We start from the raw sequence: 57,671 nt of genomic DNA, 5'->3' as shown, positions 1-57,671 counted from the left end.
AAAGTACTAGAACAAATTAAGGAACAACGAGAAACGCAAAGAAAAAAAAGACGAAAAAGTGAAATTCCTGTAGTGTCACTAGTAGGGTATACTAACGCAGGGAAGTCAACAATTATGAATCAAATGCTTGCGAAATTTGGGCAAGAGGATAAAGAAGTATTTGAAAAGGACATGCTGTTTGCAACGCTAGACACCTCTGTGCGAAAAATTGAATTGCCGGATAAAAAACAATTTTTACTTACTGATACCGTTGGATTTGTAAGTAAGCTCCCCCACCAATTAGTAAAAGCCTTTCGATCAACATTAGAAGAAGCGAGAGATGCGGATTTATTGTTACATGTAGTGGATGTTTCTAACAGTGAATATAAGTTTATGATGGATGTTACGAATCGTACATTAAAAGAAATCGGAGTAGAAAATGTTCCAACCATTTACCTTTATAATAAATGTGACTTAGCCAAAATTTCTTACCCAAAAGTTTACGGAGAAGACCTTTGGATATCCGCGAAAGAAGGTAAAGGATTGAATGAGTTAGTTGAATGTATTCGGAAACATCTTTTTTCAAATTATTACACTTGTGAAATGTTTATTCCTTTCAACCGGGGGGATATCGTATCCTATTTGAACGAGAATGCATCAGTAAAGTCAACAGAGTATGAAGAAGCGGGAACAAAGTTAATAGTAGAATTGAAAGAATCAGATTATAAAAAGTTTGAAGACTTTGTAGTCAAGAAATAATCGAGTAGGAGGGAGTGATTAGCTCCCGTCCTCTCACACCACCGTACGTACGGTTCCGTATACGGCGGTTCAATTAAGATAATTGACGCAAGTTTTCATAACTTCCGTGAATAGCTTGTCTTCTTATGCCAGTGGTCACTCCACCCTCCAAGAGGTCTCCCACGGGATTCACCGCTTCCTTCCTCAAGTGAGGTACTACGTTTTCTGTGTTCATCATGACTCACTGAATGCCAAGGGCTATTCTCTCTTAATTGTTCGGTCCTTCTTAGTAGTTCTAAACCAACTAATACTATGACCTCTGCTGACTTCTGACGGTTCAGCTACTTATCACTAAGTAGGTTATGAAGCGAACTTCACCTATCCGCCAGACCTCCCCGGGTAAGTACATGCACTTTCACACCATCTATCCGCCTCATTTACTCGATATGACCTTCGACAGAAAGAGCTTTGTTTTGTTACGCAAACTCACTCAATCATACCTAGCCTTATATGAGGTTCGTGTTCCTCGGACCGGTGTTTTGCCTCCAGCTTCCTTCAGATTCCGCGTCACCACGGACACCCTTTCGTTGAGCTAACCTCTACTTCTGTCTTCGGGGTTCGGGACTTACACCCTATAGTTCATGTACATGCCGGGCGCACGTAGAAAGCGAGTGGAATCAAATTCCCCTCGCTTTTTTGGTATGTATAGACTTGATACATTCCAAACTACATAACAGGTGACAAATTATTAGAAGAAAAACTTTTCAAAAGATAGTAAATTAGTGAATTTGTTATATCCAAATAATAAAAAAGGTGGTTATAGAGACATAAAACAGTTAAAATGATAAGAAATTTAGAAAAATATAAAATAAACTTAAAATTTAAACATTATACAGATATATTGAAAATGCTGTGGAAATTATTTAAAAATAGATATTGTAGTTGCTTCAGAAGTGATGAAATTTTCAGAAAAAAATAAAAAGTATAATAAAAGAAAGAAGGGAAAGATATGTTATCTAAAGAGGAAATTGTGAAATCTGTCCCCCAGAAAGGCTTTTTTGGACATCCTAAAGGATTATTCACACTATTTTTTACTGAGTTCTGGGAACGCTTCTCATATTATGGAATGCGCGCCATTTTAATTTTTTATATGTACTATGAATTGCATGAAGGTGGATTGGGGCTTGAACGCGGAACTGCGAACTCCATTATGGCCATCTACGGTTCTTTAGTATATATGTCTGGTATTATTGGTGGATGGTTGTCTGACCGAGTTTGGGGTCCTCGTAAGACGATGTTTTATGGCGGAATCCTCATCATGATTGGGCACTTCATTTTAGCTCTTCCACTTGCTTTAACAGGTCTCCTTATATCAATGGTATTTATCATTATTGGTACAGGTTTATTAAAAACGAATGTTTCATCAATTGTCGGCGAGATATACGCAGAAAAAGATAGCCGTCGCGACTCTGGTTTTAGTATTTTCTACATGGGTATTAACATGGGAGCATTTTTAGCTCCGTTTATTGTTGGGACTGTAGGGGAAACTTATAGCTTCCATTTAGGATTCGGTTTAGCAGGTATTGGAATGCTGATCGGTTTAATTATTTACATAGCCACGCAAAAGAAAAATCTGGGCTTAGCAGGTCTTCAAGTTCCAAACCCATTAAATGAAGCTGAGAAGAAAAAAGCAATTTTGAATTTCACAATCATTATTTTAGCGATTGTTGTTGTATTAGGCGGTTTGTATGTAACTGGCAATTTAACAATGGGTGTATTTAGTACGATTATTACAACTTTAGGTGTATTAATTCCTACAGCATTTTTCATCATCATGTATAGAAGTCCAAAAACGACAAAAGATGAAAAATCTCGTGTTTTAGCATATATTCCTTTATTTATTGCCGCAGTAATGTTCTGGGCAATTCAAGAGCAAGGTGCAACAATTTTGGCAACTTATGCAGATACGCGAACAAACCTAAATGTTGGCGGCTTTGAATTAAAAGCTTCTTGGTTCCAATCATTAAATCCATTATTTATTATTCTTTTTGCTCCAGTTTTTGCTTGGATTTGGATAAAACTAGGTAATCGTCAACCTTCAACACCACTGAAGTTTTCCTTTGCACTATTCTTCGCAGGTGCTTCATTCTTAGTGATGATGATTCCTTCAAAACTGTCTGGTGGAACAGAATTAGTAAGTCCATTATGGCTAGTATTATCATTTTTCTTAGTTGTAATAGGGGAGTTATTGCTTTCTCCAGTGGGGCTATCTGCAACGACAAAACTTGCTCCACAAGCTTTTGCTTCTCAAACAATGTCTCTTTGGTTCTTAACTAGCGCGGCTGCACAAGCAATCAATGCACAGCTAGTAAGAATTTATGAAGCCGTTACGGAAATTGTTTATTTTGGTGCACTTGGTGGATTATCCATTATTTTTGGTGTCATCATATTACTATTTACTCCGATTATTTCTAAAGCAATGAGAGGAGTAAAATAATAGGAAGGGGAGCCGTTTGATATTTTGAAACGGCTCCTTTGCGATGCGATAGATAGGTAGAAGTGTTTCGACTACCGCAAGGAGTAGAGATTTTAAATAAATCATAATTATGACAAGGTGAGGGTGCTTAGAAAGTATATGCTTTCTAGCCCCCCCTCTTTTTTATTGTGTGGAAAATAAGAATATACAGTCAGGATGGTATATAAAATAAGAAATAACGCTGAAATTCATTTGATTTTCATTCTCAATTGTATTTGATTTTTATAGTTTTTCTCTTTATAATTATATTGTACTTGGTGATGAGAATCATTTTCATTAATGAGTACAGAAAAAGAGAAAATTGGGGAGCCAAAATGAGACTATGGATGTTGATAGTAGCAGCAATCATCCTGTCATTCATTTCGCTATTCATTGGAGCAATCGATATAAAACCTACTGATTTACTAGACTGGGAATCACAAGAAACTCAAATATTTCTAATTAGTAGGGTCCCTCGATTACTTGCCATTATTTTAGCGGGTGCAGGAATGAGTATTGCTGGTTTAATTATGCAAAGTTTAAGTAGAAATAAGTTCGTATCACCTACGACAGCAGGTACTCTAGATGCAGCTAAGTTAGGGATTCTTATTTCCATTTTGTTATTCTCACAAGCTGCATATATGCAAAAAATAATTTTTAGCTTTGTGTTTGCATTTGCAGGTACGATTTTATTTATGCAAATTTTAGACCGCATCAAATTTAAAGATGCGATTTTCGTACCGTTAATCGGTATTATGTACGGAAATATTTTATCCTCCATTACGACATTTTTTGCGTATGAAGGGGATTTGATTCAAAACATAAATACTTGGTTAATGGGTAGTTTTACACTCATTATTTCAGGACGTTATGAGCTGTTATATGTAAGTGTTCCTGCCATTATCTTGGCTTATTTATATGCGAATAAATTCACGGTTGCCGGAATGGGTGAAGACTTTGCAAAAAATTTAGGCTTAAGTTACAAAGCTGTGTTGAACCTCGGTTTAATTCTTGTGGCGACCATTTCTACGACCGTTGTTTTAACAGTCGGTGTAATACCTTTTCTAGGTTTGATTGTTCCGAATATTGTGTCAATCTATATGGGGGACAACTTGCGCAAAACGATTCCACATACAATTGTACTGGGAGTTGTTTTCTTATTAGTCTGCGACATTATTGGTCGAGTAGTGATTTATCCATACGAAATACCGGTCAATGTAACAGTTGCAGTAATTGGTAGTTTGCTCTTCTTAATTATGTTGTTTAGGGGGAGAGCATATGCGAAATAATGTTGTGAAATTAATAATATTAGCGATTATTGCAATCATTTGTATTTTACTTTATGGATTTTACGATATTAAAGGTGGATTCGATTATGCTTTCCCTCGACGTATGATGCGCGTTGGAGCAATGGTGATTACTGGTTTTGCAATCGCTTACTCAACGGTCATTTTCCAAACAATTACGCACAATCGAATATTAACACCATCGATTATGGGAATTGACTCCATGTACGAAGTGGTGCAAACCCTTATATTCTTCTTTGCAGGATCTGCATCAATCTGGGTAGTCAATCAATATTTAAACTTTTTCGCGGCGCTCGTCGCTATGATCATATTTGCTATTTTGTTATACCGTACATTATTTAGAGCAGACAAATATCCAATCTATTTGCTTTTATTAATCGGAATGATTATCGGAACATTCTTAGGTAGCTCCGTTTCATTCTTGCAAGTATTAATTGATCCAGTTGAATACTTGAGTTTACAAAACGTACTTTTCGCAAGCTTTATTAAAATTAAAGTTCAACTGTTACTTGTTGCAAGTATTATTTTAATCTCTGCCTTTATTATAGGTTTTAGAATGCTACATCAATTGGACGTTGCTACATTAGGCCGAGACAACGCTATAAATTTAGGTGTTAATTACGATCGTTTAGTGATGAATGTATTAATTTTAGCTTCAGTTCTTATTGCAACATCAACAGCATTAGTTGGTCCAATTACATTCTTTGGATTGATTGTTGCCAATCTATCCTATCAATTTTTTGTAACGTACAAGCATTCAGTTCTCATATTAGGAGCTGGTTTAATTGGTGTTATTGCGTTAGTCGGCGGGCAATTTATTGTTGAACATATTTTTGAAATGAAAACGACTTTAAGTGTCATTATTAATTTTATTGGTGGTATTTACTTTATATACTTATTACTAAAGGAAAGTAGGGCACAAGGATGATTGAAATTAAAGGGTTGACGAAAAAGTATGGTAATAAACCAGTTGTAAGTGATGTATCATTATCGATTCAACCAAAGGCTATTACTTCCTTTATTGGACCGAATGGTGCTGGTAAATCGACATTGTTGTCAATGGTTAGCAGGTTAATTGATGCCGATACTGGCGAAGTGTTATTGGACAAACAGAACGTAAAAAATTGGAAGTCTAATGAATTTGCTAAACGAGTTTCAATCCTTAGGCAATCAAACTTTCTTAACGTTCGATTAACTGTAAGGGAACTTGTGTCTTTTGGACGTTATCCATATTCAAGAGGAAGACTTACACCTGAAGATGAGCAATATGTGGACCAAGCGATTGAATACATGAATTTGAAGGGAATTGAAGATAAATTTTTAGATCAATTGTCTGGTGGGCAAAAACAACGAGCTTTTATTGCGATGGTTATTGCCCAAGATACTGAATATATTCTTCTAGACGAACCATTAAATAATTTGGATATGAAGCATTCTGTGCAAATTATGAAGATATTGCGCAAACTTGTTGATGAATTAAATAAAACGGTTGTAATTGTATTACATGATATCAACTTTGCTTCAGTTTATTCAGATTATATTGTGGCATTAAAAGACGGTAAAGTTGTGAAAAATGGGCCTACAGAGGAAATTATTAATTCAGAATCTTTACGAGAAATTTATGATATGAATATTCCAGTGCAAGAACAAAATGGTTGTCGCATTTGCGTATATTTTAACTCTCATACGTAATCATAATGATGATTTAGAAAAGCTTAAATGCTTTTCTAAATCATTTTAAAATGTAATACTTTTTAAATCATTTAATAAAAAATGTAAAAAAATATATTGACGAACAATAAGCTAATGATTATAATTAGAGTCAGTTATTGATAATGATTATCAATATCAAAGTGTATTAAAATATAACATAAGGAATAGGAGAGAAAGTTATAATGAAGAACTGGAAATTATTCGCAGTTATTCTAACAATGCTTGTATTTGTTTTAGCTGCATGCGGTGGCAAAGAGGCAGAACAAAATACGGGTTCAAATACAGATGAAGGAAATACACAGGGACAAGCTCAAGAAGATGGCCGATTCCCAATGACAATTACATCTACAATTTCAGAAAGCAAAAACGAAGAAACTGGTGCAACTACTGTATTTGAAGATGTTGTTTTAGAAAAAATGCCTGAAAAAATTGTTGTATTTGACTATGGTTTCCTAGATACACTTGATGCTCTTGGTGTTGAAGGAATTGTTGGTGTTGCAAAAGATGGTACATTACCAGAACATCTTTCTAAATTTGCTGCTGACGAATATGCAAGTGTTGGTTCATTAAAAAGCCCATTACTTGAAGATATTGCTGAATTACAACCAGACGTAATCTTCATTTCTGGTCGTCAAGCAACTTTCTATGACCAATTAAAAGAGATTACTCCAAACGTAATTTTCGTTGGTACTTCTCAAGATGATTACTGGAACACATTCTTAAAATCAGTAGATATTGCAGCACAAATTTTCGATAAAGAAGAAGAAGCGAAAGAATTTTTAGCGAAATTCGATTCAAAACTTGAAGAAATTAAACAATTAGCAAGCCAATACAAAACTTCATTAGTTACAATGTATAACGAAGGTAAATTATCTGGCTTTGCTACAAATTCACGTTTCGGTTATGTATATGATATTTATGGATTTACTCCAGTAACTGAAGATATCGAAGCTTCATCTCACGGTTCAAATTTTGGTTTTGAAGCCATCTTAGAATTCGATCCAGAAGTATTATTTGTAGTTGACCGTACTGCAGCTGTAGGTGGACAATCAAACATCGAAGCTGACATGGAAAACGCAATTATCCAAAAAACACAAGCTTATAAAAACGGTAAAATCGTATACTTAGATGGTCCGCTTTGGTATTTAAGTGGTGGAGGCTTACAATCTGAACTTGCGAAAATTGATGAAATTTTAAATGAATTAAAATAATAAATCGTTTGTCCAGTCATGGTCACCCAATACATCTTTGGGTGATCATTTTTTTGTCTGTTAACATTGATTTTGCAAATGTGATGAAATGAATCCATTATTACTGTTATTGTTGTATAATATACTTTTTACTGAATAACATCTAAATTGCACAATATGTTAATAAGAATATTTATTTTTATTATTAAGCTTTCATAAGGGTGATTTTTAATATTTTAAGGTGGAGAAGTTGATGAATAACCGTGTATTACTTTACATTAGTGCACTGTTTCATTTATTCTCTTTATTATTTTACGCTATACTAATGACACTTCTACTATCGTTTCATTTGATCAAAACATGGAATTATTATTAAAAGGTAATAAGTTTTTCAGCTTTTTCCACTATTTTGGTGAAATTTCACTAATAGATTTAATCGCTATTATTGTATTATTCATTTTATGGTTAAAGTTCAAAAATTACAGAGGAATGCTTTTTGTGATTCTTACTATTCCGATTGGCCGATTGATCAATCATTTCGTAAAAGAATGGGTAGCACGTCCACGACCAGAAATAGCAGATCAAATGGCATCGTATAGCTTTCCATCTGGTCATGCTATGATGGGGTTATTGTATTTATTCACCATAGCTTATTTATTGTCTGAACTTACTAAAAATCATAAAAGTAAGTTGTGGTATTGGATTGGAGGATTGGTGTTAGCTATATTGACAGGATTATCAAGAGTGGCGGAGAAAAATCATTTTGCAACAGCTGTAATGGCTGGAGTTTAGGATTTACATGGTTTTGTATTTGTATTTTTTTGTCTGAAAGTATTAAATGCTGATATAGCGTTTATTTTTTTGAAATAAGTTTTCTAAATCCACAAAATATAGATAAGGTAAAAAAAGTTGCACGAAGGAAAGTTCTGCGTATATAATAATATTAGGATATTAAAAGAAAGGATGTTCGAATGAGTAACATCATATTAGCATTTAGTCTGACCTTATTTGCAGGGTTAGCAACTGGACTTGGTGCGCTTATAGCATTTTTTACCGAGAGAACGAATAAAAAGTTTTTATCTGCTGCTTTAGGTTTTTCAGCTGGCGTAATGATATATGTATCATTAATTGAAATTTTTTTTAAAGCGAAAGATGCATTAACGGTTGCTTTAGGAGAGTCGAAAGGGTATTGGATGACGGTGATCGGATTTTTTGGAGGAATGCTATTTATCGCTATGATAGATAAGGTGATTCCGAAAAAAACAAATCCTCATGAAGTAAAAACAGTAGAGGATGTTATGCAAGCAGAATTATCACCTAAGGAATTAGATGAAGCAAATTTAATGAAGGTAGGAATATTTACGGCACTTGCTATCGGTATTCATAATTTCCCTGAAGGGATTGCGACTTTTATGTCAGCAATACACGATCCGAGTGTGGGAATTGCTATTGCCATTGCCATCGCTATCCATAATATACCTGAAGGGATTGCTGTAGCTATACCGATATTTTATGCAACTGGTAAGAGGAAGAAAGCTTTTAAACTTTCCTTTTTTTCAGGACTTGCAGAGCCGATTGGTGCACTCGTTGCCTTTTTAATATTGATGCCGTTTCTAAATGACATTATGTTTGGAATAATTTTTGCAGCAGTTGCAGGAATTATGGTGTTTATTTCTCTTGATGAACTATTGCCAGCTGCGAAAAAATATGATGAGACCCACTCATCTATATACGGGGTGGTTGTGGGAATGGCGGTAATGGCGATAAGTTTAATTTTGTTGTCATAAAAGTATAACAGGAGTTGTTCTAAAGTAGGGAACTTTCGAACAACTCCTGTTTTATTATGCTTTAGAAACGCTTGATATTTCTTCTACATAAACGCCACATTGATCTGGTTTTGTCAGAATGATTTTATGTGTCGGGAATAATTCCTCCATTTTTGCAACAAATTGTTGACCTATGGTATTTGGAATTATTGAAATCATTGTTGGTCCAGCACCACTTAATGCAGTACCATACGCTCCAGCTTTTTTTGCTTCCTTGCGAATTTCATGGTAATAAGGGATAAGTTCTGCACGGAATGGCTCATGGAATAAATCAGATTCCATATATTTTCCGATGCGTTCATAATCCTTTAATACTAATGCTGCTGCGAGCATATTTGCACCAGCACTTGCTTGGACGGCATATGGTCTATGGAATGTTTTTGGCAACACATCTCTTGCTTCAGAAGTTTTTAACTTTACATTCGGAATAAATAATACAAATGATGCTTCAAGGTCATGGATGTGAATTGTATCAACATTGCATGCTTCATCCATTGTTGAAATGGTTAATCCTCCTAATATAGAAGCAGTGGCATTGTCTGGATGGCCTTCAAACTGTGAAGATAGATTTAATTTATCTTGCACAGATAATTGAAGGTCACAAAGGAGGTTTGCAATTTCAATTCCTGCTACAATTGCTGCTGCACTACTGCCAATTCCTCGAGCAAAAGGCAGTTCACTTGTCATTTCGATACGACAGCTAGGCATTTCTCTGTTATATTGTTTTGCAGTTTCATGAGCGATTTTATAAATTAAGTGATCTTTTATTTCGAATTTTTTTGGTAACCCTTCTGATAAATGGATAATTTCCCATTCATCTTGAGGAGAAACAGTTAACTTTAAATAAAGTGATAGGCTAAGCCCTATAGAATCAAATCCCGGGCCTAAATTTGCAGTGCTTCCTGGAACTGTAATTTGCCATTTTTTACTCATACTAAACCCTCAATGTAGTTTCGAATTTCTTCCATGTTATTTTTCAAAGAAACGACTTCCACAGTCGATACATTCATAGCAGTATCAGGGTCTTTTAGCCCGTTCCCCGTAAATACAGTGACCACTGTGCTACCTTTTTCAATTTTTCCGTTATTTACGGATTTGATTACACCAGCAAGGGAAGCAGCTGAACCTGGTTCGACAAAAATTCCTTCACTTTTTGCGATTTCTTTATATGCAGCAATGATTTCTTCATCAGTAACGGAGTCGATTATTCCATTTGATTCATCACGAGCCGCTTCAGCGAATTTCCAACTCGCAGGATTACCAATGCGAATAGCTGTCGCAACTGTTTCAGGATTGTCTATTGGTTGACCTTTTACAATGGCAGCTGCTCCTTCTGCTTCGAATCCATACATTTTAGGTAAACCACTGTTTTTTGCTTCATTATATTCTTTAAAGCCTTTCCAATAGGCAGTGATGTTACCTGCGTTACCAACCGGAATACATAAATAATCAGGGGCTTTTCCTAAAGCATCGACAATCTCAAAGGCAGCAGTTTTTTGCCCTTCGATACGGTACGGATTGACAGAGTTTACGAGCGTTACTTTTCCTTCTTCACCAATTTTACGAACGATTGAAAGAGCATCATCGAAATTTCCATCAATTTCAATGATTTTTGCACCATACATACAAGCTTGTGCTAATTTCCCAAGAGCGACTTTTCCTTTTGGAATAACGACAATTGATTGAATACCTGCGCGAGCAGCATAAGCGCTAGCAGCAGCAGATGTATTACCAGTAGATGCGCAAATAACACATTTTGCTCCTTCTTCCACAGCTTTTGCTACTGCAACGACCATTCCACGATCTTTGAAAGAGCCAGTAGGATTTAATCCTTCGTATTTTCCGTATAATTCTATGCCTAGTTTTTTAGATAAATTTCCTAAGTAAATTAAAGGAGTATTTCCTTCATTCAAAGTTAATGTAGGTGTTTTTTCTGTCACAGGTAAAAATTCTTTATATTCTTCGATAAGACCTTTCCACATAGTAAAATCTCCTTTTGTTTTCACTGGGTGAACATCTGTTTTTATATAAAAGACATTTTAGCGCAGAATAATAGTATATTTCAATAGAAAACGAAAAATTTAAAATATTATATACACAAATTATTTTATCATTTTTATTAAACACAAGATAATTAATTACAAAAATAAATCAAATATAATACTTGCTAATAATAGTGAATGGGTTTAATGTAATAATATCATCTAAATTGTAAAGACAGGTGAAATAACAGATGGATAATAAGTTGTTGCAATCCAAGAAAACCCGGACCATCTCTCGCAATAAATTGTTGGGGGTTGCTGGTGTCGGATGGTTATTCGATGCAATGGATGTCGGAATACTTTCATTTATTATTGCAGCACTAGCGGTAGATTGGGGTCTTTCCTCCAATGAAATGGGCTGGATTGGAAGTGTCAACTCTATTGGGATGGCCGTAGGAGCTTTTCTATTCGGATTGCTGGCAGATAAAATAGGAAGAAAAACCATTTTTATTGTAACACTATTGGTTTTCTCCGTTGCAAGTGGTATATCGGCATTTACAACGACATTAGCTGCGTTTTTAATTTTACGATTTATTATTGGTATGGGACTTGGTGGTGAACTTCCTGTTGCTTCTACATTGGTTTCGGAAAGTGTACCAGCTAAAGAACGTGGTCGGGTAGTTGTATTGTTAGAAAGTTTTTGGGCATTCGGATGGTTGTTAGCTGCAATCATTGCTTACTTTGTTATTCCAAGTGATATATGGCCAATTGCCGGTTGGAGAGTGGCATTAATCATAACAGCTATACCAGCATTATACGCGGTGTTTATTCGTTTGCATTTACCTGACTCTCCTCAATTTGCCGCAAAACCTGAGGCGAAAAAACGCACTATTTTTCAAAATATTAGTGGTGTATGGTCAAAAAAATATGCGAAGTCTACCCTTATGCTTTGGGTTCTGTGGTTTTCCGTTGTATTTTCTTACTATGGAATGTTTTTATGGCTTCCAAGTGTTATGGTAGGAAAAGGCTTCAGCTTAATCTCTAGCTTTAAATATGTCTTGATTATGACCCTAGCTCAACTACCAGGTTATTTTACTGCTGCATGGTTTGTAGAAAAGATTGGGCGAAAATTTGTATTAGTTACTTATTTATTAGGAACAGCTGCAAGTGCTTATGTGTTTGGACAAGCAGAATCCATTACAGTGCTATTAATTTCGGGAATTCTTTTATCCTTCTTTAACTTAGGTGCTTGGGGAGCTTTGTATGCTTATACACCGGAACAATATCCATTAGTAATTCGTGGAACTGGCGCAGGGATGGCAGCAGCAATTGGACGGATTGGAGGCATTTTTGGTCCTTTGCTTGTAGGGTGGTTGCGTACGGCAGGATTTGATTTCGGATTTATTTTTGCTGTATTTTGCATTTCGATTGTAATTGGTGTAGCGGCAGTTGTTTTTTTAGGACAAGAAACAAAACAAATAGAACTTGAGTAAATTTCATGAAGGAAGCTTTTCGAGAACAAAAAGCTTCCTTCATAAATTTGACAATTTAATGAATATTTGCTTAGTTACTCTTAAAAATTTTTCTGAAAACTCATTGTATTCACTCATTATACATGTTACCCTACTTTTTATAATATTGCATACATTATAGTAATTTCATGAAGGAGGAATTCATTAAGAAAATGGGCTTTTGTGATGAAGTGAAGAAACGCTTTATCCGACTTTCAAGGGGACAACGTAAAGTAGCGCAATTTGTTATAGAAAATCCGAATGTAGTCGCTACTCATATTGCCTCTGAAGTAGGAAAAATGATCGGTGTAAGTGAGTCAACAGTGATTCGGTTTTGTTATGCAATGGATTTATCTGGCTATAGTGAACTGCAAGATAGAATTCGAAAGGATTTATTAGAATCGAAACATGTTTCGGCTGGCGAACAATTATCCATTGGAAAAAAACATGAATATTTATTCAGTGAAATAATGAATCGGGATGTAACGAGTATTTTAAATACAATACAATGCATTGATGCAGAAAGCTTTGAAAAAGCCACAATTTATTTACATGAAGCAGGGATCATTTATACGTTGGGTTATAGACAGTGCGCTCCATCTACATGTTATTTAACTTCAATGTTAGAAAATTTCGGAAAAAAGGTTACTCAAATCAAATTTAATGTTGAAGATATTGTAAACCAAATAAATAGAATGGATACAGATTCAGTATTGTTTGTAATCGCTTTAGATTCGGTAGTAGAAGATATATTAACAATTGTTAAATTAGCGAAAAATAAAAAGGTCAAAATTATTGCTATAACAAATTCTTCCATATCCCCTGTACGTGATTATGCAAATATCAGTTTTGTTGCAGGGGCTCAAAAACAAATTGCTTTCGAAGCAAATACCGCAGCTAATTCCCTTGTACACGCTCTCGTCGAAGGTATGACTCTACATAATAGAAATTATTATAAAAAGTTTTTAAATTTAAATGCTCAATTAGATGATCGTCTCCATTTTTTAGAAAAAAGAACGTTAACAATGAAATAGTGATACTTAAATATTCGTAAAACTTTGAATTTTGCAAAAAACGTTTTGTTTTTCATAAATTTTATGTTATATGTTACGTTTTTCTATTATAAAGAAGTTATGATAAAATAGACACGGACTATACACAAATTTAGGAGGAACTATTTGAATGAGCAAAGTAGTAGTTTTCGGACATAAAAACCCTGATACAGATTCGATTACATCCGCAATCGTTTATGCTTATTTAAAACAGCAACTCGGAGTAGATGCAGAAGCGGTAAGACTTGGTGAAATTAATAATGAAACAAAATATGCTTTAGAAAAGTTCGGTTTCGAGCCGCCAAGACTTATTTCAAATGTTGCAGAAGAAACTGGTGTAGTTATTTTAGTTGACCACAATGAGCGCCAACAATCTGCAGACGGAATTGAAAACGTAAAAATTTTAGAAGTTATTGACCATCACCGTATTGCAAATTTTGAAACAGCTGATCCGTTATATTATCGCGCAGAACCAGTTGGATGTACGGCAACGATTTTAAATAAAATCTTCAAAGAAAAAAATGTTGAAATTCCTTCAAACATTGCTGGATTAATGCTTTCTGCCATCATTTCTGATACGCTTTTATTCAAATCTCCTACTTGCACGGAAGAAGATGTACAAGCAGGTAAAGAGTTGGCTGAAATTGCAGGAGTGAATGCGGAAGAATACGGTCTTTCGATGCTAAAGGCTGGTGCGGATCTTTCAGATAAATCTTTAGAAGATTTACTTTCTTTAGATGCGAAAGAATTTACGTTTGGTACAGTGAAATCCGTTGTTGCTCAAGTGAACGCAGTTGATGTGAATGATGTGTTGAACCGTAAAGAAGAATTAGTAAGTTTACTGAATAAGAATGTTGAAGAAAAAGGTTTAAACTTATTCTTCTTCTTCATTACTGATATTTTAAACAACGATTCCGTAGCGATAGTTGCAGGAAATGCTGCTCTAGATGCAGCAAAAGCATTCGGTAAGGAATTAGTGGATAACCAATTCGATTTACCAGGAGTAGTTTCACGTAAAAAACAAGTAGTTCCTGTGTTAACAGATGCATTAAGTTAAAAAAAGACGGTGTTCAAGGTAAATCCTTGACACCATTTTTTTATTCCAATGATAGTGGATATACTGCTGGGCCTTCAATGACGTTACCCAACTTATCGAATCGTGAACCATGGCAAGGGCAATCCCAAGTTTCATCCGCTTCATTCCATTGTGTTTTACAACCTAAATGGGTGCATTTTGGAGCTTCTATTCGCATTAAATATCCTTCTGCGAGATTCGATACTGTAAAGCCAATTTCCTTTAACATTCGCATAAAAGTTTTCCCGAACATATTTCTCGAAGGACTATAAAGATATTGGGCAGGGTGCTGTCCCTCAGTAATTTGTGTTGAAATAATTTCACCTGCAACAAGCGAGTTGGAAAGCCCCCATTTCCGATAACCAGTAGCAATATATATACTCGGTTCACTTTCTGAAATGCGGCCTACGTATGGAATATAATCTGCTGTATTTGGATCTTGAGCACTCCATAAATATTCAGGTTTAGGCAAATCGAAAGTAGACATAAGCTCTTTTTCTAACATTTCATAATAAAATTGTGTGTTTTGAACAGCACCTGCAACATGGGAGCTGCCGCCGAAAATAAAGTATGGTTGATGATTCATTAAAGCTGTTCGAATTGTTCGAGAAGATTGATCGGTAGATAAATATTGCCCTTTCAATATCTCCGAAGTTTTCGTTGCCATTAAATAAGAACGGTCAATGGATAATTTTGCAATTTGCAGCCCCTTTATCGCCTCGATGGGATAATGGGTTGCAAGCACTATGGATTTGAAGTTTACTTCAAAATGATTCTCCGTTAAAAGGCGATTTTCATCAATAATTAATTTTGTTACCCTTGTATTTACAAATAGTTTTGCTCCCGCTTTTAATGCTAATTTTGCAAAATGATTCGTAAATTTCGTCGGATGGATTTGATAGGTATTTTCCATTTTTAATGCATTGATCACATCAAAAGGCAGTTCAGTATCAGTTGTTTCGATTCCTTGTATACCTATTTTCTTGTAAGCCTCTATTTCTTTCTTGATTTTTTCCGCACCCTGTTCTGTTGTTGCATATAAATAAGAATCAACTCGTTGGAATGTATCCGCTATTACATCATGAAGTGCGTTTTCAATAGCCGTTGCATTGGCATCATAATAGGTGCGCACTTCTTCTTCATTAAAAGTGTTCAGTAATAAATCATAAACTGCACCATGTTGGGGAGTTAGTTTTCCCGTAGAGTGACCTGTTGTACCATACGCAACAGAAGATTTCGCTTCTAGCAAAACAACATCTATCCCTTTGTTTGCAAGAAGATAGGCAGTATAGACCCCCGTTAATCCACCGCCAACTATACATACATCGCAGTTCAGGGAAGCGGATAATGATGTTAAAGATAAAGGGGTTACATTATGTAACCAAAGCGAATTCTGCATGAAAATCCCCCTAAAAATGTGTTTTTTACGAGTATGTAAAAAAAATCATTACATTATTCAGTAGGAGCATATATTTTGTTGTTTTAAGAGGATACAAGTAAAATAGCGAAAAAGGAGGAAAAGAAATGAAAGTAGAAGTTTGGTCAGATTTCGTTTGTCCATTTTGTTATATCGGAAAGAAGCAGTTGGAGAAAGCAATTCAAGATACAGGGTATATTGGACAAGTGGAAGTAGAATTAAAAAGCTTTTTATTAGATCCTACAACATTAGAAGATTCGGATGAGTCCATTTATGATCATCTATCAAAAAAATATGGGATGCCGATTGATGAAGTAAAGAAAATGACAAACAGTGTTGTACAGCGGGCGAATGAAGTAGGACTTCAATATAATTTTGATGAACTAAAAACGGCAAATACTTTAAAGGCTCATCGATTGTCAAAATGGGCTTATTCAAAAGGAAAAGGTATAGAGTTCAGTGAACGGGTATTCCATGCGTATTTCATTGAAGGGAAAGCTATTGGAAAAGAAGATGTGTTAATCAAATTGGCAGAAGAAGTTGGACTTGAGAGTAAAGAAGTAGAAGAAATATTGAAGAGCAATCGATTTTCTGAAGAAGTCGAAAAAGATATTCAACAAGCTCAAATTTACGGTATTCGGGGTGTTCCATTTTTTGTATTTGAAAACAAATATGCAATCTCAGGAGCACAACCTCAAGAGTTATTTAAGCAGACAGTAAAGAAAGTAGCTGAAGAAAAAGGATTAAAACCATCATTACAAATGCTCGGCGGAGACGGAGATATTTGCTCGGACGGACATTGCGATATTTAAGTTCAGTCAAAAGTATGAGTGTTATTTGCTTGATAAAATGAATCCCCCCTTTTATACTTGATTTTGTGAATCTTGAATTTGAGATGTTTAAAATTAAAGAAAGGGAGCATATATACATCATGAAAAATGTGTTAGTAATTAAAGCAAATAACCGTCCAGACGGAATTTCAACAAAAATGTTTGAAACATATATTGAAGAAGCGAAGAAAATTGAAAATATTAATCTAAAAATATACGATGTTTTCGAAGAAGATATGCCATATTTCGGTCAACAATTATTCGATGCATTGGCAAAACAAAACGAAGGTAAAGAATTAACGGAATCAGAGTCTCGTTTACTAGCTGCGAAGAAAAAAGCGATGGATTTAGTAAAAGAAGCAGAAGTAATCGTTGTTGCTTTCCCATTATGGAATTTAACAATTCCTGCACCTTTACACACATTCATTGACTATATTTATCAAGCAGGATTTATGTTTAAATATAATGAAAAAGGGCAACTAGTACAGTTATTAACAGATAAAAAATTCGTCATTTTGAACGCACGAGGTGGATATTACTCGTCACCAGAAGCTCAACCGATGGAAATGAGTGTAAATTATATTAAAAATGTTCTTGGTAATATTGCGGGAATGGAGCTTCTTGATGAAGTGATTATTGAAGGCCATAACGCTGAACCAAATCGAGCAAATGAAATAATTGAAGCAGGTTTAGAACAAGTAAAAGCTTCTGTTCAAAAACTAGTACCAGTAGCAGTTTAATAGAAAAAGTGGTGCCTGGAGTGATTTCAAGGCACCCCTTTATTGCATATAAATGTATGGACGCTTCAATATGAATTTATTAAAAATGGTTATCTAATCCACTATGTTTCTTAAATAGATTTAGATTTATAAAACACTATAGTATTGGATAAATTTCAAATTCCGCATTAACATCTACTAATTCTCCAATTAGAAGTCCTCCAGATTCTAACCTTGCATTATAAGTTAAGTTAAAATCTTTTCTGTTGATTTTCGCTGAAGCTGAAAATCCATACGTATCTTGTCCCCAAGGGCTTTTAACATGTCCTTTATAAGTCGTTTCAAAGATCACAGGTTTTGTTACTTCTTTTATTGTCATATCACCATGTATGTAAAATTTATTATGATCGATTTGTTCTATGCTTGTTACGTTATAAGTGATTTTTGGATATTTATCCGCATAAAAAAACTCGTTTGAAGTTAAATGTTGATCTCTCAATAAATCGTTTGTTGAAATACTGGCTACATCAATTTCTATACTAATGTTTGCATTTGTTAAATCTTCAATTGAATCTGCTTCGATTTCCGCATGATAAGAATTAAAATGGCCTATTACATTTGCTATCATCATATGTTTTACAGAAAAAGTGATGGAAGAGTGGGAAAAATCTACAGCAAACTTTTTCATTTTTTCACCTGCTTTCAACATTCTTATTTTCATAATAGTTTATTATAATGTTAGAGACAATACTTGGAAGTATTATTTATAGTCTAAACTTTTATAACTAATGAAAAACATGGTACACTTATTGAGGAAAGATTTATGTTTTGAAAAGTTGGAAAATAATCGTAAAATTCTTGCAATTAAAGCATATATTTGCTTGTCAAAAAGTATACAATTACAGATACAAGGTTTAATACAGGAAAGGAATATGCTTTTATGACAATTGAACAATGGGTTAAGGATTTATCTGGGGTTACAAATAAAGAAAATATAAAAATAAACGAATCGTTAAAAAAATATACAATGACAAAACTTGGAGGAAATGCTGATATATTAGTCATCCCGGAGACGGAAGAGGAAGTTGAGGCAATTGTACAGTATACGTATAGCCATCAAATTCCGTTGTTAATTTTAGGAAATGGTTCTAACATGATTGTTCGTGACGGTGGCGTTCGTGGAATTGTGATGAATTTATCGAAACTCAATCAAATAAAAATTGAAGGAACCGAAGTGTACGCACAAAGTGGAGCACTTATTATGGATGTTTCCAAAAAAGCAGCAGAAGCAAGTTTAACAGGCTTAGAATTTGCTTGCGGAATTCCAGGTTCAGTAGGTGGAGCAATGGCGATGAACGCCGGTGCTTACGGTGGAGAAATCAATGACATCATCGTTCATTCCACAGTACTAACTAAGGAAGGAAAGCGTCTTGTATTATCAAAAGAAGAATTAGAATTAGGTTATCGAAAAAGCATTATAGCTCAGAAGAACTATATTGTGCTTTCATCATTATTCCGACTAGAAAAAGGTAATAAAGAAGAAATTGATGCAAAAATTGCAGATTTGACTTATAAACGACAATCTAAACAGCCGTTAGAATATCCTTCAGCAGGAAGCGTATTTAAACGCCCACCAGGTTATTTTGCTGGAAAATTAATTCAAGATTGTGGTCTTCAAGGAAAAGGGGTTGGCGGAGCAGAAGTTTCTACAAAACATGCTGGGTTTATTATTAATAAAGGAAATGCAACTGCGACGGATTATATAGAAACAATCAAAATGGTCCAAAAAGTTGTAAAAGAAAAATTTGGTGTTGAGCTAGAACTTGAAGTGAAAATTGTTGGAGAAGATTAATGTCCAAGATAAATCATTGGAAATTTCCCAATTGAATCTTTATTATTCATAGGGAGGTAGCAACCTTCATTAAAAAGGTTGCTTCTCCCTTATTTTGTTTTTCTTTAAATTTTTCATACGTAGTAGGTGGGAAAGTGAAATTTATTTCGTGGAATGTTAATGGAATACGAGCTTGTTTAAAGAAAGGGTTTTTAGACTACTTTAATAGAATGGATGCAGATTTTTTTTGTATTCAAGAAACGAAATGTCAAGCGGGACAAGTAGAGCTGCCGCTAAAAGGATATTATCAGTATTGGAACTATGCAGAGAAAAAGGGATATTCAGGAACAGCAGTTTTTACGAAGTATAAACCTCTCTCCGTAAAATATGGAGTCGGGGAAATGGATTCTGAATCAGAAGGAAGAATTATTACATTAGAATACGATTCATTTTATTTAGTAAATGTGTATACACCAAATTCACAGAGGGATTTAGCAAGATTGGATAAACGATTGCAATGGGAAGATGATTTATTCGATTATTTGAAAGCGTTAGATTGTAAGAAGCCTGTTATTTATTGTGGAGATTTAAATGTCGCTCATCAAGAAATTGATTTAAAAAATGCCAAATCCAATATCGGAAATTCTGGATTTACCTTTGAAGAAAGGGGAAAAATGACAAGATTATTATCAGAAGGTTTTACTGATACGTTTCGATATTTATATCCAAACCGAACAGATGCATATACTTGGTGGTCCTATATGAATAAAGTAAGAGAACGGAATATTGGATGGCGTATCGATTATTTTATCGTTTCAGATTTGATTGTCGATGCGATCATAAATAGTGAAATACATTCTGAAATTTTAGGAAGTGACCACTGTCCAATTGTTTTGGAATTAAATGAAAATTTATTAGTTCGTAAATAATAGGTAATTATTAATAATAGATAGTCCTACTAAAGATATAATATCAAGGAAAAATGTAAAAATGTTAATAAAAATGGCAGATTTTGAAATAATTCTACAAGATGAAATTGTATTTATAGGGATTTCTATGAAAAAATAACTTGATACTATTGAGTATTTAGTTCTATCCGTTTATAGTATTACTTAATAAAAGTGAACGGAGGGAAACAATGTATGTCACAACTTAGATTAGTAAATGTAATGGAAGAGATAGTAAGCGGACTTGTTCGTTATTTTTTACGAAGTGTGGAATATCAAACATTCTGTAATTGTGAAGAATGCGAATTAAATATAGTGGCAAATGTGTTAAATAATTTGCCTACATATTATGTAGTTTCTTTAAATGCTCGAGAAGAAGCGTTTAAAGAATTAAAGGACTCAAGAAATATAGAAAACATTAATAAGGAAATTATACGTGCCATTCATGCTGTAGGCAAAAGAAGTGGCCATGTAGAGTAATGATGTCCAAAAAGTTGAAAACTAAACTTTTTGGACATTTTTGTTTGATTCTTTTGCCGTTAAAAGTTACATTTTTTAGTTACATTGTAGTAAACTGAATATGATAGACGAAAGTGAGGGGTCGTGTTATGCCAACACCTAGTATGGAAGATCATATCGAACAAATATATTTATTAATTGAAACAAAAGGATATGCCCGGGTGTCTGACATAGCTGAAGCTTTATCGGTTTTACCTTCCTCCGTAACAAAAATGGTGCAGAAACTAGATAAAGACGGTTATTTAGTATATGAAAAATACAGAGGGTTAACACTTACACCAAAGGGAGAAAAGCTTGGGAAGCGACTTGTTAAACGACATGAACTTCTTGAGCAATTTTTAAGACTCATTGGTGTTGATGAAGATAAGATTTATGAAGATGTGGAAGGGATTGAACATCATTTAAGTTGGAATTCAATCGATCGCATCGCAGATTTAGTTCAATTGTTAGAAGAAGATGAGGAAATTGTAAAAAAGCTTGAAAAAATGAAACAACAACCATAATTTATTGGCGGAAGGGAAGCAATAATGAAAGATTTAAAAGCTGGTCAAGTAGTAGAGCTAACAGTCCTAGAGAAAGCTGGTTCAAGGTGGATACTGACAAATGGTGAACTAGAAATCCCACTTAATAGTTCTGAAGCAGCTACCCCTCTCACAGTAGGAGATCGTATAAAGGTATTTTTATATGCGAATCGCCGTGGGGAGTTATTAGCGACAACAATGGTACCGCATATTATTCAAGGAGAATATGGATGGGCAAAGGTATTAAAAATCTCGAATGAAGGTGCTGTTGTAGATATCGGCTCAACTCGGGAAGCCCTTGTGAAAGCAGAAGATTTACCAAAAATTCGTTCTTTATGGCCTAAGGCAGGAGATCATTTATTTATTACGTTGTATACAAATCGAAAGGGCGAATTGTTTGGGCGTCTCATAACAGAAGAAAAGGTAAGTGAGTTGTACGAAGAGGCTTCTGAAAAATTGTTTAATAAAAATATAATGGCTCGAGCTTATCGGCTATTGCCAGTAGGTTCGTTTTTATTAGGTATAGATTATCCTTATCGAATATTTGTACACCATAGTGAAATGGAATCTGAACCAAGGCTAGGGCAAGACGTAGAAGTTCGGATTATTGCTGTCAAGGAAGATGGAACAATGAATGGTTCCATGCTACCTCGCAGTCACGAAAGACTCAGCAATGATGCTGAGAAGATTTATGAGTACCTACAAAGTGTAGGAGGAAAGATGCCTTTTAGTGATAAGTCGACTCCGGAAGAGATTTATGCAATGTTTGATATGAGTAAAGGTGCATTTAAACGAGCTTTAGGTGTGCTCATGAAACAAAAAAAAGTAAAACAAGAAGATGGTTGGACAGAAATCATTTAATGCTTCTATGAATAGACACAAAAGGACAGTACAGAAACCTTTTGTGTTTTTTATTCGTACTAATTATTAGCAAACCTGAAAGCTGGGTTTGAAAGGAGAATGATGAATGAAGAAATGGATGTCGATTATTGCTGCGGTATTATTAGGGTTCATAACGCTAATACCCGGACAAGCATTTGCAGCACCTAAAGCGATTAATGAAAAACTGGGTGTTCCAATTGTTGTATATGGAGCCAATCTTTCTGAATCCGAAAAAGAAATGATACGGGAAGTATTAAGAGTAGATGAAGAACAAGAAGTAGATGAAATCATCGTTTCGGGTCAAGACTTAGTAAAATACATTAGTAATAGTAATCCAAATGCTCGCATGTATTCTTCAGCCAAAATTACTCGTGAAGAGGATGGGAAAGGTCTTACAGTCAGCATCGTAACGCCGGAAAATATAACAGAAGTGACATCTGAAATGTATGCGAATGCCATGTTGACGGCGGGTCTAGAAGATGCAACGGTGGAAGTAGCCGCTCCAAAGCCAGTAACGGGACATTCAGCCCTCGTTGGAATTTACAAAGCATATGAAGTAAAAACAGGAGAAACATTAGATATTGAAAGAACAGATGTTGCAAACGAAGAATTATATGTCGCAACAGAACTTGCAGATAACGCAAATATTAGCGATGAACAAGTTGCGCAGTTATTAACGGAGATTAAAAAGCAAATTGCTGAAATTGATCCACAAACAAGGGAAGAAGTGGAGAAAATAGTAACAGATCAATTATCAAAATTACAAATTGAGTTAAGTGATGCTGATAGACAAATGTTGATTGATTTAATGGACCGAATTCGACAGCTGGATATTGATTTTTCAAAATGGGCAGATCAATTGTCAAACATCAGTTCAAAGATTGAAGAAAAGTTTGGAAATCTTCTGCATGATGAAGGATTTTGGGAAAAAGTGAAAAACTTCTTTAGCAAATTAATCGAAACAATTTCCTCATGGTTCTCATCTTCTGAAGAACAGGAAGCAAACTAAATTACAATGCATGTTCCCTATGATATAGTAATTCAAAAAGGGGTGGAATGTTTATGGAATTCAAACTTGTTGAAAGAGGGACGAACTACTTTGCTTTTGAGTATGAAAAAGATGGGAAAATGTTAGCAGAAATTACGTGGAATCAGCATGATGGAATAATGGATATGACGCATACCTTCGTTTCACCAGAGCTTCGTGGGCAAGGTGTCGCGAAAAAATTATTAGAACGGGCAGTGGAATATGCGAGGGAACATCAATATAAAATGAATCCTATATGCTCATACGTCGTGAATGAGTTTCGTAGCGGTGTATATGATGATGTAAAAGCGTAAAAGATAAGTGACATAAGAACATTATGTTTTTATGTCACTTTTTTTATTGTCAGTAAGAAAAGAAAATGAAAGGAGTTATTTCCATGGCAAAAGGGAAAGGTGTTGTATTGACTGCATTTGTAGCAGGTGTAGCAGCATTTCTCAGCAAAAAAGAAAATCGAGATAAAACGAAGAAGATGATAAAAAATATGAGGACAACATTCTCGAAGGAAACTGACTTTGGTGAAAAGCGTTATAGCAAAAATAATAATAATGATTTAAAAGAAATTGCTGAAACGGCTGCAGATGATACTGAAACAAAAATTAGAGAAAACAATATGATTGCAGAAAGTGGACTACAAACGGCGGTTATTTATTATAACGAAAACAATCAAGAAGTTAGATAACTATTTTAGTGCAAGGTTGGGATAACGAACTCAAAAGAAAAATGGTCGCAGTAGCGACGAGAATTGTGGAAACTTGTTTTGACTACCACAGGAGCAAATCATAAAATAATTTGAGGATGTCTAGAATATTTTCGGCTTTCTAGACACCCCCCAATCGGCCATTTTATTTAGCGCGGTGTTATTGTCCCAACCTTGCAATTGTTTATGCTTTATTATCAATCTGTTTTCTTTAAAGCCCATCATAATACATATTGATAGTTTGGAAATTTTCTTAATATGTGGAAGCTTTGAACGTATTCGATTGATGTAATGTTCTAAAAAAATAGCACAAACCAATGATTAGTTTGTGCTATTAATAAAATCATACATTATTTTACTTCTACTTCTTTTTTCATCGTGTTGTTTTTCAATAGGTTCACGTGCCAGCTTAATGCTTCCTCTAAAATATGAGGAGTTTGAACATTTCCGTATTTTTCTACTGCTCGATGATAATAATCCCAAAGTTGATCTTTGAAATCTGGATGCGCACAGTTTTCAATGATTAACGGCACTCGTTCTTTTGGCGCTAGACCACGTAAGTCAGCGATACCTTGTTCAGTTACGATGATGTCCACATCATGTTCAGTATGGTCATGGTGTGAAACCATTGGAACGATGGATGAAACTGCTCCACCTTTTGCATAAGATTTTGTTACGAAAATAGTTAGACGAGCGTTACGAGCAAAGTCTCCAGAACCACCGATACCGTTCATCATTTTTGTTCCAGCTACGTGAGTAGAGTTCACGTTACCGTAAATATCTACTTCAAGTGCAGCGTTAATAGAAATTAATCCGAGGCGACGAACGATTTCTGGGTGGTTAGAAATTTCTTGAGGACGCAAGCAAATTTTATCTATATATTTTTCAATGTTGCCATATACTTTTTGCTGTGCTTCAGCAGTTAAAGTAATGGATGTTGCAGATGCAAAGTTTACTTTTCCAGCGTCGATCAAATTAAATACAGCATCTTGTAAACATTCAGAGTAAACTTGTAAATTTTCAAATTCAGATTCTTTAAAGCCGTCTAAAACAGCATTTGCTACAGATCCAACTCCAGATTGAATCGGCATTAATTGGTTTGTTAAACGTCCAGCTTTAATTTCAGAACGGAAGAAGTCTAATAATAAATTTGCCATTCTTTGTGTTTCTTCATCTGGATCAACGATTAGTGAAGGAGCATCTGGCTCTTCAGAAATGACAATTGCTTTAATTTTCTCTGGGTTAACGCGAATTCCTTTTTCACCGATTCGTTGGTTTGCATTTGTTAAAGGAATTGGTTCACGCTCACCTTGAGGACCAGGAATATAAATATCATGAATACCAATTAAAGTTTCTGGATGGGAAATATTTAATTCAAGAATGATATTTTCAGCGTATTGTGCAAAAATTGGTGCGTTACCTACAGATGTAGTTGGAATAAGTAATCCATCTTCAGTAATTGCACAAACTTCAATAATTGCATATTGAATTGGACCGATAATTCCTTGACGTACTAACTCAGCATTGTGTGAAAGGTGTGCATCTACATATAGAATGTCACCTTTGTTGATCAAATTACGCATTGCTCTTTCGCCTTGGTAAGGTCCACGTTTACGAATAACGCCAGCTTCTGCAAGGTAATGGTCTACTTCAGGTCCAAGTGAAGCACCAGTATATACATCAATTTTGAATTGTTCTTTTTTTGCTCGTTCAACAAGAGCCATAGGAACAACTTTCGCATCCCCTGCACGTGTAAAACCACTCATGCCGACTACTGCACCATCTGGGATAAGGGCAGCTGCTTCTTCGGCAGATACAATACGTTCTTTTAATTGTGGTATACCAATTCTTTTTTCAATGATTGAATTCATATAATCCTCCCCTTTATTGATGTTCGTGTTGAACAGAGAAAAAAGCTTGTAAGAATTTTCAGTATATTGAGCGAGTAACGTTGCCATGCTCAAGAATACATAAATAATAGCACTTCTTTGTCACACAATCTTCAAAATTTGCATGAAAATGCTTAATTATCGTTTGAACGAGAAAATACAAGATTTTTCGACAAAAAATTATTTTAGAAAATTAAAAACTATATAAATATGTAGGTTAATATAAAAAAACGCCGCTTTCTTAAAGGAAAACGGCGATTTTATTTAAAAATTTATATGATGAAAATGTGGTAAAGTATGTAGCAAAACACTTTCGTTAGCGAAATATTAGAAACCTAATGAACGACGGAAGTAGCTTGCATATCTTTGGCTTACAGGAATTCTAGTACCATCTTTCATTACTAAAAGGAATGTTGAATGGGAATCAGGTTGAATTTCATCAATATAATCGATGTTTACGATATATGAACGATGGCAACGAATAAAATGGTCGTTGGATAGGAACAGTTCAAGATCGCTTAGATTTAAACGATGGAATCCTTCTTTATCCATTGTTTTTACGAAAGTTTTGCGAAGTTGAGTTTCTAAATAAACAACTTCATTATGTTTAATTGGATACCAGCAATCATCAACTTTGATTGTAATGTAGTTTGTTAAAAAAGGTGATGGCTTTTGAGGGAAAATTGCAGTGACAGCCCCTTTAATTTCTCCTTCAGTAATTAAAGGGATACTCATACCATAGTAAGGAACGCCAAAAACATCGGATTCAATGTAAGTGTTGATTTTTTTACCATATTGTATTGCTTTATATGCAGCAGAACCTTCTTTAATTGGGTCGCCAGGTTTAATTTTTAAGTCCACATGTTTACTTGGTTGGTAATATATATATTCTTTAGTATCTGAAATAGCGATAGATGTATTTTCAGGGAAGAATTCTTTAATGACATCCATAATTTCTTCGATTTCTTTTGGATCCACTCTAAAACACCTCGTTTGTCCACAATTATAATTTTAATAATTTCTATTTTACTACATATTTTTAGAAAAGAAATAGAGAAGAATGTAATAACATAAGAACATTTTGCATCTGAGTTAATGAAAAAATTTGTTGAAAAATCTAGTTCTATTTTATTAGGAAATATATATTATTGAAAAACAGAAATCACATTTCCATAGTGTGAATCAAAGATAATATTCATCGGTAATTTAATTAGGAAATGGGAGTTGAAAAAAAAACGAAAATTATGGTAATATTCACTTTAGTTATAAATATTTATTTAAATTTTCAATTTTTTTCGGTCTTTAGGACAGATTTTTAGTATGAAACTAATCAAATTGTCACCTTTTTCATATTAAAAAATTTTTATTTATAGCATTTTTATGATTGGTTATATTAGTATAGTAACTATTGACATATATACATTTGATGCAAATTTCATTCTGAAGAAAGATGGGGTATTTTATGCAACTACACCAACAATCAATTTCTGAAACGATTTCGAAGAGATATTTTCAAGAAATTGACAGTATTAATCAATACACCGGTATTGAAGAATTTTTTACCATTGAATCACGTCTGTTATTTGAAATATTCCATTTGGAGGCAGATAAGGCGAAAAAATCATTGCACGAGCTAATTGATATCTTATCAATTCGTTTTGGAAAGCAAGTTATTAAAGAAGTTAGAAATTATTTTATGACACTTTCCTCGATTGTTGCAAGAAAACTTATGGAGAATCAAGTGCCTTCGAAGAAAGCCTTTGCCTTTAATGTTGCTTGTATAGACATGATTCAAAATAAAATGAAAGATGCAGAGTTCTTACAGTTTGCTGATGAGTTAATAGACTTTTATGTAAGTTTTATTGCGGATCGAAAACAACCTACATTCCGTCATCAAACTGTCAATAAAGTAATCATGTACATAAATGATGAATTAGAAAATGATTTAACGGTAGAAAGTATTGCGCAAAAATTTCATATTAGTACAAGCCACCTGTCCCGCATTTTCCGTGAACATGTAGGAATTACATTGGTAGAATACTTAAATGTAAGAAGAGTAGAAGAATCCCAATACTATTTAAGACATACAAATAAAAGCATTACATCCATTTCTGAACAATTCCATTTTTGCAACCAAAGTTATTTTACTCGTATTTTTAAAAAGTATACCGGAGTTACACCGAAACACTTCAGAGATGAATTGCATCATGATTTTTTTAGATTCGAACTTCCAGAAACAGCAAACGTCGAAAAAGAAAAAATATAAAGTTGTTTTTCATTTTGACACCTGCTGTTTGAAATTATAAAGTATATTCCGTATACTTCAATTTAGTTAGAATTTAATAGTAGGTGGAAAAATGAAAAAACTAATGCTGTTTTCACTTTTCGGCATCATGTTACTAGTGTTATCAGGATGCCAAGCAGTTGAAAATCAAGAAGGATTCTTTTATCATACCTTTGTCAAGCCAATGGATTGGTTGTTGAATACGCTTGGCGAATGGTTTGGCGGTAGTTATGGTTTAGCGATTATTGCGATTACAATTCTCATTCGTCTTATTTTGATGCCTTTTATGTTGCGTAATTATCGCCAACAATCGATTATGAAATCCAAAATGGATGTTATTAAGCCTAAAATGGATGAAATCCAAGAAAGATTAAAAAAGGCAACAACAAAAGAAGAACAAATGAAAATTCAACAAGAAATGTTAGCCTTATACCGTGAACATAATATTAACCCGTTAAATTTAGGATGCTTGCCGATTTTAATTCAAATGCCGATCATCATGGGGCTATACTTTGCTATTCTGTATTCAGACGAGGTAAAAACTCACGAATTTTTATGGTTTAATTTAGGAACACCGGATTTCGTTATAACGGCAATAGCTGGTATTGTTTATTTCATACAAGCGAGAGTTTCATTATGGACAGTTCCAGAAGCTCAAAAGCAACAAATGAAAATGATGATTTATATCTCGCCGATTATGATTGTAATCATCTCAATTTCGTCCATGGCGGCATTACCGTTATATTGGTCCGTCAGCGGGATATTACTAATTTTACAAACCTATATAGGAAGAAAATATTATTCTGAGCATCCAGTTGAAGAAGCAAAATAAGTAGTTTAGTCGAGTCTAAATGGGCTCGACTAATTTTTTTGAAGTAAATATGAGAAAATAGTGTTAAAATAATAGAGCGTGTTTTGAAATGAGACGGGATTAGGTGATTTTATGAAAAACAAAAAAAAGCATTATACACTACTTGGTATTTTGTTGATAATGATCATTGCTATTGTCTCCATCGTTTTCATTAATAACAATCTGAACAATGAGAGTGAAACAATTAAAACGGAAGATCAGGCTATTTCCGAAGAGAAAGAAAATGAGCTTAAAGAAGAAAAGGAAGATTCAGAAGCATTACAAGATGAAGGAAAAGTTGCAGGGGAAGAACCTCAGCAAAAACAACAACAGCAACAACCAGAAGATAAGAAATACAAAGAGAATAATGGTTATATTGAAGGGCAAACATTGCCTAGTGAGCCTACTTATATTAAAGGAGTACTGATTGCGAATAAAAAATATCCACTTCCAAAAGATTATGCTCCGGGTGAAAACGTAGAAGCTCGTGCCGCTTTTGAATTAATGGCCCAAGAAGCAAAAACATTAGGTTTTGAATTAGTAGCATTTAGTACATATCGTTCTTATGAGTATCAGGAATTACTTTATAACAAATATGTAGAACGAGATGGCAAAGAGAATGCAGATCGCTACAGTGCACGTCCTGGTTATTCCGAACACCAAACAGGCTTAGCCTTTGATATTGGTGAAAAAGGCCGTGAAGATTTATGGCTTACAGAAGCGTTTGGACAATCGGAAGCTGGTAAATGGTTAGCAGAGAATGCACATAGATACGGCTTTATATTAAGATATCCGAAAGGGAAAGAGCACATTACAGGTTATATGTATGAATCTTGGCATTTTCGTTATTTAGGCGTGGAGCTTGCAACTAAAGTAAAAGATTCAGGATTAACTTTAGAAGAATATTTGGGAATTGATAAATAAAAAGAATTCGTTTTTCCAAAGGTTTTTTTGGAAAAACGGCTCTATAATATTTGGTGTTGGTGAGTATAAACCAGCACCAATTTTTTTGAACAAAAAAAATGAGACAGTGACAAAACTCTGGTAAAATGTAATCGCCAAAACACATTTTCCAAAGGAGTTGTGTCACATGTCTCACCATCATTCTATACGAAACCTACTCAATATAAAAGACAAAAATATCACATTTGATGAAAATTTTTGTTCTACCGAAACAATCAAAAAAGTAAAAGCGAAAGTCTTTCATGGGACGTTAACGTATCAACCAAAAGCTTGTTATGCTTGTGGACATGTCTTCGATGATCAAATCATTAAACACGGTTTTAAAACGTCTCTCATTAAAATGCCTAGCATTTCAGGTTTTCATACCTACTTAAAATTGCGTAAACAGCGTTATTTCTGTAAACATTGTCATTCCACGTTTACTTTAAAAACGAGCGTCGTGGCTAAAAACTGTTGTATTTCCAACAATACCAAAGTATCGATTGCTTTAAACGCCAAAGATAAAATATCCGAAAAAGATATTGCGATGAAACATCATGTTTCTCATGCCACTGTCAGTCGTGTCATTGACAGCTTTTATAGCTACTATCAACCAAATGTTCACTACCTTCCAAAGCATTTGTGTTTTGATGAGTTTAAATCAGTGAAATCCGCAGCTGGAGCGATGTCCTTTATTTTCTGCGACTCTGAAACGGGGGAGATTGTGGATATCGTGGAGGACCGAAGATTACATGTCCTCAAAGAGTATTTCTTACGGTATTCCAAAAAGGCGAGAGATGCGGTAAAAACGATTGTCATCGATATGTACAGCCCTTATATTTTCCTTAATCCAAGAAGTTTTCCCTAAAGCGGAAAACATACTCGACAAATTCCATATCCTCCAACTATTTAGCAGAGCTTTAAACAAAACGCGCATCAACGTCATGAATCGGGATAAAAAGAATTACAATAAATTGAAAAAATACTGGAAGCTCCTTCTGAAAGATCAAACAAAACTTGATTATAAGAACTATACATATCATCGTTGCTTTAAAAAGCATATGTGTGAGGTGGAGATTCTCCACTATCTCATTGATTTAGATTCTGAATTAAAAGCGTCCTATGAGTTATACCAATACGTTCGACATTACATCAAAACCAAAGACTTTGAGCTCCTAAAGAAAACATTAGAGAATAAACAAAATATCGTTTCCAGCTATATGAAAACCGCCATCAAGACAATGCTCATGCTCCTGTCAAGTAGACATTTTTATCCGCCCCGTATTAATCCAAATTTATGCTGCTTTTGTTCTATATTCCATCGGGCTCATTTTTAGTTTAGTTACGATACGTTTGGTGTTATAATAATTAATATAGTTTTCTACTGCTTCGTAAATTTCTCGTACAGTTTCGGGTTGACTAAAACATCCAAGTTCAACCTTCAGATGACTAAAGAAATTTTCAATGCAGGCATTGTCCCAGCAGTTGCCTCTGCGGGACATGGATTGAGTTATCTCCATCTCACGGAGATACTCTTGATAATCGGGATTAGTAAAGTGAGTGCCTTGGTCACTATGGAGAATCGCTCCTTTACTATATCCCCTTTTTTTAAGCATTTCTAAGGCGCGATACACTAATTTCATTTCCAAACTTGTCCCCATTGAATAAGCCACGATTTCCTCATTAAATAAGTCTTTAATGGCACAGAGATATACCCATTTTTGACGTCCTCTTTTCACGCGAATATACGTAATATCAATGGAAAACTTTACTCCTTCTCGAATGGCTTTGAAGTTACGGCTAAGAAGATTGGGAATTTTTCCATGAACACTTGGACGATATCTAAATTTCTTTTGGCGAATTTTGCATACCAATCCATATTTCCTCATTAAACGGGCAATCCGTTTTTCATTGATGACTAACCCATATTGTCTTTCCAATTCAATTTTGATTCGTTTTCTCCCCACAGTACCACGGTGATCGTTAAACACCTTTAGGATATAAGGGATTAACCGTTCATCAATTTGATCACGATGTTTTTCTCCATTTCTCTTTAACCATTTATAATAACCCGCACGGGATACATTGGCGATTTCCGCTAAAATAGAAATCGGATATTGTTCTGCGTAAGCGTGAATAAAGGCAAATTGTTGTTCTTTATCATTCACCCCTTTCTTAGATCTAACAACTTTTTTAAGTATTCGTTCTCCAACTGTAATAGAAGATATTTTTCTTCCAAAGATTTTTCAACAGGCGACTGTTTCTGTTTAGCTACTTTTTCTCTTTTGGTTAAGAGAGCTTCATAGCCTCCTTCTTTCACAATTTTCACCCATTCAGAGACTCTTCTCCGATGAATGTTATATATTTTAGCTACCTCTGTGGAAGAATACCCTTCGAAATATTTTTCAATGACTTGTTTTTTGAATTCAAATGTGTAATATCGATATTTTTTCGCCATTTCCATATCCTCCATTCATGTACGAAGTACGCCACCATTGACACCTACCTGATTGTCCGTAGTGATTGTAGATTGCAGATGATCTCAAAAAATAGCTCCTTGCGCTCACTCCGTTTGTCATTGTACTACGGACAAATCGATTCTAAGTACTTGTTGGCGGGGCCCCGACCCCATCCACCAAGTACTAAGAATCGTGGTAGGTGTCAATGGCATTGCAGCTACGCTGTGGCTTTTTAATAAACCCAATAAATTCCCACATTTTATATTTATTATGCTCATCTTATGGGCGCTTTAATGTGTAAACTTTACAGGTATAATAGCACAATCAACAACTACATCAATTACGTCAATTACGTCGAGAATACGCTAAAGTACGATTATAATAACGGCATTTTAGAGGGGATTAATAACAAAATCAAAGTGATTAAACGCATTTCTTTCGGTTATCGATCCTTCTATCACTTTAGAAACCGAATATTCATTACCCAAAACTTAGCGAAAATAAAAACAGCTTAGGGGAACCTCGAATTTCCCCTAAGCCATCCGATTACATATTACCAAATAATGTCACTGAAATTTATTCACCAACACCATTTGACAAAGAACCGGAAAAACGAATTCTTTATAATATTGGAGTTAACAGTCTAGAAATTGACTCTTTAAATTTGATTATGACTGAACGATTTTCGTATTGTTCCAGTGTTAATTCTCTAGAATCTAAAATATCTTTTTCAAAGATTTCGGCTAATTCATGGCAAACAAGTTTATCATAAATAAATGCATTCACCTCAAAGTTTAATTTAAAACTTCGAACGTCAATATTAGCAGTTCCTACTGAAGCTGCTTCATCATCAATTACGATGGTTTTCGCATGGATAAATCCTTTATCGTATATATACACTTTCGCGCCAGCCTTCAATAATTCCCCAATATAAGAATAGGTAGCCCAATAAACAAACAAATGGTCAGGTTTATTTGGAATCATAATGCGTACATCGATTCCAGATAGGCTAGCCACTTCAATTGCATTTAAGAAGCTGTTATCCGGAATAAAGTAAGGTGTTTGAATATAAATATACCGTTTTGCTTCCATGAGTAATTTCAAATATGCGTTTTTAATTGTTGGCCAGTCTGTATCAGGACCACTGGAGATAATTTGCATAGCCACATCCCCTTTTTTAGGGATGGCAGGGAAATAACGTTCTGAATATTCTATTTTGTGTTCGCTAGCTTGATTCCAATCTAAAATAAAGCGAGTTTGGATTGGAAGAACTGAACTGCCTTCTATGCGTAAATGGGTATCTCTCCAGTAGCCAAATTTATTGTTTAAACCTATATATTCATCACCGACATTAAAGCCACCAATGTAACCAATTCGACCATCAATCACGACGATTTTTCGGTGGTTTCTAAAATTCAAACGCGGATTGATAAGGGGGAAAATCGAAGGGAAAAATACTTCAACTTCTCCACCTAATTTAATCAATTCTCTAAAGTGCCTTTTTTTTATGCTTCTTGAACCCATTTCATCGTATAAGATTCTAATTTTGACACCTTGTTTTGCTTTTTTCTTTAATACTTCATAAATTCTTTGCCCTAAATTATCGAGCTTGAAAATGTAATATTGAATATGAACATGATCTTTTGCATTCAATATGTCATTGATTAATGATTGGAATTTTTCAACTCCATCATCAAAAATTCGTACTTGATTATCCTGGGTAAGAATGGCATCTCCCGTATTTAAATTCATTTGAATAAGATTTTTATAATTTTTAACGTAGTTTTCATTAAACTGAAACGTATCATTTTCAAGGGCTTCGATTTGATATTTGATTAAATTGTCGATGCCAATATCTTTTTGTCCATCCCAGCGAAATAAATGTTTTTTTCGTAGTTGTCTGCCAAGTAATAAATATAAAATAAAGCCAATTAAGGGTAGGAAAAATAAAACAAGAATCCATGCCCAAGTGGAAGATGCATCTCTTCTTTCTAAAAAGATAATTGTAATGGCTAGAATAATATTTAAAGCAAATAAGATAGGAATGAAAGGGATTGAATTAATGATGATGCTCATTCCATACCCACCTACTCCCCCAGTAATTATATATTATTATAACGTATTTATTGATTAGATAGAAATTATTGGCATATAAAAAGGCAACCTCTTGATTGGTTGCCCATTAGCTAGTACTGTTCAGCCTGCAAATATATATCAGTAAAATCACATTGGGCGAGTTTTTTGCTATTAATAAAAAATTTGATGATTCCAGAGTCTCCCCACATTATATTTTGCTCATCATCTGAAACCATTTGCAATAGTAGCGTATCATACCGTTTTAACAGGGTTGAATGAGTTCTAGTATCTTGGTGAATGAAGTAGGGATATCCTCCGATTTTATGCTCTGCTCCTAAAAAATGTTCAAAATAATGTTCCTCAAGTGTACGTCCATCATGAAGCTGTTTATTTAAATCTGAGTGACTGATATATGTTGTTAATCGATAATCCATTGCAGAAACTGGTTCGATCGTATAGATAAATCGGAGTGCCATCTCATTTCTTATCGGGGAGTATGCAAAGTTTGGCAGAAATGAAAAATCTGTGACTAGTTCATGTTCAGGTAATATATTGGGATAATAGCGAACTTTAAAATAATGTTGAAAAATCTCTTCGGTCAGTTGATACTTCGCTAATGAAGGTGAAATGAAAAATTGCAATATTCCTCGTGACGGAAATGGATGAAACGAATGACATTGTTCAAAATTTATTTGAGCAAGAAGTATTAAATAATTTCCATCTATATCTTTTGGATACTTCATAGTTTTTGGTAAATATGGATAACCAGCAAATTTACTATCAGTGAAATTGGTTTGTTGAATGGTAGGTAAAATATTTATTGCTTTTAATAATGATGCTTCTAGTCTTGTACGAATCCCTTCAAATTGGGACGGCAATCGTAACAAATATGAAAAGTCCAAGTTCTATCCTCCAACACATTTTTATTATTCTTATAACCGTTTGTAGTAAATATATGCATAAAAATATGTTGTTACCTTTTCTAAAATATGAAAAAGGTGCGCTTGAAGGATTTAGCGCTCCCTTTTTATTGATAATTAGCTATTTATTCAAATTCAGTGCGAAGGGATTTTTTTGAACGACTGAAAATGAATATGAATATGATGATAATCAAACTAATGATGAACGAGATGTAATAAGTTAGAGACATTCCAACTTTAAATAAAACAGTGAAAAATAACGGTCCGATAATTCGGCCTAAGTTATCCATTGAGTAAGAAAGTCCAGCAGCGAGACCGTATTTTCCTCCGGATTCTTTAGTTGTTAGCGAAACAACACATGTTCTAGCTAATGCATTACCTGCTGTAAACACGCATAGAGCAATGCCGGCCGTTACCAGGCTAGATGTTAGAGCAATGAATAGTAGCCCGATAGCAGTCACGATTTGAGCTGCAAACAGCCATTTTGTTTCTGTACCATCTTTTATTTGTCGAATGACTCCTCCTTGAATGAAAGCATCGACAAATCCACTAAACATAAATAAATATCCTAGTTGAAGGGGAGTGATGCTGATGCGATTAATTTGGAACAATTGAAATGTTGCTTCTACTCCCGCTAACGTAAATGTAACGAAAAATGAAAAGAGAAATAAATATCGAACGCGATATTGGAAAAGTGTGGATGCACCTTTTGGTATGATTTGCCGCTTGTTTGCTTCTCCTTTTCTTTCAGGTTCTTTTAATCCAATAAGTGCGATAACAAAGAGAATGGCAATTAGAGCTGCTGACGCAGTGAAAGGAAGATGCAAACTCTTTTCACCGAGCACTCCGCCAATCGCAGGACCAAAAATGAACCCTAGACCAATCGACATGCCCATTAAGCCCATATATTTATTGCGATTCTCGTTTGTGGATATATCACTGATATATCCTGTGACAGATGTATATAAAGCCCCAGAAAACAATCCACCAACGATGCGTGAAAAATATAGCATAAATAAATGATCGATAAATAAGCTGAAAATAAGAAAACTTAAACAAAAACCAACAAGACCTACTAAGATTAAATGTTTTCTGCCAAATTTATCAGATAATTGTCCCCAAAAAGGTGCTGTAAAGAAGCTGGCTAATGCGTAAACCGTTAATAACCCGCCAACATGAACTTCATTCCATTGGTTTTGCACAATTACTTCCGGCAAAACAGGAATAATAATTCCGAATCCCAAATAAACGAGAAATTGTATAGCTAATAATAGAACAATCTTTTTCATAATGTTCCTGCCTTTATAAATTTTAAATTAGTATGAACACTGTACATTGTAACTTTACCGATTTTTGAAAACAAGTAAATTCAATATGCCATAAATTTTTAGGGCATTTTATTTGACAAGATTGTAGTTGTAACATTTTTGAAAAATTAAACGGAATAGAATCATGGTAAAATATTTTGAGGATATTTGTACGAAACTTTTTTCACTATTTGTACGTTGTAAATAATATAATGTGAGGATAGGTGGTTGGAATGGGCAAGGAAGTGGATTTGAGAAAGATTGCTTCAAAATTATCGAAATTAGGGGTAACTGCAACTGTAACAAAGTCACGGCTAGAATTGTTAAAAGTATTAGCACCACCAAAAACTACTTCCCAATATTGATTTGGTTGAACGAAAAAATTCCCGCATCGGCGGGAATTTTTTTTATAATTCATCATCTTCATTTGCTGAGAACATGTATTTTTTGTAATGAAACTTCATGCTAAATACAAGACCAATAGCAAGGGCATTTCCCATAAGTGAACTTCCACCGTAACTAATAAACGGTAAAGGGATTCCGGTAATCGGAAGTAGTTGTATTGTCATTCCGATGTTTTCAAAAACATGGAAGGTAATCATTGCGATAATACCAGCACACACATATGTACAGAATGGATCTTTTAATGTGAGTGTGATTTTTGTTAAATGGTAAATTAATAGGAAATAAAGACAAATGACGAAACTAGCACCTATAAATCCCCATTCCTCGCCGATTACGGCAAAGATAAAATCGGTATGGTTTTCTGCTACATATACTTCACGGTTCATATATCCTTTGCCGAAAATTTCTCCTGAACCAATGGCATTGAGTGAAGTGATTAAATGATAACCAGCTTTATCTGCATATGAGTATGGATCAATCCATGAATATATTCGTCCGAAATGGTAAGGTTTTACTCCTAAATATTCTGCAAGAAAATCTTGCATATATAAAGCCATCCATAAAATTAATCCGGCAATGCTCATACCACTGATAAAAATAGGTAGAATAATCTTCCATGAAATTCCTGCAACAACAATGAGTGCAGCAGTAATGGCAATAAATACTAGTGATGAACCTAAATCAGGTTGCTGCATGATAAGAGCAAGCGGAATGAATAATGACAAACCAATTTTTCCTAAAAGTAAAAAGTCTGTTTTAAGTGTTTTACTTACATACTTTTCATGGTGAGTGCTAATCAGTCTTGCGGTTGCAAGAATAAAAAAAGTTTTCATAAATTCAGAAGGTTGAATACTTCCGAGACCTGGTATATGATACCAGCTTTTTGCTCCGTTTTTTGGCTCCCCTATTTGGCCTTGACCTTCTGGCATAAAAATAAGTACAAATAAGAGTAAAATTCCAAAACCATATAAATACCAAGACATTTTTTTATATTGCTCCGGCTCGAAATACATGACAAAAGCAACGATGAAGGAACCAATCACGTACCATTGTAATTGTTTAAAAACAAAATTTATTTGACCATATTGCCCTGTCGTTTGAGCGGAAGAAATAGCTACTAAACTAATAATTAAAAACATGACGAGTATGGCAGCAAGTTTCCAATCGAATCTTTCTGCAAAATTTCTGTTATTCTCCATTTTGTCCACCTATGTTCTATAATATTGCAATCAACAAAGCTCTTCATCAATATACTGTATCATATTCTATATGGTATTATAGCGAAAATATGATTTTATCCGATTAAAACACAACAATAAGACGAAACCTTTGTGAAATTGTTTCAAAAAACATAATTACATCTTATAATAAACTTAACTGTTGCGGTATTGGAGAGTGATCGAATGGCTAAAAAATATAAGACGGTTGATGATTATTTTTACCATTTGTTTATACATATGAACGATGTTGATCGCTTTGTTATTTTTAGCGGTTTGTCATTAAAACAATTTATTGGAGCAATCGATTCAATCAAAAATATTTTACTGTTAAAACACAATTACGAAGATGGTTTATTTAATATGCATACCCAGCTAGATTATATTCCAAGCGATGAAATAAAAAACTTTGTTAAAAAAGTGGATGATACAAATCAAGATTTGTGCTGGGTTGATTTTGCTGACGAAAGGCATGTAAATCAGCTTACTCCCATTGAGCAAGCAGAATTATTATATTTAGCTCATAAAAAGGAACCTGTTACAACACCGTTTTTTGTGAACCTGCAAAATCGTTATGTGTATTGTTCATCCGCAGCTGATCAAACAACGAAAATTTATTTTCGCTACTTAGAAGATTTTGAGACTCTCATTTCAACACTTATCAATAATATTATAAAAGAAAACGGAGGAAATGGGGGTTTTTGGCGAAGAAAGTCGAAGGAAACAATTCCAACGATTGACGTCTCATTATTAAAAGCATATCGCAATTATTTTAAAGAAGGTGCCTTGATTTCACTTTATAAAGTGGATAAACCAGACAACCACTTTGGCTTAGAAATTCGCACACTCTCCGATTATGATTATCCTGATGAAGTATGGAATGATTTAAAAATGATTTTAAAACAAGAACATGATGAATTTATTAAACTGAAGTAAACTTCCCTGTCCAAGGGTATTGCCAAATGACAGGGAGTTTTTCTTTTTCGCATTCATGAATTAAATCTTTTCATGATAAACTAGTATTACTCAAAAGTTGGAGGTCGAAAAATGAAAAAACGAATCGGATTATTATATGGGGGGAAATCCGCGGAGCATGAAGTATCACTAATAACGGCTACAGCGGTAACCAAAGCTATCGATTTTGATAAATATGAAGTAATTCCGATTTATATTACAATTGATGGCGAATGGTGCAGAGGTCCTCAGTTAACGAAACCAGCTGAATCTATTGAAGAATTACAATTTACAAAGAAAGAAAGTAAACCAAACTACATTCTTGAATTTATTTTGGATGAGAATCAGGAACAAGCAAAATTTGATGTGATTTTTCCATTGCTCCACGGTACTTATGGCGAGGATGGCACAGTACAAGGATTGCTTGAATTATTGAACCTTCCTTATGTTGGTAATGGTGTTCTATCCTCTTCAGCTGGAATGGATAAGGTTGTCATGAAGCAATTGTTTAACATTGCAGGACTAAATCAAGTACCATTCGTTTATTTTATTCGATATGAATGGGACCAAAACAAAGAGGCATTGCTTTCAAAATGTGAACGGGAGTTAACTTATCCGATGTTTGTTAAACCGGCAAACCTAGGTTCTAGCGTAGGAATAAGCAAAGTATCGAACAGAGAAGAATTAGAGAAATCGATTAACATCGCTTTTAAATATGATCGGAAAGTAGTTGTAGAGCAAGGAATTGAAGCCCGTGAAATTGAAATGGCTGTGCTTGGACATAATGAACCGAAAGTATCCGTAGCAGGAGAAATTAAGCCAACAACTGAGTTTTATGATTACGAATCAAAATATAAGGACGGATCAACAAAATTAATTATTCCGGCAGAAATTACAAAAGAAGTGGAAGAGAAAATGAAAGATATGGCCATACGTGCCTTTAAAGTTTTAGATTGTTCCGGTTTAGTAAGAGCTGATTTCTTTGTATGTGGAGATGAAGTATTTATAAATGAAGTAAATACGATGCCAGGTTTCACTCCTGTCAGCATGTATCCACTTCTTTGGCAAAACAGTGGGTTAAACTATTCTGAATTAATTGATCAGCTAATAGAATTAGCACTTGAGCGACATAAAGAAAAACAACAACTTCAATTTAATAGAGAATAAGTGGGATGAATGATGAGAAAAAGTATTCAAGACATTGCAAATTGGTTAAATATTGAAGCTGGTGAACATGGTGAAAAGATCGTAACCGGCGTATCCATTGATACAAGAACAATTAAAGAAGGAGATTTATTTATCCCTTTTCGCGGGGAAAAAACGAATGGACATAAATATGTGCTTCAAGCTTTTGAAAAAGGAGCAAGTTGTTCCCTTTGGTTAAAAGATGAACCGAATCCACCAAAAGATGTACCGCTTCTTTTTGTAGAGGATTCTGGGCTCGCATTGCAACAAATGGCGAGTATGTACCGCAATGAGCTGAAGGCAAAATTCATTGGAATCACAGGTTCGAACGGAAAAACATCTTCAAAAGATATTTTAGCAAGTTTGCTTTCACCATTTTATAAAGTGCAAAAAACGATTGGTAACTTTAATAATGAACTAGGTTTGCCTCTTACAATATTGTCTCTTGATGAAGATACAGAAATTGCAGTTTTAGAAATGGGAATGAGCGGGTTTGGCGAGATTGAGTTTTTATCCACATTGGCTAAACCGCATTATGCTGTTATTACGAATATTGGCGAAGCTCATATGCAAGATTTGGGATCAAGAGAAGGTATAGCGAAGGCGAAATTTGAAATTATTAAGGGATTCGATTCAGAAGGTGTATTATGTTATGACGGTGATGAGCCTCTATTGAGAGCATTAATTGAAATTACTCCCCAATTAAGATCGAAATCATTCGGTTTTCAACAAGGGAATGATTTAATAATTCGAGAAATAGAGACGACGGAAAAGGGCAGCAGTTTTATTGTAGATGGTGAATTAAACGGCGAATTTTTTATTCCGATATTAGGAAAACATCAAGTGAAAAATGCGTTAGGTGCTATGCTTGTCGCAAAATCTTTAGGAATGTCAGATGAACAAATTCGCAAAGGGTTGGAACAAGTATCGCTTACTGATATGCGGATGCAACTTGTTCCTGTTGGAGATGTTTTGTTTATAAATGATGCTTACAACGCAGCCCCAACATCAATGAAAGCGGCAATTGAATTTCTCCAATCCACATCGATGCGAAAAGATAAATGGCTAGTTTTAGGAGATATGTTGGAGTTAGGAGATAAAGAGCAACAATTCCATGAAGAATTAGCTAAATACATTGATGAAAATCATATTTCTAGAATATGCTTATTTGGCCCTCGTATGGAATGGTTATATCACAAAATAGCACCAAGATTTTCTGGGCGAATATTGCACACGAAAGATGACTACGGGAAAATCGTCGATTATATAAAACAACATGCCGATAAAGACTCGTTAATTTTAATTAAAGGATCTCGAGGTATGAAATTAGAGACAATAATTAATACTTTCAATAAATAAAGAATTCGCCATTAAAGTGGAATTCATGGAGACTCCGGCAGAAAAGAACGGGACGAATGGTGTACGAAGTGAATTTCACTTTTTTATTTAGAAGAATTCTTCTGCAACAGGAGTGTTTTCTTATGTCTGTTGGTGTATTGATGTTGCATGGATTTTCTGGAGGACCGTATGAGGTACAACCTTTAGCAGAATACATACGAAATCAAACCGATTGGATTGTGGAAGTCCCCACATTTTGTGGTCATGGCGAAACACTTTCATTAAAAGGTTTCAAAGCTGAGCATTGGCTGATTGATGCTGAGCTTGCCTATAAAAGATTAGCTAAAAAAGTCGACAAGGTTTATGTTATAGGTTTTTCCATGGGAGGAGTCATCGCTTTATACTTAGGAAAACGATATCCTATAAAGAAAATCGTTTTGCTTAGTGCGGCTGTGAAATATATTGCTCCAAAGCAGTTATTAAGCGATTTACAAAAATTTGCAAAAGAAGCCATTGAAGGACATTTAAAAAATAATGAATTATTCAAGCGATATGAGTATAAACTAAAAAATGTACCTGTTAGTGCAGCAATACAATTTATGAAAATCGTCCGGCAGGTTGAACCATATATTGAGTCAATCAATATACCAACCTTTATTGTTCAAGGAAAATGTGATGGAATCGTTCCGTATACAACCGCTCAATATTTATACAATAAACTTTCATCAAAGGAAAAATATATTTACTTTTCATCTTGTGGTAAACACCATATTTGTTATAGCGACGATTGTGAATCTTGGTTTCCGGATGTACTGCATTTTTTACAATCGGAAAAATAAGCTTTAGACAATAGAAGCATTATCGTTGCATAATTTTCATGTACCGTGTAGACTAGGGAGAGCAATGGATACATTTTATACAATTACTCTTCAAAGGGAACGAAGAGTACTTTTTTTTGAGTATATCGGTTTTATTCTATTCGAACATACTGAAATGCATAGAATTGAACCGCTCGGCAAAGACCGGGCTTTCCTTTTCATATAAATAAATGTTTTCTCTAAGTATGAGGATTTATTAATTTGACGGAACGTTCTAACTAAAGGCTCGATATTTGCCGACATTTCATCTGAAAAATGTAACCATTTGTCGACTTAAGAGAAAAAAGGAGATTGAAGAGTTTGACAAATTTTTCAGAATTTAATATTAGTGAATCTACATTGCGTTCGTTAAAACGTATGGGATTTGAAGAAGCAACACCAATTCAAGAAGGAACTATTAAATTTGCTTTAGAAGGCCGCGACATTATCGGACAGGCACAAACAGGTACCGGTAAAACGGCGGCGTTCGGTATTCCGATTATCGAAAAAATTGATACGAATAATCCGGATATTCAAGCATTAATTATTGCACCGACTCGTGAACTAGCTATTCAAGTTTCAGAAGAGCTTTATAAAATTGGATATGACAAGCGAGTAAAAATATTATCTGTTTACGGTGGACAAGATATCGGACGACAAATTCGTGCTTTAAAAAACAAACCGCAAATTATCGTTGGAACTCCAGGTCGAATAATAGATCATATCAACCGTCGTACATTGAAGCTTGAACATGTTCAAACCCTTGTATTGGATGAAGCAGATGAAATGTTAAACATGGGCTTCATTGATGACATTAATGCGATTTTAGAAAAAGTGCCTGAAAATCGCCAAATGTTGTTGTTCTCAGCAACAATGCCGCCAGCGATTCGTAAAATTGCAACGAAATTTATGAAGAACCCGGAAGAAGTGAAAATTAAATCAAAAGAAATGACGGTTGAAAATATTGAACAATATTTTGTAAAAACTCAGGAGCGAGAAAAATTTGATATTTTAACTCGCCTTTTAGATGTACATCAACCGGAATTGGCTATCATATTTGGTCGTACAAAACGTCGTGTAGACGAATTAGCGCAAGCGTTAAATATTCGTGGATATCTGGCAGAAGGTATTCATGGAGATTTAAGCCAATCAAAGCGCTTGTCTGTGTTGCGTCAGTTTAAAGAAAATAAAATTGATATCCTTGTTGCAACAGATGTTGCGGCACGAGGATTGGATATTTCTGGAGTTTCTCATGTGTATAACTTCGACATTCCTCAAGATCCGGAAAGTTATGTACACCGAATTGGTCGGACAGGGCGTGCAGGGAAATCAGGTCTTGCTGTTACATTTGTAACACCAAGAGAGATGGGCTATTTAAGAATCGTTGAAGAAACAACAAATAAACGCATGACGCCTCTGCGCCCACCAACTGAAGACGAAGCATTAGCAGGGCAACAGAAATTGGCGATTGAAAAGCTTGTGGAAGTTGTTCAAGCAAATGATTTAAAAGATTATCGATTACTAGCAACAGAATTATTGGAAGATTATGATGCAGTAGATCTTATAGCTGCAGCCATCAAATCATTTACAAAAGAGCCGGACGATACTCCAGTGAAAATTACAGAAGAACGTCCGCTTCCAATGCGAAAAGAACGTTCAAATGGACGCAGTGGGGGACGAAGTGTTCGCCGAGAACACCGTGGAAGCAGAAGAGAAGGCGGTAAGAAAACGGGAGAACGCCGTCGAGGTAGAAAGTAAGAATAAATGTAAGCAGGAAGGGCTTCCCTCCTGCTTTTTATATTTGTTGAACCGATTCAATATATTGTTTGCGTAATTGAACTTTTTGTATTTTACCTGAAGCTGTTTTTGGCAACTCATCTACAAAAGATACACTTTTTATTGCCTTAAAATGGGCTAATTTTGAACGAGTGAAGTCGATTAGTTCTTGCTCAGTAACCTGGTAGCCATCTTTTAATACGACAATGGCGTGAGGAATTTCTCCCCATTTTTCGTGTGGAATAGCAATGACGGCTGCTTCTTTTATAGCAGGGTGTTCATATAATACGCCTTCTACTTCGATGGAAGAGATATTTTCACCGCCACTTATAATAATATCTTTTTTACGGTCAGTTATATCAATATAACCTTTCTCATCAATGGTGCCTACATCGCCTGTATATAACCAGCCATTAATGATTGTTTCCATTGTAGCGTTTTCGTTTTTCCAATAGCCTTTCATCACGCCGTGTCCGCGAACAATAATTTCTCCCATTGTTTTCCCATCATGAGGAACTTCTTCGCCGTTTTCATCCACTACTTTTACTTCTGTACCTATAAATGGTGTACCGGCTTTTGCTTTCAATCTCATTTTTTCAACTTCTGAAAGATTTTCATATTGTGAAAGTATTCGGGAACCTAAACTCAGTGGTGAAGATTCTGTCATTCCATAAACTTGGATGAATTCCCAGCCAAGGTCTTTTTCAACCCGTTCAACAAAGGCAGGAGGTGGTGCAGACCCAGCAATAACAACTCTCACTTTATGAGACACCACAGGTTTATGTTCATCATAATATTGCAATAATGTATTTAATACAGTAGGTGCCATATGAATGACTGTTACTTTATATTTTTGAATAGCATCAAAAATTTGATCAGCTGCAACTTTTCTCAACGTAACGTGAGTTGCTCCATTGGCAGTATAATAAAAAGGTGATCCCCACCCGTTCACATGGAACATCGGTAAGACGTGTAAGTATACATCTTGATCTGTAACGCGTAAGAAATGCATCGAGCTTAAAGCATGTAAATAATTGTTTCGGTGTGTTAGAAGGACGCCTTTTGGATTACCGGTTGTTCCACTTGTATATAATAAACTGCATTCATCATTTTCATCCAAATCTACTCGCTCAAAGTTTGAACCATCAAAAGAAGCAAGCCATTCATCATAATTGATTTCATTTGTTTCGCTATTTTTGTTATGAACAATAATTGATTCGACGGTAATTAATTTTGATTTGATTGGTTCAATTAAATGATAAAGTTCTTGATCTACAAACAATACTTTTGACTCGCTATGATTTAAAATAAAAAGATAATCTTCAGGTTTTAAACGAATATTTAAAGGTACCATTACTGCACCAACTTGGTATATCCCATAAAAACCTTCTAGCATTTCAATCGTGTTTGGGGCAAGATATGCTACTTTATCAAGTTTTTTAATGCCTAAAGATTGTAGCCCCCTTGACAGCTGATTTACTCGGGTGTTGAACTGGTAATAAGTGAATCGCCGATCCCCTTCATAACTGATAATTGCTTCCTTATTTCCGTATAGTGCAACGGCTCGATCTAAAAAATGGGTTAAAACTAAAGGTACGTTCATCCAACTACACTCCTTACGTAATGAATAGTGAATTTATTAGACTGAAAATTCAGCACTAGGAAGTCTAATATGATATATATGAATTTACTAAGCTAAAAAATGATGAATAAAAAAAATAAGAAGTTTTGAAACAAAATAAAAGGAAAACCGTATATGAAAGAGATAGATAAGAGGTGAGAGATAATGATAAGAAGAGAACCGGAATATCAAATTCCTAGAAAAGGATTAACGGTATGGAGATTATATGGACTTATTTATACAATTTTTCTATCAATAATTGCTGGAGTAGCTAGTTTTCTTACATATAAATTTGATGGGCCAACATATATTTATTACATTGCAATTGTTTTTGTTGCGATCCCAGCCTTGGCATTAATTTGGCTATTTCCGAAAATTCGATGGAATCATTGGCGTTATGAAGTTAGGGAACATGAAATTGAAATTCAAAGTGGCTTATTTGTCGTAACGAGAACGTTGATTCCGATGGTTCGAGTACAACATGTGGATACATCACAAGGCCCCATATTAAAAAAATATGATTTAGCAAATATTTCGATTTCAACAGCAGCCACGACCCATGTAATTCCCATGTTAATAACAGAAGAAGCGGACCGTTTGCGAGCAAGAATTTCCGAGTTAGCGAGGGTGGCTGAAGATGATGTATAAAAAGTATAAACTCCATCCAGTTTCGGCTGTTATTAACTTTATAAAGGGATTAAAAGAATTAATTATTCCATTTTTAATTATTGCAGTTGCGAACGGTTTTAAAATTGAGAGTAATGACTTTTGGGAATATATCCCTTTATTAATTTTTTTATTGGTTCTAATATTTTATTTAATTTCCGGGTTTATTAGATGGTGGACTTTTGTTTATTGGTTTGAAGAAAATGAACTAAGAGTGGAATATGGACTGTTTATCAAAAAGAAACGTTATATTCCTTTTGATCGCATCCAAAGTTTTAATTATAAAGAATCGATATTCCACCGTATTTTCGGTCTTGTTCAAGTTATGGTAGAAACAGCCGGAAGTACGGATGGTAAACCTGAAGTGGTGTTGACAGCTATAACGAGAGAAGAGGCTTCTCAGATTGAAAGAGAAACAAAGAAAGTAAACATAGAGCAAGCAAGTGAAAATGAATTCGAAGATAAAAACCAATTGGAAGCAGTTGAAGTTCAACAAGATCTTCATGAAATCATTTACAAAATTTCAGCAAAAGACTTATTTCTGCTTGCCACTACATCGAATAGTATAGGAGTGGTTATTGCAGGGATAGCCGCTTTTATTTCTCAAGTTTCTGAATTTATACCTTACGAAAGGATTTTTGAAGAGCTATCAATATTTATACAATTTGGATTTATGATTGTGTTGATGACCATTTTCTTTACATTTTTAATGGCATGGATTGTATCAATCATCATTACATTTATTAATTACTATGATTTTACAGTTGTTCAAGAGAACGACCGAATTGTAATTACACGCGGTTTATTGGAAAAAAAGCGAATTACGATTCCAAAAAATCGAGTACAAGGAATTAAAATTGTCGAAAATCCTATAAGACAAATGGTTAAATATGCAACAGTCGTTGTAGAAAGCGCAAGCGGTGGTTTTGGAGAACACGAAAAAAAAATCATGTTGTTTCCAATCATTTCGAATCAAAGAATGTTAGAACCGTTACGACAATTATTTCCACATTTTGATTTTGAAATGGAACCGGATTTTATTCGTCCACCAAAGAAGGCGAAACCTCATTTTTATAGGATTGATATTCTGTGGCTTCTTCCAATCATTGGATTATGCTCTTACTTCTTTTATCCATTAGGTTTATTTTCGATATTATTTGTACTTCCTGTTCTTATGCTTAGATTATGGCAGTATAAAACAAATGGCTTTATCATTACAGGTAACCAACTAACATTGCGTTATCGTGTGATTAGCCGAGTGACGTTTATTGCAGAAAAGAAACGGATTCAAGTTGTCCAGAGTAAACAAAATTATTTTCAAAAAAGAAAAAACATCGCTTCTATTCAAGCTACCGTTATGTCTGGTATTACAGGTGCAACTGCGAGAGTATCTCATTTAAATGAATCAGATGTAAATGAGTTACTTTCTTGGTTTGAAAAATCAAAGGAAATGAAAAAAGAGGATGCCTAACCTAATGCATCCTCTTTTTATAGTGCGCCTGGCATGGGTGTAATCTATAGGGTGTAAGTCCCGAACTGTGAAGGCAGAAGTAACAGTTAGCTTAACGCAAGGGTGTCCGTGGTGACGCGGAATCTGAAGGAAGCGAGCGGCAAACTTCCGGTCTGAGGAACACGAACTTCATATAAGGCTAGGTATCATTGGATGAGTTTGCTAAACAAAACAAAGTCCTTTCTGCCAAAGGTGGTACAGAGTAAATGAAGCAGATAGATGGAAGGAAAGATTACATTCTTACCCGGGGAGGTCTGGCGGATATGTGAAGTACGCTTCATAACCTACTTAGTGATAAGTAGCTGAACCGTCAGAAGTCAGCAGAGGTCATAGTATTAGTTGGTTTAGAACTACTAAGAAGGACCGAACAATTAAGAGAGAATAGCCCTTGGCATTCAGTGAGTCATGATGAACACAGAAAACGTAGTACCTCACTTGAGGAAGGAAGCGGTGAATCCCGTGGGAGACCTCTTGGAGGGTGGAGTGACCACTGGCATAAAGAGAACAGCTATTCACGGAAGTTATAAAGACTTGCGTCAATCATCTTAATTGAACCGCCGTATACGGAACCGTACGTACGGTGGTGTGAGAGGACGGGAGTTAATCGCTCCCTCCTACTCGATTAAAAAATTTTTTATTGTCCAAATTAGTATTATTTCATGCGCCAACGTAATATATTTTTTGGTGAGAAATAGGCAAGCCCTAACAAGAATCCAGTAATTAATCCACCAACGTGGGCGTAAAAGTTCGTATTCGGTTGTAAAAATGTCATAATTAACCCGATGATAATAATTGGCATAATGATTTGTTTTAGTTGCGGCATTGTATTTCTAGTATAGTAGACAAGTGCTGCATAAGCTCCGAAAATACCATAAATTGAACCACTGGCTCCTACGCTGGCATAATCCAAATGTTGAAAAATGAAGGTAGCGACGTTACCAAACAGTCCTGATATTAGGTAAATCGTAAAGAAGCGAATTTTACCAGAAATTCTTTCCAATTCTGGCCCGAATAAAAATAAAGCAAACATGTTAAATAGAATGTGAAAGAATCCTGCATGAATAAAAGTAGCAGTGATTACTCGCCACCATTCGCCTTCAGCGATCAACCTATTCACGCTCATTCCTGAGTAAAAAATTTTATCGCCAATAATAGGAATCAGCGTTAATATGTACACGATTAAGTTCAACGCAATTATCGTTGAAACTACTGGATAGAACTTAATATATTGTCTAAAATTTTCTCTTCGAACAAACATAATAGTCACCTCAATTTATAAAATTATTATACATTGAATTTAGAGATTATTAAAAGGAGAACGCCAACATATGATAAAAGGAATAGGTTTAGATATCGTAGAGATTGATCGAATATATGAGTTAATGAATCGAACAGATAAGTTCCAGAGACGCATTTTATCAGAACGAGAATTGTCCGTTTTTAAAGAGCTTTCTGAAAAAAGAAAATGCGAATTTTTAGCAGGAAGATTTGCAGCAAAAGAAGCTTTCTCCAAAGCAAATGGAACGGGGATAAGGGAGGGATGTGAGTTTCACCAAATTGAAATCTTAAATGATGAACTTGGGAAGCCAATACTTTATTTTAATGGCCAAGCTGTAAATGGTTTTGTCAGCATTACACATTCGAGGGATTATGCTGCAGCACAAGTTATTATTTTGAATTCCTGATTATCCACATGAAATTGTGTTATTGTCCAAAAGTGATAGCATAAACTTCTACTGCCCCTCATATATTTGTCGTATCGAGTTAGAGTAGAAAGGATGGAGTTTTGAGACACAAAGTCATTATATTTTTCGTTTTGCTGTTAAGTGTCGTCGTGCTGAGTGCTTGCGGTAAAGATTCGAAGGAAGAAGTTTTGGAAAAGCTGCACGAAAAATGGGCAGAAGGCAAAGGATACGAACTCGATGCTACAATGGAAATTAAAACAGGAAACGAACCAAGAGTTTATGATGTTAATGTATGGCACACACAACCAGATTTTTATCGAGTTGAAGTTTCTCAAAAAGATGAAAATGTAACCCAAATGATTATTCGAAATAAAGAAGGAGTATTCGTCGTCACACCTTCATTGAAAAAAACGTACAAGTTTCAAAGTGAATGGCCAAAACAAAATAGCCAACCGTATCTAATTGGAGCGTTAGCTGAAGACTTGTTGGCTGATGAAAATGTTGTGATGGAGGAAACGGAAGATAGCTATATCTTTACTGTTGCAACGAGAAATAATCATAAGAGCATCATGCCTACTCAAAGAGTAACCGTAGATAAGAAATCATTGCTCCCAAAAAGTGTTTCAATATTAGACGAGTCTGAAGAAGAGCAAATGCTAATTACATTTAAAAAGATCGATTTAGGTGTGCAGCATAAAGAAAAAGAATATGCAGTTGAACAATTTACGAAAGAAAATGAACCAAATGTAGCGACCGAAAAAGAAAGTACTGAATTCCAAACACATTATCCAATATTAACTTGGGGTAACACAACTTTAGTAGATGAAAAACGTATTGAAAACGACGGCGTAGAGCGTGTTATTCTCACATTTGAAGGTGATAAGTCCTTCACATTAGTACAAGAACCGATTGAGCTAGGCGAATCTGCAACAATTCCTGTATTCCAACCAGGAGATCCACTAGATTTAGGATTTACAATTGGTGCTATTACAGACCATTCAATTAGTTGGGAAAAAGATGGTATTTCATTCTTCATTGCTTCCAATGATTTAACGAAGGAAGAATTGATTGAAGTTGCAGCGTCAGTTACAGCGGGTAGTTTGAAGTAATTTCATTGCTTTGTTGGACGGAGAGATTTACAATACAAACAAGAAATCTTAAGATTTGAAGTTTAAAAAAAATAAAAGAGGGAATACTTAATATGCGTAACAATAAGCACTTCCGTCCAACAAAAGCAATTATTGATTTAAATGCAATAAAATACAATGTAAATGAATTAAAAAAACATATTCAACCCAATGTTCAAATTATTGCAGTCGTGAAAGCGAATGCTTATGGACATGGAGATATTGAAGTAGCGAAAGCGGCGTTGGAAGCTGGAACAAGCATGCTCGCAGTAGCTACTCCTGACGAAGCTCTTCATGTTCGGAAACATATACCGACAGCCGAAATATTAGTGCTAGGATATTCACCAGCATCCTTTGCAGATTACGCAGCAGAAGAAAATATTACATTAACGGTATATTCTCCAAATTGGGTTGAAGAAGCAAAAAAAGTTTGCAACAAGTCACTGAAACTACATATTAAAGTAGATACTGGAATGAATCGTATTGGCGTAACAACAGTAAAAGAGTTGCGCTCCCTGTATGATGCAATTCAATCGGCAGAGCACTTTATACTTGATGGAATTTTTACTCATTTTGCAACAGCAGATGAAGAGGATGATTCTTACTTCCAAAAACAAGTTCATCGATTTGAACAATTTATAAAAGCATTACCTGAAAAACCGAGAATCGTTCATGTCGCGAATACTGCAACCACATTAGTAAAAGATGCGCGTTTGCAGTATGATGCAGTACGTTTCGGTATTTCAATGTATGGATTAGCACCATCAAAATTTGTAAAATCGAAACATCCTTTTCCATTTAAACCTGCTTTTTCATTGGAAACGGAATTAGTAGCAATAAAACAAATCGGACCTGGGGAGTCTGTTGGTTATGGAGCTACATTTACTGTTAATGAACCAACTTATATCGGTACATTACCGATTGGTTATGCAGATGGATTAATTCGCAAATATAGCGGACAGGATGTATTGATTGATGGTAAACGAGTACCTATTGTCGGACGAATTTGTATGGATCAATGTATGATTGCTTTACCTACTGCATATAATATTGGTGAAAAAGTTGTTTTAATTGGAAAGCAAAAAAATGAAGAAATTACTATTGATGAGTGGGCTGCTAAAGTAGATACAATTAACTACGAAGTTCCTTGCATCATCACTTCCAGAGTACCGAGAATTTATTACAAAAATGACTAAAATACGACAAAATCCTCAACAAAAACTGTAAAAACATCAGAATTTGTAACATCTTGTCTTTTCAACTCTATATTCAGATGATAGAATGAGATAGAGTGATGAGAAAAGGTACGGTTTTTGTGGAGGTGCTTGTTGTGTACGCAAAAAAAGTGAATGGTGCAAAGGAAGTAAAGGTGGCTCTTCCTCAGGAAATGGTCATGGAATTTTGCGGTGGAAATTTAGAATATTCGAATAATGAAATGTTTATTTTTACGTTTAAAAGAAGAGAAGTTGCGTGCAAGCAACCAAATCAAATACGGGAAGCTTTGAGAAAAGGCTATGTAGAAATGGCTCAAATTAATTTGTCGATTTCATGTGAATGTCTACATGCCGAGTATGAAGCAGAACATACAGTTGAGCGTCTCGTAAGCGGGGGATGACATTATTGATTGTAAAACGTGGGGACGTTTTCTTTGCAGACTTGTCGCCTGTTGTAGGTTCTGAACAGGGCGGTACAAGGCCTGTGTTAATTATCCAAAATGATATTGGGAATCGATTTAGTCCTACTGTGATTATTGCTGCAATTACTGCGCAAATTCAAAAAGCAAAATTACCTACCCATGTCGAAATAGATGCGAAAAAATATGGATTCGAAAGGGACTCGGTAATTTTGCTTGAACAATTGCGCACTATAGATAAGTCCAGATTAACCGACCGAATAACCCATCTGGATGATGAGCTGATGGAAAAAGTCGATATCGCTTTGGAAATAAGTTTAGGTTTAATAAAATTTTAATACATATTCGATGAGGCTAATAAAGCAAACGATGCTTTATTAGCTTTTTTTGCTTAAAAAAGAGGAGAATGCAAAGATGATTTAGAAAATAATATTAATTAGATAGAAATAATAATTCGATCGTTCTTATCAAAAATATCTAAATTTTCGAAAGTACCGTCATTGCGGCTATATTTATTTAATTGATGGAAGATTATTCAATACGTTATATTAAATATATAAAATACTATTTTTATCAATATCCTTATCAATATTTTTAACTACATATTGTTTTAATAGAATAAAGACCTAGTGATTAGGGAACATCAATGGGGGTGTTAATAAATGAGAAATCACCCGACAGTAAATATAGTTACGGAATTAGATATAGTTGCTGCACGTCGATTAAGCCGCTATTTAGCCAAGGAAATTGGCTTTGAAGTTGTTGATCAAGCAAGAATTGCCACCGCTACAAGTGAATTAGCAAAAAATATTTATTTATATGCCACCATGGGGGAAATTATTGTCGAAAAATTAGAGAAAGATGGACGAAAAGGAATTGCTATTACAGCAATAGATAATGGTCCAGGTATTTCTGATCCTCGCAAAATCCTGGAAGATAATTATACAACATCCAATAGCCAAGGAGTCGGACTTCCAGGTGTAAAACGATTAATGGATTCTTTCCAAATCAATTCTGAATTAGGTAAAGGAACTGTGATAAGGATTGAAAAGTGGTTGGAATAGGGAGTGTATTCCTCTTGAAAGAATTAAAAGTCCAATATCAAAAAGTTTTATCAGATTATTTATTAAATCAAAATGAAAGCAATCTATACATCGGTCAAAATTTAGTGCGCCAATTAATGAAGAATAATGTTTCTCCTGAAGATTTAGTTAGTATTCATAAACAGTCGCTAGAATATATCGTTCCAGATCTTCCTGATTCTGTATTCAATTCTTTTGATTTTTTAATCGAAGTGATGGTTGACTTTGGATTGATGTTAAAGGAACATCAAAGTTTATTATTAAAGCAAGAAGAGATTCGAATTGAAATGGAAATAGCCGCAAAAATTCAGAATTTATTGCTTGAAACAAAAATTCCGAAACCCAACGGTCTTGATATTGGAATGGTTTCTGTGCCTGTTCGAAAAATGAATGGTGACTATGTTCACTTTATGCATGATGATGGGAAATATTTTAGTGTAGCTGTTACGGATGTAGTTGGCAAAGGTGTACCTGCAGCACTGTGTATGTCGATGGTGAAATATGGTTTGGATACGTTAGAATATGCAAACAATAATCCTTCCTATGTTTTAGAAGTATTAAATCGTATTATTGAAAAGAGCGTTGATGACAGTATGTTCGTATCCATGTTTTACGGTCGATATGATTTGGAAAAGGATATATTTACTTTTGGTTCCGCGGGGCATGAACCTGCACTTTACTATAACTCCAAACAACAAACATTTACAGATTTAGATTCTAATGGATTATTATTAGGAGTATTGCCTGATATGAAGTACTCTCAAACTGACATTCATCTATCAGAAAATGATTTTATCATTATGATCACTGATGGTGTAACAGAATTTAGAAATATGGACAACTTTGACTCACGAGCATATATTAAGGAATTAGCGAAATCGTTAAATCATTTAAGTGCGCAAGAAATGTGTGAGAAGATTTTTGAATACTTAAATAAATTGCAAGATTTTCTATTGGAAGATGATTTTACTATTGTTACAATTAAAAAATATTAGAAAGTAATATAATTTTAGGTTTAATCATTGTATTTTGGGGGAAAGGTACTTTAGTCAATTTGGAGGTGTCCTGGATGAATGTCAATGTACAATTTCGGGAAGAAGGGAATCGTATATATGGGGTAATAGAAGGAGAAATCGACACTTACACTGCTCCAATGTTAAGGGAGGAACTAGAGGTAATCACAATCAATAAAAGTTCGATTATTGAATTAGACCTATCAAAAGTTACCTATATGGATAGTACGGGATTGGGAGTTTTTGTTGCATTTTATAAAAAAGTATTAAAAGAAAATGCCGAATTAAAGTTAGTACGCCTATCTAGTCGCTTAGCTAGATTGTTTGAAATCACTGGGCTGAGTGAATTAATGGATATTGAAACTGATAAAAAGGTGGAACCAGCTAATGAGTGCATTTGATTATGTAGAAATACGAATTCCTGCAAAGCCACAATATGTAAGTGTTATTAGGCTTTCGATATCTGGTTTAGCAACTCGAGTAGGCTTTTTTTATGATGAAATTGAAGATATGAAAATTGCAGTCAGTGAAGCGGTTACAAATGTAGTGCAACACGCCTATTATGGTATGGATGAAGGAGAAATCGTCATCGGCTGTGCACTGTACAATAATAAAATGGAAATTATGGTTTCAGATTATGGAAATGGATTTAATTTCGAAGAGATTAAGTCAAAAATTGGACCATATCGAGAAGACGAAAATATTAGAAGTTTACGAGAAGGCGGACTAGGTCTTTATTTAATGGAAACTTTAATGGACGAGGTGAGAGTGAACAATGAAGGTGGAGTTACTGTTTTCATGACGAAATATGTCGCAAGAGAGCAGGTGAAAGAAAATGTCCACAAAATCCCAATCACTTAGGCTCGAAGAAGAAGTTGTTTCTTTCATTCTCCAATATCAACAAACAGGAGATGAAGAACTTCTGACAAGTATTGTGCTTCATTATGAGAATTTAGTTGAATCCATTGCTAAAAAATATTCCTATGGAAAATCGCTCTATGATGATGTGTTTCAAGTTGGGATGTTGGGATTGTTGGGTGCAATTAAACGTTATGATCCCTCTCTTGGCAAAAATTTTGAAGTTTTTGCTATTCCGACAATCATTGGCGAAATTAAACGTTTTTTGCGTGATAAAACTTGGGATGTTCATGTTCCACGCCGTATAAAAGAGTTAGGACCGAAGATAAAATCAGCCGTGGAATTGTTAACAGTGAAATTACAGCACTCTCCTACCATTCCAGAAATCGCGGATTACTTAGATGTTGAAGTGGAAGAAGTATTGGAAGCAATGGAAATCGGAAAAAATTATCAAGCGTTATCGATTGATCATTCGATTGAATCAGATACGGATGGAAGTACCGTTACTTTATTAGATATGCTAGGAAAAGAGGATGATCGTTTCGAGCTTACAAATAAAAGAATTGTATTTTCTGAAGTAATAGATATCTTATCAGAACGGGAAAAGCAAATTCTTCAGCTTACCTTTTTAGATCAATTAAGTCAAAAAGAAGCTGGTGAAATGCTAGGGATTTCTCAAATGCATGTTTCTCGTATACAGAGAAAAGCCCTTGAAAAACTGAAGAGCGCTATTACGACTAATAGCAGTGTTTCAATTTAATAGAACAGAAAATGTGGACAAGCCTGCTCAATCTACTGGAGTGGGCTATTTTTATATAAGTTTATTACTTACTATTACAAATACATCAATTGGTCATTTAAATAAGTATAATGATAAAATAACTCTGTCTAAATAATTTTTAGGCGATTGAATTGGAAAGGTTCTAAGGTAGAAAGGCAGTGGAAAAATGGACGAAAAGCAAATGTTTCAATTGATTGCAAACGACTCAGAAGTTAAACCATCTCAAGTGGAAGCGGTCATTAAATTATTAGAAGACGGGAATACAGTGCCATTCATCGCACGTTATCGTAAAGAAGCAACTGGCTCCCTTGATGAAGTGAAAATTAAATTGATTGAAGAACGCTATCATTATATACAACAACTAGAGCAAAGAAAAGAAGAGGTTATCCGGCTAATCGATGAGCAAGGAAAATTAACAGAAGAATTAGCCGCTGAAATTCGAGCAGCAACGATTTTGCAACGAGTGGAAGATTTATACCGCCCATATAAACAGAAACGTCGAACAAAAGCTACTGTTGCCAAAGAGCGAGGTTTAGAACCGTTAGCTGAAGAATTAATGAAATTTGGAAACGATCCAGTAGAGAAGTTAGCCAGCCCATTCATTAATGAAGAGAAAGAAGTATTCACGGTAGAAGATGCGATAAATGGTGCTAAAGATATTTTAGCTGAACGTTTTTCTGATGATGCAAAAATTCGTGATTTATTAAGAAAACTAACGTGGAGAGAAGGGCTCATTACTACTTCGGTAAAAGATGAGAATAAAGATGAAAAGAAAGTATTTGAAATGTATTATGAATACGAAGAACCTGTAAAATCTATTGTTCCTCACCGAACACTAGCCATCAACCGGGGCGAAAAAGAAGAAGTGCTAAAAGTATCCATCCATGTCCCATTAGAGAAGGCTCTTTTCATCATGGAAAAAGAATGGATTCCGTTC

62 protein-coding genes (2 of these 62 only partly in view) are annotated in these 57,671 nt (G+C 34.8%); 47 read left to right on the top strand and 15 right to left on the bottom strand.

Translation table 11 applies throughout. The features are described from left to right. On the top strand, positions 1 to 738 hold the 3' portion of the coding sequence (hflX, locus tag NST98_RS11470; protein WP_340715160.1) for a GTPase HflX. It extends 546 nt beyond the left edge of the window; the window shows 738 of its 1,284 coding nt (coding positions 547-1,284); its start codon lies beyond the left edge, outside the window; the stop codon is at positions 736 to 738. A gap of 73 nt (positions 739 to 811) precedes the next feature. Here the strand turns inward: hflX and NST98_RS11465 are convergent, their stop codons facing one another. Next, positions 812 to 955: a hypothetical protein gene (locus NST98_RS11465; RefSeq protein WP_172597780.1), complete on the bottom strand. Its 144-nt coding sequence runs from the start codon at positions 953 to 955 to the stop codon at positions 812 to 814. 771 nt (positions 956 to 1,726) lie between these two features. Here NST98_RS11465 and NST98_RS11460 point away from each other — a divergent pair. The 7 genes from NST98_RS11460 (at position 1,727) to zupT (ending at position 9,229) form a co-directional block, all read left to right on the top strand. Beyond that, positions 1,727 to 3,214, top strand: coding sequence for a peptide MFS transporter (locus tag NST98_RS11460; RefSeq protein ID WP_340715159.1), 1,488 nt, complete (start codon positions 1,727 to 1,729; stop codon positions 3,212 to 3,214). Between the two features lie 353 nt (positions 3,215 to 3,567). Beyond that, positions 3,568 to 4,521 carry an ABC transporter permease gene (locus NST98_RS11455; RefSeq protein WP_340715158.1) on the top strand — a complete coding sequence of 318 codons (954 nt, stop codon included), beginning with the start codon at positions 3,568 to 3,570 and terminating at the stop codon, positions 4,519 to 4,521. Next, entirely contained in the window at positions 4,511 to 5,467 is a 957-nt protein-coding gene (locus NST98_RS11450; protein WP_016838352.1) for an iron chelate uptake ABC transporter family permease subunit, read from the top strand. The genes NST98_RS11455 and NST98_RS11450 overlap by 11 nt, the downstream gene beginning before the upstream one ends. Further along, positions 5,464 to 6,231, top strand: a complete 768-nt coding sequence (locus NST98_RS11445) for an iron ABC transporter ATP-binding protein (RefSeq protein ID WP_096549819.1) — start codon at positions 5,464 to 5,466, stop codon at positions 6,229 to 6,231. The genes NST98_RS11450 and NST98_RS11445 overlap by 4 nt, the downstream gene beginning before the upstream one ends. A 203-nt stretch (positions 6,232 to 6,434) precedes the next feature. Further along, the gene (locus tag NST98_RS11440) at positions 6,435 to 7,463 is read left to right on the top strand and encodes a siderophore ABC transporter substrate-binding protein (RefSeq protein ID WP_096549818.1); all 1,029 of its coding nucleotides are present in this window, start codon (positions 6,435 to 6,437) and stop codon (positions 7,461 to 7,463) included. Positions 7,464 to 7,802: 339 nt separating this feature from the next. Further along, positions 7,803 to 8,234, top strand: a complete 432-nt coding sequence (locus NST98_RS11435; protein ID WP_340715157.1) for a phosphatase PAP2 family protein — start codon at positions 7,803 to 7,805, stop codon at positions 8,232 to 8,234. Between the two features lie 179 nt (positions 8,235 to 8,413). Then, on the top strand, positions 8,414 to 9,229 hold the full coding sequence (gene zupT, locus NST98_RS11430) for a zinc transporter ZupT (RefSeq protein WP_096549816.1): 816 nt from the start codon (positions 8,414 to 8,416) through the stop codon (positions 9,227 to 9,229). Between the two features lie 54 nt (positions 9,230 to 9,283). Here the strand turns inward: zupT and thrB are convergent, their stop codons facing one another. Further along, positions 9,284 to 10,201, bottom strand: coding sequence for a homoserine kinase (gene thrB / locus NST98_RS11425; protein WP_340715156.1), 918 nt, complete (start codon positions 10,199 to 10,201; stop codon positions 9,284 to 9,286). Then, the gene (gene thrC, locus NST98_RS11420; protein ID WP_016838346.1) at positions 10,198 to 11,250 is read right to left on the bottom strand and encodes a threonine synthase; all 1,053 of its coding nucleotides are present in this window, start codon (positions 11,248 to 11,250) and stop codon (positions 10,198 to 10,200) included. The genes thrB and thrC overlap by 4 nt, the downstream gene beginning before the upstream one ends. A gap of 251 nt (positions 11,251 to 11,501) precedes the next feature. Here thrC and NST98_RS11415 point away from each other — a divergent pair, with 251 nt between their 5' ends. From NST98_RS11415 to NST98_RS11405, 3 genes are all read left to right on the top strand, one after another. Next, entirely contained in the window at positions 11,502 to 12,743 is a 1,242-nt protein-coding gene (locus NST98_RS11415) for an MFS transporter (RefSeq protein ID WP_340715155.1), read from the top strand. A gap of 191 nt (positions 12,744 to 12,934) precedes the next feature. Beyond that, positions 12,935 to 13,795 (top strand): MurR/RpiR family transcriptional regulator, encoded by an 861-nt coding sequence (locus tag NST98_RS11410; protein WP_340715154.1) that lies wholly within the window; start codon positions 12,935 to 12,937, stop codon positions 13,793 to 13,795. Between the two features lie 148 nt (positions 13,796 to 13,943). Then, positions 13,944 to 14,870 carry a manganese-dependent inorganic pyrophosphatase gene (locus tag NST98_RS11405; protein WP_096549811.1) on the top strand — a complete coding sequence of 309 codons (927 nt, stop codon included), beginning with the start codon at positions 13,944 to 13,946 and terminating at the stop codon, positions 14,868 to 14,870. A gap of 40 nt (positions 14,871 to 14,910) precedes the next feature. Here NST98_RS11405 and NST98_RS11400 read toward each other — a convergent pair whose 3' ends face one another. After that, positions 14,911 to 16,287, bottom strand: a complete 1,377-nt coding sequence (locus NST98_RS11400; RefSeq protein WP_340715153.1) for an FAD-dependent oxidoreductase — start codon at positions 16,285 to 16,287, stop codon at positions 14,911 to 14,913. A 125-nt stretch (positions 16,288 to 16,412) separates the two neighbouring features. Between NST98_RS11400 and NST98_RS11395 the strand changes: the two genes are divergently transcribed. Then, complete coding sequence (locus NST98_RS11395; protein WP_340715152.1) at positions 16,413 to 17,117, top strand: DsbA family oxidoreductase; 705 nt, start codon at positions 16,413 to 16,415, stop codon at positions 17,115 to 17,117. A 119-nt stretch (positions 17,118 to 17,236) separates the two neighbouring features. Continuing rightward, entirely contained in the window at positions 17,237 to 17,875 is a 639-nt protein-coding gene (locus NST98_RS11390; protein WP_016838340.1) for an FMN-dependent NADH-azoreductase, read from the top strand. A 136-nt stretch (positions 17,876 to 18,011) separates the two neighbouring features. On the opposite strand, the gene NST98_RS11385 is transcribed toward NST98_RS11390, so the two are convergent. Further along, the gene (locus tag NST98_RS11385; RefSeq protein ID WP_340715151.1) at positions 18,012 to 18,542 is read right to left on the bottom strand and encodes a YceI family protein; all 531 of its coding nucleotides are present in this window, start codon (positions 18,540 to 18,542) and stop codon (positions 18,012 to 18,014) included. A gap of 252 nt (positions 18,543 to 18,794) precedes the next feature. Between NST98_RS11385 and murB the strand changes: the two genes are divergently transcribed. The 8 genes from murB to NST98_RS11345 all read left to right on the top strand — a co-directional run bounded on the left by murB (position 18,795) and on the right by NST98_RS11345 (position 24,281). Next, positions 18,795 to 19,706 (top strand): UDP-N-acetylmuramate dehydrogenase, encoded by a 912-nt coding sequence (murB, locus tag NST98_RS11380; RefSeq protein WP_340715150.1) that lies wholly within the window; start codon positions 18,795 to 18,797, stop codon positions 19,704 to 19,706. A gap of 134 nt (positions 19,707 to 19,840) precedes the next feature. Continuing rightward, positions 19,841 to 20,614 (top strand): exodeoxyribonuclease III, encoded by a 774-nt coding sequence (locus NST98_RS11375; protein WP_340715149.1) that lies wholly within the window; start codon positions 19,841 to 19,843, stop codon positions 20,612 to 20,614. A gap of 213 nt (positions 20,615 to 20,827) precedes the next feature. Further along, positions 20,828 to 21,112 (top strand): late competence development ComFB family protein, encoded by a 285-nt coding sequence (locus tag NST98_RS11370; protein WP_096549807.1) that lies wholly within the window; start codon positions 20,828 to 20,830, stop codon positions 21,110 to 21,112. A 128-nt stretch (positions 21,113 to 21,240) separates the two neighbouring features. Beyond that, positions 21,241 to 21,654: a transcriptional regulator MntR gene (mntR, locus tag NST98_RS11365; protein ID WP_016838335.1), complete on the top strand. Its 414-nt coding sequence runs from the start codon at positions 21,241 to 21,243 to the stop codon at positions 21,652 to 21,654. Between the two features lie 24 nt (positions 21,655 to 21,678). Then, a complete protein-coding gene (locus tag NST98_RS11360) occupies positions 21,679 to 22,533 on the top strand; it encodes a CvfB family protein (RefSeq protein ID WP_340704839.1) in 855 nt (284 codons plus the stop codon). Between the two features lie 106 nt (positions 22,534 to 22,639). Then, on the top strand, positions 22,640 to 23,563 hold the full coding sequence (locus tag NST98_RS11355; protein ID WP_340715148.1) for a DUF1002 domain-containing protein: 924 nt from the start codon (positions 22,640 to 22,642) through the stop codon (positions 23,561 to 23,563). Between the two features lie 53 nt (positions 23,564 to 23,616). Continuing rightward, positions 23,617 to 23,895, top strand: a complete 279-nt coding sequence (locus tag NST98_RS11350; protein ID WP_016838332.1) for a GNAT family N-acetyltransferase — start codon at positions 23,617 to 23,619, stop codon at positions 23,893 to 23,895. An 83-nt stretch (positions 23,896 to 23,978) separates the two neighbouring features. Continuing rightward, positions 23,979 to 24,281: a hypothetical protein gene (locus NST98_RS11345; RefSeq protein WP_096549803.1), complete on the top strand. Its 303-nt coding sequence runs from the start codon at positions 23,979 to 23,981 to the stop codon at positions 24,279 to 24,281. 368 nt (positions 24,282 to 24,649) lie between these two features. Here the strand turns inward: NST98_RS11345 and NST98_RS11340 are convergent, their stop codons facing one another. Together NST98_RS11340 and NST98_RS11335 are read right to left on the bottom strand one after the other, a co-directional pair. Continuing rightward, entirely contained in the window at positions 24,650 to 26,170 is a 1,521-nt protein-coding gene (locus NST98_RS11340; protein WP_016838330.1) for a succinate CoA transferase, read from the bottom strand. 345 nt (positions 26,171 to 26,515) lie between these two features. Continuing rightward, positions 26,516 to 27,166 (bottom strand): LytTR family DNA-binding domain-containing protein, encoded by a 651-nt coding sequence (locus NST98_RS11335; RefSeq protein ID WP_016838328.1) that lies wholly within the window; start codon positions 27,164 to 27,166, stop codon positions 26,516 to 26,518. 484 nt (positions 27,167 to 27,650) lie between these two features. On the opposite strand from NST98_RS11335, the gene NST98_RS11330 reads away from it, so the two are divergent. The 5 genes from NST98_RS11330 to NST98_RS11310 all read left to right on the top strand — a co-directional run bounded on the left by NST98_RS11330 (position 27,651) and on the right by NST98_RS11310 (position 31,601). Next, complete coding sequence (locus tag NST98_RS11330; RefSeq protein ID WP_016838327.1) at positions 27,651 to 28,454, top strand: helix-turn-helix transcriptional regulator; 804 nt, start codon at positions 27,651 to 27,653, stop codon at positions 28,452 to 28,454. Between the two features lie 91 nt (positions 28,455 to 28,545). Further along, positions 28,546 to 29,304 carry a membrane protein insertase YidC gene (yidC, locus tag NST98_RS11325; RefSeq protein WP_096549802.1) on the top strand — a complete coding sequence of 253 codons (759 nt, stop codon included), beginning with the start codon at positions 28,546 to 28,548 and terminating at the stop codon, positions 29,302 to 29,304. A gap of 111 nt (positions 29,305 to 29,415) precedes the next feature. Next, positions 29,416 to 30,246, top strand: a complete 831-nt coding sequence (locus tag NST98_RS11320; protein ID WP_340715147.1) for a M15 family metallopeptidase — start codon at positions 29,416 to 29,418, stop codon at positions 30,244 to 30,246. A gap of 166 nt (positions 30,247 to 30,412) precedes the next feature. Continuing rightward, positions 30,413 to 31,132 carry a transposase gene (locus NST98_RS11315; RefSeq protein WP_340715146.1) on the top strand — a complete coding sequence of 240 codons (720 nt, stop codon included), beginning with the start codon at positions 30,413 to 30,415 and terminating at the stop codon, positions 31,130 to 31,132. After that, the gene (locus NST98_RS11310) at positions 31,077 to 31,601 is read left to right on the top strand and encodes a transposase (RefSeq protein WP_340715145.1); all 525 of its coding nucleotides are present in this window, start codon (positions 31,077 to 31,079) and stop codon (positions 31,599 to 31,601) included. The genes NST98_RS11315 and NST98_RS11310 overlap by 56 nt, the downstream gene beginning before the upstream one ends. Here NST98_RS11310 and NST98_RS11305 read toward each other — a convergent pair. Then, complete coding sequence (locus NST98_RS11305; RefSeq protein WP_096550742.1) at positions 31,560 to 32,432, bottom strand: IS3 family transposase; 873 nt, start codon at positions 32,430 to 32,432, stop codon at positions 31,560 to 31,562. The two genes, NST98_RS11310 and NST98_RS11305, sit on opposite strands and share 42 nt — an antisense overlap. Next, positions 32,429 to 32,722, bottom strand: coding sequence for a helix-turn-helix domain-containing protein (locus NST98_RS11300; RefSeq protein WP_172597841.1), 294 nt, complete (start codon positions 32,720 to 32,722; stop codon positions 32,429 to 32,431). The genes NST98_RS11305 and NST98_RS11300 overlap by 4 nt, the downstream gene beginning before the upstream one ends. Positions 32,723 to 33,004: 282 nt before the next feature. On the opposite strand from NST98_RS11300, the gene NST98_RS11295 reads away from it, so the two are divergent. Next, positions 33,005 to 33,238, top strand: coding sequence for a transposase (locus NST98_RS11295; protein WP_445684044.1), 234 nt, complete (start codon positions 33,005 to 33,007; stop codon positions 33,236 to 33,238). Positions 33,239 to 33,344: 106 nt separating this feature from the next. Here the strand turns inward: NST98_RS11295 and cls are convergent, their stop codons facing one another. The 3 genes from cls to NST98_RS11280 all read right to left on the bottom strand — a co-directional run bounded on the left by cls (position 33,345) and on the right by NST98_RS11280 (position 37,011). Continuing rightward, the gene (cls, locus tag NST98_RS11290) at positions 33,345 to 34,799 is read right to left on the bottom strand and encodes a cardiolipin synthase (RefSeq protein ID WP_340715144.1); all 1,455 of its coding nucleotides are present in this window, start codon (positions 34,797 to 34,799) and stop codon (positions 33,345 to 33,347) included. Between the two features lie 110 nt (positions 34,800 to 34,909). Beyond that, a complete protein-coding gene (locus NST98_RS11285; protein WP_340715143.1) occupies positions 34,910 to 35,701 on the bottom strand; it encodes a YwqG family protein in 792 nt (263 codons plus the stop codon). 143 nt (positions 35,702 to 35,844) lie between these two features. Next, entirely contained in the window at positions 35,845 to 37,011 is a 1,167-nt protein-coding gene (locus NST98_RS11280; protein ID WP_340715731.1) for an MFS transporter, read from the bottom strand. Positions 37,012 to 37,259: 248 nt separating this feature from the next. Here NST98_RS11280 and NST98_RS11275 point away from each other — a divergent pair, with 248 nt between their 5' ends. Further along, positions 37,260 to 37,391: an Lmo0850 family protein gene (locus tag NST98_RS11275; RefSeq protein ID WP_016838321.1), complete on the top strand. Its 132-nt coding sequence runs from the start codon at positions 37,260 to 37,262 to the stop codon at positions 37,389 to 37,391. Positions 37,392 to 37,433: 42 nt separating this feature from the next. Here NST98_RS11275 and NST98_RS11270 read toward each other — a convergent pair whose 3' ends face one another. After that, complete coding sequence (locus tag NST98_RS11270) at positions 37,434 to 38,630, bottom strand: FtsW/RodA/SpoVE family cell cycle protein (protein WP_016838320.1); 1,197 nt, start codon at positions 38,628 to 38,630, stop codon at positions 37,434 to 37,436. A gap of 204 nt (positions 38,631 to 38,834) precedes the next feature. Here NST98_RS11270 and NST98_RS11265 point away from each other — a divergent pair, with 204 nt between their 5' ends. The 5 genes from NST98_RS11265 (at position 38,835) to NST98_RS11245 (ending at position 44,740) form a co-directional block, all read left to right on the top strand. Then, positions 38,835 to 39,584, top strand: a complete 750-nt coding sequence (locus NST98_RS11265) for a hypothetical protein (RefSeq protein ID WP_340715142.1) — start codon at positions 38,835 to 38,837, stop codon at positions 39,582 to 39,584. A gap of 111 nt (positions 39,585 to 39,695) precedes the next feature. Further along, positions 39,696 to 40,769 (top strand): D-alanine--D-alanine ligase, encoded by a 1,074-nt coding sequence (locus NST98_RS11260; RefSeq protein WP_340715141.1) that lies wholly within the window; start codon positions 39,696 to 39,698, stop codon positions 40,767 to 40,769. 12 nt (positions 40,770 to 40,781) lie between these two features. Then, positions 40,782 to 42,146, top strand: a complete 1,365-nt coding sequence (locus tag NST98_RS11255; protein ID WP_340715730.1) for a UDP-N-acetylmuramoyl-tripeptide--D-alanyl-D-alanine ligase — start codon at positions 40,782 to 40,784, stop codon at positions 42,144 to 42,146. Positions 42,147 to 42,268: 122 nt separating this feature from the next. Further along, a complete protein-coding gene (locus NST98_RS11250) occupies positions 42,269 to 42,964 on the top strand; it encodes an alpha/beta hydrolase (protein WP_340715140.1) in 696 nt (231 codons plus the stop codon). A gap of 339 nt (positions 42,965 to 43,303) precedes the next feature. Then, entirely contained in the window at positions 43,304 to 44,740 is a 1,437-nt protein-coding gene (locus NST98_RS11245) for a DEAD/DEAH box helicase (RefSeq protein ID WP_340715139.1), read from the top strand. Positions 44,741 to 44,777: 37 nt separating this feature from the next. Here the strand turns inward: NST98_RS11245 and NST98_RS11240 are convergent, their stop codons facing one another. Further along, positions 44,778 to 46,361 carry a long-chain-fatty-acid--CoA ligase gene (locus tag NST98_RS11240; protein ID WP_340715138.1) on the bottom strand — a complete coding sequence of 528 codons (1,584 nt, stop codon included), beginning with the start codon at positions 46,359 to 46,361 and terminating at the stop codon, positions 44,778 to 44,780. 183 nt (positions 46,362 to 46,544) lie between these two features. Here NST98_RS11240 and NST98_RS11235 point away from each other — a divergent pair, with 183 nt between their 5' ends. The 3 genes from NST98_RS11235 (at position 46,545) to NST98_RS11225 (ending at position 49,104) form a co-directional block, all read left to right on the top strand. Beyond that, positions 46,545 to 47,027, top strand: coding sequence for a PH domain-containing protein (locus tag NST98_RS11235; protein ID WP_445684043.1), 483 nt, complete (start codon positions 46,545 to 46,547; stop codon positions 47,025 to 47,027). Continuing rightward, complete coding sequence (locus tag NST98_RS11230) at positions 47,017 to 48,516, top strand: PH domain-containing protein (protein WP_340715137.1); 1,500 nt, start codon at positions 47,017 to 47,019, stop codon at positions 48,514 to 48,516. The genes NST98_RS11235 and NST98_RS11230 overlap by 11 nt, the downstream gene beginning before the upstream one ends. 444 nt (positions 48,517 to 48,960) lie before the next feature. Continuing rightward, positions 48,961 to 49,104: a hypothetical protein gene (locus tag NST98_RS11225; protein WP_172597779.1), complete on the top strand. Its 144-nt coding sequence runs from the start codon at positions 48,961 to 48,963 to the stop codon at positions 49,102 to 49,104. Positions 49,105 to 49,207: 103 nt separating this feature from the next. Here NST98_RS11225 and NST98_RS11220 read toward each other — a convergent pair whose 3' ends face one another. Beyond that, the gene (locus NST98_RS11220; RefSeq protein ID WP_340715136.1) at positions 49,208 to 49,813 is read right to left on the bottom strand and encodes a rhomboid family intramembrane serine protease; all 606 of its coding nucleotides are present in this window, start codon (positions 49,811 to 49,813) and stop codon (positions 49,208 to 49,210) included. Positions 49,814 to 49,883: 70 nt separating this feature from the next. Here NST98_RS11220 and acpS point away from each other — a divergent pair, with 70 nt between their 5' ends. From acpS to NST98_RS11165, 11 genes are all read left to right on the top strand, one after another. Further along, positions 49,884 to 50,240 (top strand): holo-ACP synthase, encoded by a 357-nt coding sequence (acpS, locus tag NST98_RS11215; protein ID WP_016838310.1) that lies wholly within the window; start codon positions 49,884 to 49,886, stop codon positions 50,238 to 50,240. A gap of 101 nt (positions 50,241 to 50,341) precedes the next feature. After that, the gene (locus NST98_RS11210) at positions 50,342 to 51,349 is read left to right on the top strand and encodes a LolA family protein (RefSeq protein ID WP_340715135.1); all 1,008 of its coding nucleotides are present in this window, start codon (positions 50,342 to 50,344) and stop codon (positions 51,347 to 51,349) included. A 92-nt stretch (positions 51,350 to 51,441) separates the two neighbouring features. Next, positions 51,442 to 52,563: an alanine racemase gene (gene alr / locus NST98_RS11205; protein ID WP_340715134.1), complete on the top strand. Its 1,122-nt coding sequence runs from the start codon at positions 51,442 to 51,444 to the stop codon at positions 52,561 to 52,563. 98 nt (positions 52,564 to 52,661) lie between these two features. Next, on the top strand, positions 52,662 to 52,982 hold the full coding sequence (locus NST98_RS11200) for a transcriptional regulator (protein WP_340715133.1): 321 nt from the start codon (positions 52,662 to 52,664) through the stop codon (positions 52,980 to 52,982). Between the two features lie 5 nt (positions 52,983 to 52,987). Continuing rightward, entirely contained in the window at positions 52,988 to 53,338 is a 351-nt protein-coding gene (locus tag NST98_RS11195) for a type II toxin-antitoxin system PemK/MazF family toxin (protein ID WP_096549791.1), read from the top strand. Between the two features lie 324 nt (positions 53,339 to 53,662). Beyond that, a complete protein-coding gene (locus NST98_RS11190) occupies positions 53,663 to 54,064 on the top strand; it encodes an anti-sigma regulatory factor (RefSeq protein ID WP_340432512.1) in 402 nt (133 codons plus the stop codon). Between the two features lie 14 nt (positions 54,065 to 54,078). Continuing rightward, positions 54,079 to 55,077 (top strand): PP2C family protein-serine/threonine phosphatase, encoded by a 999-nt coding sequence (locus NST98_RS11185; protein WP_340715132.1) that lies wholly within the window; start codon positions 54,079 to 54,081, stop codon positions 55,075 to 55,077. A 74-nt stretch (positions 55,078 to 55,151) separates the two neighbouring features. Beyond that, positions 55,152 to 55,496, top strand: a complete 345-nt coding sequence (locus NST98_RS11180) for an STAS domain-containing protein (protein ID WP_016838303.1) — start codon at positions 55,152 to 55,154, stop codon at positions 55,494 to 55,496. Then, positions 55,483 to 55,956 (top strand): anti-sigma B factor RsbW, encoded by a 474-nt coding sequence (gene rsbW, locus NST98_RS11175; protein ID WP_096549789.1) that lies wholly within the window; start codon positions 55,483 to 55,485, stop codon positions 55,954 to 55,956. The genes NST98_RS11180 and rsbW overlap by 14 nt, the downstream gene beginning before the upstream one ends. After that, positions 55,931 to 56,713, top strand: coding sequence for an RNA polymerase sigma factor SigB (gene sigB, locus NST98_RS11170; RefSeq protein ID WP_340715131.1), 783 nt, complete (start codon positions 55,931 to 55,933; stop codon positions 56,711 to 56,713). The genes rsbW and sigB overlap by 26 nt, the downstream gene beginning before the upstream one ends. Positions 56,714 to 56,900: 187 nt before the next feature. Then, on the top strand, positions 56,901 to 57,671 hold the start of the coding sequence (locus tag NST98_RS11165) for a Tex family protein (RefSeq protein ID WP_340715130.1). The gene runs 1,419 nt beyond the window's last position; the window shows 771 of its 2,190 coding nt (coding positions 1-771); the start codon lies at positions 56,901 to 56,903; its stop codon lies off the right edge, out of view.

Origin of the sequence: Ureibacillus sp. FSL W8-0352 (assembly GCF_038004345.1) — a bacterium.
Lineage (GTDB): Bacteria > Bacillota > Bacilli > Bacillales_A > Planococcaceae > Ureibacillus > Ureibacillus thermosphaericus.
Note: the sequence above shows the minus strand (reverse complement) of the source record. Positions and strands in the feature narration are given on the sequence as shown.

Bases quoted from the DNA above. Each gene is read 5' to 3' on its own strand.
- NST98_RS11270 (WP_016838320.1), bottom strand. From the start codon at position 38,630: ATGGAGAATAACAGAAATTTTGCAGAAAGATTCGATTGGAAACTTGCT.
- NST98_RS11255 (WP_340715730.1), top strand. From the start codon at position 40,782: ATGAGAAAAAGTATTCAAGACATTGCAAATTGGTTAAATATTGAAGCT.
- NST98_RS11400 (WP_340715153.1), bottom strand. From the start codon at position 16,287: ATGCAGAATTCGCTTTGGTTACATAATGTAACCCCTTTATCTTTAACA.
- NST98_RS11180 (WP_016838303.1), top strand. From the start codon at position 55,152: ATGAATGTCAATGTACAATTTCGGGAAGAAGGGAATCGTATATATGGG.
- thrB (WP_340715156.1), bottom strand. From the start codon at position 10,201: ATGAGTAAAAAATGGCAAATTACAGTTCCAGGAAGCACTGCAAATTTA.
- NST98_RS11265 (WP_340715142.1), top strand. From the start codon at position 38,835: ATGGCTAAAAAATATAAGACGGTTGATGATTATTTTTACCATTTGTTT.
- NST98_RS11225 (WP_172597779.1), top strand. From the start codon at position 48,961: ATGATGAACACAGAAAACGTAGTACCTCACTTGAGGAAGGAAGCGGTG.
- NST98_RS11220 (WP_340715136.1), bottom strand. From the start codon at position 49,813: ATGTTTGTTCGAAGAGAAAATTTTAGACAATATATTAAGTTCTATCCA.
- NST98_RS11240 (WP_340715138.1), bottom strand. From the start codon at position 46,361: ATGAACGTACCTTTAGTTTTAACCCATTTTTTAGATCGAGCCGTTGCA.
- mntR (WP_016838335.1), top strand. From the start codon at position 21,241: ATGCCAACACCTAGTATGGAAGATCATATCGAACAAATATATTTATTA.
- NST98_RS11410 (WP_340715154.1), top strand. From the start codon at position 12,935: ATGGGCTTTTGTGATGAAGTGAAGAAACGCTTTATCCGACTTTCAAGG.
- NST98_RS11295 (WP_445684044.1), top strand. From the start codon at position 33,005: ATGGGCGCTTTAATGTGTAAACTTTACAGGTATAATAGCACAATCAAC.
- NST98_RS11405 (WP_096549811.1), top strand. From the start codon at position 13,944: ATGAGCAAAGTAGTAGTTTTCGGACATAAAAACCCTGATACAGATTCG.
- NST98_RS11385 (WP_340715151.1), bottom strand. From the start codon at position 18,542: ATGAAAAAGTTTGCTGTAGATTTTTCCCACTCTTCCATCACTTTTTCT.
- NST98_RS11315 (WP_340715146.1), top strand. From the start codon at position 30,413: ATGTCTCACCATCATTCTATACGAAACCTACTCAATATAAAAGACAAA.
- NST98_RS11320 (WP_340715147.1), top strand. From the start codon at position 29,416: ATGAAAAACAAAAAAAAGCATTATACACTACTTGGTATTTTGTTGATA.
- NST98_RS11460 (WP_340715159.1), top strand. From the start codon at position 1,727: ATGTTATCTAAAGAGGAAATTGTGAAATCTGTCCCCCAGAAAGGCTTT.
- NST98_RS11235 (WP_445684043.1), top strand. From the start codon at position 46,545: ATGATAAGAAGAGAACCGGAATATCAAATTCCTAGAAAAGGATTAACG.
- NST98_RS11465 (WP_172597780.1), bottom strand. From the start codon at position 955: ATGATGAACACAGAAAACGTAGTACCTCACTTGAGGAAGGAAGCGGTG.
- NST98_RS11455 (WP_340715158.1), top strand. From the start codon at position 3,568: ATGAGACTATGGATGTTGATAGTAGCAGCAATCATCCTGTCATTCATT.
- NST98_RS11190 (WP_340432512.1), top strand. From the start codon at position 53,663: ATGAGAAATCACCCGACAGTAAATATAGTTACGGAATTAGATATAGTT.
- NST98_RS11350 (WP_016838332.1), top strand. From the start codon at position 23,617: ATGGAATTCAAACTTGTTGAAAGAGGGACGAACTACTTTGCTTTTGAG.
- NST98_RS11330 (WP_016838327.1), top strand. From the start codon at position 27,651: ATGCAACTACACCAACAATCAATTTCTGAAACGATTTCGAAGAGATAT.
- acpS (WP_016838310.1), top strand. From the start codon at position 49,884: ATGATAAAAGGAATAGGTTTAGATATCGTAGAGATTGATCGAATATAT.
- NST98_RS11260 (WP_340715141.1), top strand. From the start codon at position 39,696: ATGAAAAAACGAATCGGATTATTATATGGGGGGAAATCCGCGGAGCAT.
- NST98_RS11390 (WP_016838340.1), top strand. From the start codon at position 17,237: ATGAAAAATGTGTTAGTAATTAAAGCAAATAACCGTCCAGACGGAATT.
- cls (WP_340715144.1), bottom strand. From the start codon at position 34,799: ATGAGCATCATCATTAATTCAATCCCTTTCATTCCTATCTTATTTGCT.
- zupT (WP_096549816.1), top strand. From the start codon at position 8,414: ATGAGTAACATCATATTAGCATTTAGTCTGACCTTATTTGCAGGGTTA.
- NST98_RS11340 (WP_016838330.1), bottom strand. From the start codon at position 26,170: ATGAATTCAATCATTGAAAAAAGAATTGGTATACCACAATTAAAAGAA.
- NST98_RS11275 (WP_016838321.1), top strand. From the start codon at position 37,260: ATGGGCAAGGAAGTGGATTTGAGAAAGATTGCTTCAAAATTATCGAAA.
- NST98_RS11355 (WP_340715148.1), top strand. From the start codon at position 22,640: ATGAAGAAATGGATGTCGATTATTGCTGCGGTATTATTAGGGTTCATA.
- NST98_RS11450 (WP_016838352.1), top strand. From the start codon at position 4,511: ATGCGAAATAATGTTGTGAAATTAATAATATTAGCGATTATTGCAATC.
- NST98_RS11250 (WP_340715140.1), top strand. From the start codon at position 42,269: ATGTCTGTTGGTGTATTGATGTTGCATGGATTTTCTGGAGGACCGTAT.
- thrC (WP_016838346.1), bottom strand. From the start codon at position 11,250: ATGTGGAAAGGTCTTATCGAAGAATATAAAGAATTTTTACCTGTGACA.
- NST98_RS11445 (WP_096549819.1), top strand. From the start codon at position 5,464: ATGATTGAAATTAAAGGGTTGACGAAAAAGTATGGTAATAAACCAGTT.
- NST98_RS11415 (WP_340715155.1), top strand. From the start codon at position 11,502: ATGGATAATAAGTTGTTGCAATCCAAGAAAACCCGGACCATCTCTCGC.
- yidC (WP_096549802.1), top strand. From the start codon at position 28,546: ATGAAAAAACTAATGCTGTTTTCACTTTTCGGCATCATGTTACTAGTG.
- NST98_RS11370 (WP_096549807.1), top strand. From the start codon at position 20,828: ATGTCACAACTTAGATTAGTAAATGTAATGGAAGAGATAGTAAGCGGA.
- NST98_RS11200 (WP_340715133.1), top strand. From the start codon at position 52,662: ATGAGAAAAGGTACGGTTTTTGTGGAGGTGCTTGTTGTGTACGCAAAA.
- NST98_RS11345 (WP_096549803.1), top strand. From the start codon at position 23,979: ATGGCAAAAGGGAAAGGTGTTGTATTGACTGCATTTGTAGCAGGTGTA.
- sigB (WP_340715131.1), top strand. From the start codon at position 55,931: ATGTCCACAAAATCCCAATCACTTAGGCTCGAAGAAGAAGTTGTTTCT.
- NST98_RS11230 (WP_340715137.1), top strand. From the start codon at position 47,017: ATGATGTATAAAAAGTATAAACTCCATCCAGTTTCGGCTGTTATTAAC.
- NST98_RS11440 (WP_096549818.1), top strand. From the start codon at position 6,435: ATGAAGAACTGGAAATTATTCGCAGTTATTCTAACAATGCTTGTATTT.
- rsbW (WP_096549789.1), top strand. From the start codon at position 55,483: ATGAGTGCATTTGATTATGTAGAAATACGAATTCCTGCAAAGCCACAA.
- murB (WP_340715150.1), top strand. From the start codon at position 18,795: ATGACAATTGAACAATGGGTTAAGGATTTATCTGGGGTTACAAATAAA.
- NST98_RS11395 (WP_340715152.1), top strand. From the start codon at position 16,413: ATGAAAGTAGAAGTTTGGTCAGATTTCGTTTGTCCATTTTGTTATATC.
- NST98_RS11360 (WP_340704839.1), top strand. From the start codon at position 21,679: ATGAAAGATTTAAAAGCTGGTCAAGTAGTAGAGCTAACAGTCCTAGAG.
- NST98_RS11300 (WP_172597841.1), bottom strand. From the start codon at position 32,722: ATGGCGAAAAAATATCGATATTACACATTTGAATTCAAAAAACAAGTC.
- NST98_RS11435 (WP_340715157.1), top strand. From the start codon at position 7,803: ATGGAATTATTATTAAAAGGTAATAAGTTTTTCAGCTTTTTCCACTAT.
- alr (WP_340715134.1), top strand. From the start codon at position 51,442: ATGCGTAACAATAAGCACTTCCGTCCAACAAAAGCAATTATTGATTTA.